This is a genomic window from Delftia sp. NA_296.1 (assembly GCF_052692095.1).
The window spans coordinates 114428-171382 of record NZ_JBQZGF010000010.1; the positions used below are offsets into that span (position 1 = coordinate 114428).

The window sequence follows — 56955 nt, forward strand, 5'->3', positions numbered from 1 at the left end:
GAAGCGGGTGCCGCGCACGCTGGTCGATGCAGCGGGCGTGCGGATCTCGAAGCGGCGCTGTGCGTTGCCGGGTTCGGGCGGCACCGAGGCCTCGACACCGCCCTCGCGCAGATCCAGCACGGACTGCAGGCTGCCGGCACGGCCTTTGCGGCGCATCTGGCGCAGCACCACATCGGACTGCGATTGCACGCGCACCAGGGAGCCATCGGCCAGGCGCACGGCGACGAATGCGTCCGGGGCCAGCTGCAGGCGCTCGCCTTCCTGCAGCGTCTGTCCCTTGCGCAGGGGCTGGCCCGCATCGTCTCCGGCCGTGCCCTGCGTATCGGCCAGGTGGTCCAGCGGGCGCGTGCTGCGCGCATCGCCCTGCACGAATTCCACGGAGGCCACGGCGGCGCGCAGCAGGCGCACGGGGATCTCCAGCACGGAGCCGGGCCGCAGGCGGTAGGGGTTGGCCACGCCGTTGTGCTGCTGCAGGTCGGTCCACTGGCGGGCATCGCCCAGGTAGCGGGCCGCCAACTGCTCCAGCGTGTCGCCGGCGACGACCCGGTGTGCCATCGTGTCGCCGTTGCGGCCCACGGGTTTGATCTGGGCCTGTGCGCCGCCCAGGCCGAGCAGGCCCAGCAGGCCGAGAGCGGCCAGCATGCAGGCCCGCGATACGGGCCTGCCCAGGGCGGCAGGCATGTGTACGGTCATGATGCCTGCTGCAGCGCCTGCAGCGCTGCGTCGGGCACATCGAGGCGATAGCCATAGCCGTACACGGCACTGATGGCGTAGGGCTGTCCGGCGCGCAGGTTCAGCAGGGCGCGCAGGCGCGAGATATGCGTGTCCAGCGAGCGCGACTGCACTTCGGCGTTGTGTCCCCACACGGCTTCGCGCAGGTGCTCGCGCGACAGCAGCCGGCCCTGGTTCTGGAACAGGGTCAGGGCCAGCGTGTACTCGCGGTGCGTCACCTCGATGGGCTGGCCGTGCATTTCCAGGCTGTTGGTGGTGGTGAGGAAGCGGTAGGGTCCGAACTCCAGCACGCTTTGCGTGTTCACCGGATAGGCGCGGCGCAACAGGGCGGCCATGCGCGCGCGCAGCTCGGCATGGCGCACGGGCTTGACCATGAAGTCGTCGGCGCCGCAGGACAGGCCCTCGACGATGTCGGCCTCTTCGCTGCGGTGGGTGATGATGAGGATGGGCAGCTCGCGGCTGACATGGCCACGCGCCCATCGCACCAGGTCCGTTCCTTCCATGTCCGGGAGGTGCCAGTCCACGATCAGCAGGTCGAAGCTCTCGCGGCGAAGCTCCAGTTGCAGGGCCGAGCCCGTCTGGTAGGTGTGGCAGCTGTGGCCCGTCTCCAGCGCGACCTGACGCAGCATCTCCAGTTGCAGCGGATCATCGTCCAGAGCAGCTATACGCATCCAAATGTCCTTTCACGCACGCGCCGCAATCCCGGCGCCGAGCCCACGGGCAGGACTGCCCGCAAATAGGCGGTTTCTAAAGCGAAGCTTACCCTTACTCTGCGGCATCGCGCAGTTGCTGCAGGGCGGCCAGCACCAACTGGGGGTCTGCGGGCTGCAGCCGGGGCTGCAGTGCGGACAGGGCCGCCTCGCCTTCCCTTTGCAGCTGGCCAATGGCCTGGCCGGCTTCCTTGGGGGCGTCGAAGCCCAGGCTTTGCAGCAGCAGCTGGCCGTCGGCGGCGACGAGCTTGAAGTAGAACTTGCCGTCGGCTTCGCGGTATTGCTTGAACTGGGGCAGGGCCTGCCTGGCGGCCTTGGCCTTGGCGGCCACGGGCGCCTGTGCCAGGCTGCGCAGGCCGACGGCCGAGCGCAGTTCGCGGATCAGGGGCAGGGTCTCGCGGCGGGCCTTGGCGGCGCCGGCCTGCAGGATGTCCTCCAGCTCGGCAGGGTGGGCCACCAGGTGCTCGTAGCGCTCGCGCATGGGGGCCAGCTCGCGGTCGATGCGCTCGAACAGCTGCTGCTTGGCGTCGCCCCAGGCAATGCCTTCGGCGTACTGGCGGCGCAGCGCCTCGGTTTCCTCTTCGCTGGCAAAGCCCTGGTAGATCTGGAACAGGGCCGAGCCCTCGACTTCCTTGGGCTCGCCGGGCGTGCGCGAGTCGGTGGTGATGCTGCCGATGAGCTTGCGCAGCTGCTCGCGCGAGGAGAACAGCGGGATGGTGTTGTTGTAGCTCTTGCTCATCTTGCGGCCATCCAGGCCGGGCAGCGTGGCCACGTTCTCCTCGACCTGCGCCTCGGGCAGCGTGAAGAACTCGCCGCCGTAGATGTGGTTGAAGCTGGAGGCCATGTCGCGCGTCATCTCGATGTGCTGGACCTGGTCGCGGCCCACAGGCACCTTGTGCGCATTGAAGGCCAGGATGTCGGCCGCCATGAGCACGGGGTACATGAACAGGCCGGCGGTCACGCCGTCATCGGTCTCGGTGCCGTCCGCGTGGTTCTTGTCCACGGCCGCCTTGTACGCGTGGGCACGGTTGAGCAGGCCCTTGCCGGTCACGCAGGTCAGCAGCCAGCACAGCTCGGGGATCTCGGGAATGTCGGACTGGCGGTAGAAGGTCACATGCTCGGGGTCCAGCCCGGCCGCCAGCCAGCTGGCCGCGATCTCGATGGTGGAGCGCTGCACGCGTGCCGGGTCCTGGCATTTGATCAGGGCGTGGTAGTCGGCCAGGAAGTAGAAGTTCTCGACCTCGCGCGAGCGGCTGGCCGCGATGGCCGGGCGCAGCATGCCGGCATAGTTGCCGAGGTGCGGGGTTCCGCTGGGAGTGATGCCGGTGAGGAAACGGATGGTGCTCATGACGGGAGGCTTCGACAGGCAAGAAAGAAAAACAGGGAGCCGCAGAGACAGCCGGTGGGCCGTTCTGCAGCGCGTTCAGCGCAGCAGCGCGATCAGCGGGGTCAGCGCGAAGTCGATCACGGCGTAGCCCAGGTCCATCAGCGGGCGCAGCCACAGGCTGCCGACCACGCCGGCGATGACCAGGCCCATGACGATGAAAAAGCCCCAGGGCTCGATGCGCGCCACCCACTGCGCCTGACGCCAGGGCAGCAGGCCGACCAGGATGCGGCCACCGTCCAGCGGCGGCAGCGGAAACAGGTTGAAGGCCCACATCACCAGATTGACCAGGATGCCGGCACGGCACATTTCTATGAAGAAGCGCTCGCCCACGCCCGACCCCACCAGAACCACCAGCAGCACGCCCCACAGCAGGGCCTGCACGAAATTGGAGGCCGGGCCTGCCAGGGCCACCCAGATCATGTCGCGCTTGGGGTTGCGCAACTGGTCGAAGCGCACGGGCACGGGCTTGGCGTAGCCGAACAGAAAGGCGCCCGAGGTGGCGAAGTACAGCAGCAGCGGCATCAGGATGGTGCCGATGGGGTCGATGTGCTTGATGGGGTTGAGCGTGATGCGTCCCATCATGGCGGCCATGTTGTCGCCGAAGTGGCGCGCGGCATAGCCATGGGCTGCCTCGTGCACCGTGATCGCGAAGAGCACGGGCAGGGCATAGATGAGTACGGTCTGGATGAGGTTGGAGATGTCCACGGCGGGCATTGTCTCAGACGCTGGCCACCCTTGCCGCTGGCAGCCGCCAGAGCCCGTGCGCTGCGCTCTGGCCGCGTGGATATGGTGGTTTCCCGCAGATTGGCAATGCCCCATTCTGTGTTGCAAAATGAAACACCGATGAGATGGTTCCCTCAACAGGTTTTTCACCAAGGCCCTCGGGCCATATGTACAAGAGGTGGCACGTGGGCGTACTGGGCTTGGGCAGGCTGCCGATAGGCTGGCGGTTGGTGATTGCGTTCGGCGGTATCAATCTGCTGGTCTTCACGATGATGGCGGTCACGGTGTTTTCACTGGGGCAGGCCGAACAGGCGCTGGCGGCCGGGGGGGCGACCACGGTGGCCGAGCAGGCGCTGGTGCACACGCGCTGGTGGGTGCTGGGGCTGGGGGCTGCCGTTTGCGTGCTGGCCCTGGTGGCCTGGTTCAGCCTGCGGCGGGGAATCGTGCAGCCGCTGGGCCAGGCCATCCTGATTGCCGAGACCGTGGCGGCCGGTGATTTGAGCCAGGAGTTCTCGACCGAGCTGCAGGGCGACTTCGGCCGCCTGCTGGGCGCGCTGGGCACCATGGAGGACACGCTGACCGAGCTGGTCGGCCGCATCAAACAGTCCACGGATTCCATCGGCCTGTCGGCCGGCGAGATCGACGCTGGCAACTCCGACCTGTCGCGCCGCACCGAGGCCCAGGTCTCGGCGCTGGCCCAGACGGCCGCCAGCATGGAGCAGCTCACCGCCACCGTGCGCCAGAACGCCGACCGCGCGCATTCGGCCAGCGGCCTGGCCGTCGATGCCTCGTCCACCGCCAAGCGCGGCGGGGCCGTGGTGAGCGAGGTGGTGCAGACCATGGAGGCCATCAGCGGCAGCTCGCGCAAGATCGTGGACATCATCCAGGTCATCGAAGGCATCGCCTTCCAGACCAATATCCTGGCGCTCAACGCGGCCGTGGAGGCGGCGCGTGCGGGCGAGCAGGGCCGGGGCTTTGCCGTCGTGGCCAGCGAGGTGCGCAGCCTGGCCGGGCGCTCGGCCGAGGCCGCCAAGCAGATCAAGGAACTGATCACCACCAGCGTGCGCCAGGTGGAAAGCGGAGCCGGCCTGGTCAACCAGGCAGGCGCCACGATGCAGGAAATCGTGGGCGCCGTGGGCCAGGTATCGGGCCTGCTCGGCGAAATGTCGCAGGCGCTGCGCGAGCAAAGCGAGGGCATCGCCCAGGTCAACGCCGCCGTGGGCCACATGGACAGCGCCACCCAGGAGAACGCAGCCCTGGTACAGCAGGCCTCGCGCGCGGCCTCGGCGTTGAGCGAGCGCGCCCAGGATCTGGAGCAGGCAGTGGGCGCCTTCAAGCTCGATGACGAGCCTGAGTCTGCGGCGGGCGCGGGGTTCTCGGCAGCGCAGGGTAGGCCCGCGCTGGCCCCGTCCGTTGCCGTGGCGCCCGCAGCAAGTTCGCCAAGGTCGCCAAGTTCGCCAAGGCCGCCGCAGCGTGCGCCGACGCCTGCGGCCCGGTCGCTGCAGTCGCTGGAATTGGCGCAGCACTGATCTGCATCTCTCTCGTCAGCGTCCCTTCACAACACAAACGCCGGGCTTGCCCGGCGTTTGTGTTTCATGCGGTGCGGAGCATGGCCCCTGCCCGGGCCATCTTCGTCAGGCCATCTCGAGGCCCAGGGCGTCCAGGCTGCCCCGTCCCTGGCGCACCACGGTCGGCGGATTGCCCAGGGCCATGGGAACCAGGTCGATCACGGTGGTCGGCTCCGAAGGGCAGGCGCCTGCATCGACGATGGCGTCAAGCTCGTGGGGAAAGCGCTCCAGGATGGCGTCCGCGTCGTGCAGGGCCTCGGTCTCGCCCGGCGGGATCAGCGTGGTGGCGATCAGCGGCTCGCCCAGTTGCTCCAGCAGCAGCTGCGTGCCCTTGCGGTCCGGCACGCGCAGGCCGATGGTCTTGCGCGAGGGATGGCTCAGGCGCTTGGGCACTTCCTTGGAGGCTTCCAGGATGAAGGTGTACGGCCCCGGCGTGGCCAGCTTGAGCAGGCGGTACTGGCGGTTGTCCACGCGCGCATAGCTGGACAGCTCCGACAGGTCGCGGCACAGCAGCGTGAGATGGTGCTTGTCGTTGATCTGCCGGATGCGGCGAAGCCGCTCCACCGCAGGGCGGTCGTCCAGATGGCAGACCAGCGCGTAGCTGGAATCCGTGGGAATGGCCAGTATGGCGCCCTGGCGCAGCATGTCGGCGGCCTGCTTGATGAGACGGGGCTGGGGATTGTCGGGGTGGGCTTCGAAGCGTAGGACCATGGTGTGCGTTGTTGGCGGGAGGAGCTCAGGCCAGCTGTATGCGCTCGCTCAGCAGTTCCCATACCGGCGTCAGCTGGCCCGGCAGGTAGGGCAGGTCGCCCAGATCGGTGTGCGATTCCTCGGGGCTGTGGAAGTCGCTGCCGCGCGATGCGGCCAGGCCGAACTCGCGCGCCATGTCGGCATAGATGGTGTATTCGCTGGGCCGGTGGCTGCCGGTGACGACCTCTACGCCCTGGCCGCCATGGGCCTTGAATTCGGAAAACAGCGCGTATTCCTCGTTGGCGGTGAGCGCGTAGCGGGCCGGATGGGCGATCACCGCCACACCGCCGGCCTGCGTGATCCAGCGCACGGCATCGGCCAGGCGAGCCCAGGTGTGGGGCACGTAGCCGGGATGGCCTTCGGTCAGGTAGTGGCGGAACACCTCGCCCGTGTCGCGACAGCGGCCCGATTCCACGAGAAAGCGTGCGAAATGGGTGCGTGAGATCAGGCCGGGATTGCCGGCGAAGCGCAGCGCGCCTTCGTAGCTGCCTTCGATGCCGGCCAGCTCCAGCTGGCGGGCCATCTCGCGGGCGCGTGGGCCGCGCCCGTCGCGCGTGGCGTGCAGCCCTTCGAGCAGGGCGGGGTCGTCCGCGTCAAAGCCCAGTCCCACGATGTGCACGGTGGCACCTGCAAAGCTCACCGAGATCTCGGCGCCCGTCAGGTAGTCCATGCCGCAGGCGCGCGCGGCGGCGGCGGCGCGGTGCTGGCCGCCGACTTCGTCATGGTCGGTCAGCGCCCACAGCTGCACGCCCCGGGAGGCGGCGCGTTCGGCCAGTTGCTCCGGCGTCAGCGTTCCATCCGAGACCACGGAGTGGCTATGCAGATCGGCGTTCAGATAGGACTTGGGCACCGGTCCATTGTAGGTGTCGGTGCTTTTCCGAGCCGGGCAGTGCGGCTGGGGGACTTCCCTGAGTGCGGGTTAACAGGCCTCAATAGTGACGGATGCATGACGATGATCAGCCAGGCGCCGTCAAGGGTGGACAAGAATGGTTTCCGGAGCGATGGGCGGCAGGGGCGCCATGGCCTGGCTCCGGCATTGTTATAAAAAAGATCGGTTTTTCCATGAATCTGAATCAAATCACGGTCGCCCAGAAGCTGTGGGCCCTGGTGCTGGGACTGCTGGTGAGCATGCTGGTGGTCAACGGCGGCATCCTGGTCTATCTGCACGGGGTCAACGAGAAGATCAACACCGATGTGATGACCGCGCAAAGCGGCGCCACGCTGGCGCGCGAGTGGCGGCATCTGACGCAGATGAGCGTGGAGCGCTCCATCGTCGCGGCCATGTCGCCCGACGAGACGCTGGCAGCGCAGCAGCGCGCGTTGATGAGCAAGGGCATAGAGCGCATCAACGTGCTGCAAAAGCAGGTGGGCGACCTGCAGCTGGGCGCGCAGTCCAAGCAGGCGCTGGACGCCGTGGCGGCCGAGCGCCGCGAGACGCTCAAGGCCAACTCGGCGGCCCAGGAGGCGCGCAAGGCCAGCGATTTCGCCACCACGTTCGACATCGTTGAAAAGCAGCTGCGCCCGGCGGCCGAGCGCTACAACAGCGCGCAGGAAGCCTTCGTGCAGCAACTGGAGCGCCAAAGCGAGCTGGGGCGCGAGGAAGGCATGGCCCATCGGCGCCAGGCGTACTGGATCGGTGCGCTGGCCAGTGCGGTCATCGTGGCCCTGGGCCTGTTCATGGGAGTGGCCATCATGCGGTCGATCACGCGGCCGCTGGACCAGGCCGTGGCGCTGGCCGACGGCATTGCCGCAGGCGATCTCACGGGGTCGGTGCAAAGCAACCGGGGCGATGAGCTGGGCCATCTGCTGCAGGCGCTCAACGGCATGGCGCAGCGGCTGCGCGGCGTGGTGGGCGAAGTGCGCTCTGGCGTGGAGTCCGTGTCCACGGCCTCCAACCAGATCGCCAGCGGCAACCAGGACCTGTCCTCGCGCACCGAGCAGACAGCGGCCAACCTGGAGGAGACGGCGGCCAGCATGGAAGAGCTGACGGCCACCGTCACCCAGTCGGCCGATACGGCGCGCCAGGCCAACCAGCTGGCGGCCACGGCCGCGCAGGCGGCCGAGCAGGGCGGTGCCGTGGTGGCCCAGGTGGTTACCAGCATGCAGCAGATCACGGACAGCAGCCGCAAGATCGCCGACATCATCGGCGTGATCGACGGCATTGCCTTCCAGACCAATATCCTGGCGCTGAACGCCGCCGTGGAAGCGGCCCGCGCTGGCGAGCAGGGCCGGGGCTTTGCCGTGGTGGCGGGCGAGGTGCGCTCACTGGCCCAGCGCAGCGCCGAGGCGGCCAAGGAAATCAAGCTGCTGATCACCACCAGCGTGGACAACGTGCAGTCGGGCTCGAAGCAGGTGGAGCAGGCGGGGCGTTCCATGGAGGAAATCGTCTCCAGCGTGCGCCGCGTCAGCGACCTCATCGGCGAGATCACGGCCTCGTCCACCGAGCAGCGCGACGGCATCGGCCAGGTCAACCAGGCCGTGACCCAGCTCGACCAGATGACCCAGCAGAACGCGGCCCTGGTCGAGGAATCCAGCGCGGCTGCGCTGGCCATGCAGGACCAGGCGCGGCGCCTGTCCGAAGTGGTGGCGGTGTTCAAGCTGGGGCAGGAGGGCAGCGCACTGGCGCCGGCCAGGGCACACGTGCCGGCCACCGCAGCGGCACGCCGGCCGGCATCTATCGGTGCAACCGGTGCAACTGCTGCGGTGCGCCCTGCGCCTGCGGCACCCGTCCGTCCAGCGCCTGCCGTGCGCAATGCACCGGCGCCCCAGAAGATCCAGCAGCCCGTGGCGAAGGCCCCCGCCAGGACAGCGGCCAAGGCCGGGGCGGACGACGACTGGGAGACCTTCTGACCGGGAGGAGCGGGGATGCAGGCCGGCGTGCAAGTCAGCGCCGGCCTGCAGGCCTTCGTCAGTTGCGCGGCTTGCCGTAGTCGGGCGAGCGCGGGCCTGGCAGCAGTCCGCGCTGCGCCATGGGCGACAGCAGGCGCTGGTTGGCGATGGAGGCGATCTGCACGCTGCGGTCGTTCATGGTGTCCAGGATCTGGTTGAGCAGTGCCGTCACCAGGATGCCGACCAGTCCGCCGCCTGAACTTTGTCCTTCGGCGCTGGAGGCCGTGGCACTGCCATCCCACAGCTGGGTGCCGGTGCGCAGGTCCACCAGCCTGGCCTCCAGCGTGACCACGGAGGCGCTGCTGATCACCGCATAGCTGGTGCCGTAGTTGCGGATGTTCAGGTACAGGGCCGCATCGGCGCCAAAGATTTCACGGAGCTTGGCCACGGGCAGTTCCTGGGCGTCGTCGGCGCTGACGATGCCGTTCTGGCGGAACATTTCCTCGGTGACCGCCACGGGCAGAACGTAGTAGCCGGCCTCGGCCAGCGGCAGCGTGATCTGGGACAGCACGCCCGCCGGCGCATTCACTTCCGGGGACTGGTTCAGCGCAGGCATGACCAGGATGGAGGCAGGCTTGGATGCCCGCAGCGCCGAATAGTCATAGGGCGCGGTGGTGGCGCACCCGGTCAGCGCCACGGTCATGGCAAGAGCCAGGGTCTTGATGTGATCGGTCAGGCGCATGTCAATTCTTGCGGGCCGTGAAGGTTTGCAGCAGCGTGTCCATGAAGGTGGCGGACTCGGGGAAATGCTGTTTTTCCTCGGCCAATTGCTCCACCGTTTTTTCGTTGTTGCCGGTTCGGGAATAGAGCATGGCCATATGGGCGCGGTAGCCGGGCGGCAGCGCCTTTCCCTCGGCCTGCACCTTCAGGCGGGCTTCTTCCAGCTTGAGCAATTGGTCCTCGGCGCCGGTACTGCCGTCGTCCTTGAGATATTGGTAGACCTGGGGCTGGTAGTCATTCCAGGCATACAGCGGCTGGCGCGGCGCGGCGCAGCCGGCCAAAGTGGCGCAGATGGCCAGCGCGGCCAGTGCCGTTGCCGAATGGACGGGGCGCTTCATTGCGCGGGCTTCCATGCGCCGCTGTCAATGCCGGCCGCCAGCTTGTCCACGGCTTCGCGGATGGCCAGATCCAGTACCTTGCCGTTGAGCGTGGAGTCATAGCCGGCCGTGCTGCCGAATCCCACGATTTCGCGGTTCGACAGGCTGTATTCGCCGGCACCCTGCACCGAATAGACGACTTCGGAGGTCTGCACCCGGACGATGTTCAGGCTGACCTTGGCATAGGCCACCTGCTCCTTGCCACGGCCGAGCACGCCGAAGAACTGGCGGTCCCCGACCACCTTGCGGCCGAACTCGCTCACGTCGCCGGTCACGACATAGGTGGCGCCCTTGATCGCTTGCTCCTGCTTGTTGAAGCCCGCTTCCTGGCGGGTCTCGGACATGTTGTCGCGGTCCAGCACGCTGAATCGGCCGCTTTGCTGCAGGTGGGTTACCAAGATGGTTCTGGCCTGGCCACCGAGGCGATCGACGCCGTCCGAGAAAATGCCGCGCTGAAAGCTGGAGCGGTTGTCGAATTTGCCCACGGAAATGGGGCTGCGCGGGCCTTGATAGGCGATGGATGCAGAAGCGGGCTTGGCTGTTTCAAGCGTGCGCGATTGCTCGGTGGTGGAGCAGCCGGAAAGGCCGGCGGCCAGGGTGATGGCAATGGCCGTGCAAGGCCACAGGCGAGAGGTCATGAGTATTTCCCCGGTTTTCTTGGAATGAATTTGCAATAATTTGTTGCAAAAACCGGGGATATTAACCGAGGGGCGCCGTGAATGGCGCCCCGGGTCTCTAGGACGCGTCCGAATGCACTCCCTCGATCAGGAATTGCACCTTGCGCTCTCCGCGCCATTCATTGATGTCCATGCGAAAGGCAATGCAAGCCGATGGCGGCAGCGGGTCGGTATGGCCGAACCAGATTCCGTCCACGGTTTCGCCCTGATGGCGCAATTGCAGTTTCAGGTGCTTTTCACCGACCAGGCGCTGTGACAGCACTTCCAGCTGCTCGCTGAAGGTGGGCGGGGCAAAGCCCTGGCCCCAGACCGCGAGATTGAGCTGCTCGACCATTTCGGGCTTGCGGAAATCCGGGTCCAGCGGTCCGTCGGTCTCTATGCGGCGCGTCAGCGTGGCTGCGTCCAGCCATTCCTGTGCCACCTGGGCCAGGGCCTTCTCGAACACCGCGAAACCGGCCTCGGCAATGGTGCAGCCGGCCGCCATGGCGTGGCCGCCAAAGCGCAGCAGCAGGCCGGGGTGGCGCTTGGATACGAGGTCCAGCGCGTCGCGCAGGTGAAAGCCGGGAATGGAGCGGCCCGAGCCCTTGAGTTCATGCTCGTGCCCCGGCGCGCCGCTGGCGGCGAAGACGAAGCTGGGCCGGTGCATGCGGTCCTTGATGCGCGAGGCCACGATGCCGACCACGCCCTCGTGGAAGTCGGGGTCGAACACGCTGATGGCGGCCGGCGGCGTCATGCCGTCCTCGCACAGGCCTTCGGCCATGAGCAGGGCCTGCTCGCGCATGCCGCCTTCCAGTTCGCGGCGTTCGCGGTTGATGGCGTCCAGCATCTGCGCCAGGTTGGCGGCGCGGCCCGCATCGTCCGTGGTCAGGCACTCGATGCCGATGGTCATGTCGGACAGCCGGCCTGCGGCATTGATGCGCGGGCCCAGGGCAAAGCCGAAGTCGAACGTGGTGGCCGCAAAGGCCTTGCGGCCAGCGGCTTCGAACAGGGCCAGCAGGCCCGGCTGCATCTGGCCACGGCGGATCTGCTTCAGGCCCAGCGCGACCAGGCGGCGGTTGTTGGCGTCCAGCCGCACCACGTCGGCCACCGTGCCCAGGGCGACCAGGGGCAGCAGGGCCTCCAGCCGGGGCTGGCTGGCCTTGTCGAAGCGGCCGCGCGCGCGCAGCTCGGCGCGCAGGGCCAGCAGCACGTAGAACATCACGCCGACACCGGCCATGGACTTGCTCTCGAAGCTGCAGCCGGGCTGGTTGGGGTTGACGATGGCATCGGCCAGCGGCAGGTGGTTGCCGGGCAGGTGGTGGTCGGTGACGACCACCTGCAGGCCCAGGGCCTTGGCCTCGGCCACGCCTTCGACGCTGGCAATGCCGTTGTCCACGGTGACCATCACCTCGGCGCCGGTTTCCTTGACGCGGCGTGCGATGGGCGGCGTCAGGCCGTAGCCGTCCACCACGCGATCCGGCACCAGGTAGCTGACCTCGGTCGCGCCCAACATGCGCAGGCCGCGCCAGCCCACGGCGCAGGCGGTGGCGCCGTCGCAGTCGTAGTCGGCCACGATGCACAGGCGCAGGCCGCGCTCTATGGCATCGGCCAGCAGCCGCACGGCGGCCTCCATGCCCAGCAGGCCCGAGGGGGCCAGCAGGCGCGCAGGCGTGTCGTCCAGTTCGTCGGCGGAACACACGCCGCGTGCGGCGTAGAGCTGGGCCAGCAGAGGGTGGACGCCGGCCTGGCGCAGTGCCGAGGCCTGCTGCGCAGGGATCTCGCGGGGGATGATTTTCATGGGCAATGTGTCAGAGCATGCGGCCCAGGTCGGGCAGGGCGCGGGGGCCGAAAAGGCCCGTCAGCCTGTCCAGCCAGCGCGGCGGGCGGCTGCTCCATGCGATGGCATGGCGTTCGCCGCACAGCGTCAGCGTGAGCGGGTGGCCTGCGCGCACGCGCTCCAGCAGGCGGGCGATGAGCCCGGCGTCCAGCGCCTTCCACGCCTCGCGCCACGCAGCGGGGTTGCCCTGCAGGGCTGCGGCGTGAAGGTCGTCCAGGCATTGCACGGCGGCCTTGGCGCCGGTGGCCGTGCCGGGCTGCAGGCGCCCGGCGCCGTGGACCCAGAAGGCGTTGATGGGCACCTGTCCGCGGGCGGCGCGGGCGTCGTTGAAGACATGGGTGTAGAGCAGCATCTGCACCTCGCTTTGCAGGCGGTGCAGGGCGCGTGCCTGCTGCGCGTCGGGCAGCCAGGGCCGCACGTCGCGGCCGATGACGCGGTCCATGGAGGCCGTGGCCAGGTCATCGAACAGCGCACCGCGCGCCAGCCAGCGCTGCGGCTGCTGGTACTCCAGCACGATGCCGTCGTCAGCGAACCAGGGCGCCAGCAGGGCCAGCAGCTGGCGGGATTCCTCATCGCTGAGGGGTGTGGTGGCGGGATCGCTCTGGTGCACCTGGTCTGCGCCTATGTGCCAGTGGCAGGGCGTGACATAGGCGCAGGCCTGCGCTGTCTCACCGGCCTGCCAGGCGGCCCAGGCAATCAGGCCCGGCGCATCGGGCAGGCCCAGCGAGCGCGCCAGGGCGCGTTCGTGGGGGGGAGAAAAATCCATCTCCGTGCCGGTCTGTGCGGGCGCGGGCTGCATCAGCGCCAGCAGGGATTGGAGATGGGGCAGCTCCAGTCCGCCCCAGACGGCCGCGACGGCAGCGTCATCCGCTGCATCCGAGGACGGACCGCCGGCATAGGGGATGATCCATTCGGTCGTTTCCTCCAGCGGGGCTTGGGTGGAGGACACCAGGGGCGCGGTCAAAAGCATGGCCGCTATTGTCGGGCATGGGGTGCCGCAGTGCCGGCGCCTTCGTTTTTCCCCTTGGAGCGCGGTTCAGCGCTGGGGCATGTCCCGGGCCGAAGAGACCAGGCTGACCGTGGCGTCCTCGGGGATGGGCGGCATGCCCTGGTTCCAGTCTTCCCAGGCGCTGCGCATGGCGGCCAGACGCTCTGGCGCGCGCGCTGCCTGGTTGGCGCGCTCGCGCTCGTCGGCGGCAAGGTCGAACAGGTAGTCGATGCCGTCCACGCGCAGGTACTTCCAGTCGCCATCGCGCAGGGCACGTTGGCCGCGGTGCTTCATGCGCCAGTGCAGGGTGCGCGGGAATTCGGTATCTTCGGCCCGCAGCACGGGCAGCAGCGAGATGCCGTCCAGCGCATGGCCCTCTGGCGCCTGCACGCCGGCGGCATCCAGCACCGTGGCCGACCAGTCCATGCTCATGCAGTGCTGGGGGCTGCTGCGGCCCGGCGCTATGACGGCTGGCCAGTGCGCGATCCAGGGCACGCGTATGCCGCCCTCGGTCAGGTCCATCTTGCCGCCGACCAGGGGCCAGTTGTCGGAGAAGCGTTCGCCGCCGTTGTCGCTGGTGAAGACGATGAGGGTGTTGTCCAGCTGCCCGTTGGCGCGCAACGCCTCGACGATCCAGCCTATGCCTTCGTCCATGTGGTGGATCATGCGGCGGTACTGGTGGATGTTGCCGCCGTCCAGGTGGGCAATGCCTGCGCCCAGCGCCTCGGCCGTGCTGCGGTCATCGCGCGTTTCCCAGGGCCAGTGTGGCGCCGTGTAGTGCAGGCTCAGGAAGAAGGGCGCATCGCCTTGGGCCATGCGGTGGACGAAGTCCACGCTGCGCTGCGACAGCAGGTCGGTCAGGTAGCCCTCGTCATGGTGCTCCTCCTCGCCCACCCACAGGTCGTGCTGGCCCGAGCTGCTCAGGTGGGTGAAGTAGTCCACGCCGCCCGACATGGGGCCGAAGTATTCCTCGTAGCCCGAGCGCAGCGGGCCGAAGTGCGGCGGGTAGCCCAGGTGCCATTTGCCGATCAGCGCCGTGCGGTAGCCCGCATCCCTGAGCATGGAGGCGACGGTGGGCATGTCCGGCGGCAGGCCCAGCTTCTCGCCCAGCGGCGTGCCGCGTGTCTTGCTGTTGATGGGCTCCTCGGCCGCACCGCGCAGGCGGTACTGGTAGCGCGCCGTGGCCAGGGCAAAGCGCGTGGGAGAGCACACGGGCGAGTTGGCATAGCCCTGGGTGAGCCTGAGGCCGCTGGCGGCCAGGCGGTCGAGCACCGGGGACACCGCTCCGAAGTCGGCCGCGCGGCCGCCGTAGCAGCCGAGGTCGGCATAGCCGAGGTCGTCGGCCACGATGAAAAGGATATTGGGACGGGACATGGAAATGCGCTCTGTGCAGGGTCGTGGGCGGGAAGCGGCGGCGCTCATTCCATCTTCATTCCGGTGGACTGGATCACGGTCCGGTAGCGGTCGGCCAGCGCCTGTATGCGTTCGGCGGCGGCCGGGCCGGTCAGGCCTTCGTAGAACAGGTCGTTGGCGCGCATGCGCTCGCGCAGGGCCGGATCCTTCATGGCCTTTTGCAGCGCGGACTGGATTCTTGCGACCAGGGGCTCGGGCGTGGCGGCAGGCACCCACAGGGCGAACAGCACTTCCTGCTCCAGGTCCTTGTGGCCCAGCTCGCCCACGGTGGGCACGCCGGGCACCAGCGGGTTGCGCTGGCGCGTGGTCACGGCCAGCGGCACGACCTTGCCGGCCGCCACCTGGCCCAGCATGGCCGAGGAGCTGATGATGCCGCCGTCCACCTCGCCCGCCAGCACGGCCGTGCTGGCGGGGGCGTTGCCCTTGTAGGGCACGTGGCTGACCTTGGCGCCCGTGGCATGGGTGAGGATGGCCGAGGCCAGGTGGCCTGGCGTGCCGTAGCCGGCCGAGCCCAGCGTCAGGCCGCTTCTCTTGCCCTGGGCGATGAACTGGTCCAGGGTCCTGAGGCCGGTGCGCGGGTTGACGGCCACCATCATTCCCTGCGAGGCGATCATCATCACGGGGCGCAGGTCCGCGCCCTTGAAGGGCATGCTCTTGTAGATGAAGGGATTGACGGTGAAGGTCGTGTCGATGCCGACCAGCAGCGTATAGCCGTCGCCGGGCGCCTTGGCCGCGTTGTCGGTGCCGATGTTGCCGCCCGCGCCGGGCCGGTTGTCCACGACGAAGGGCTGTTTGAGTTCACGCTGCAGTACCTCGCCCAGGCTGCGCGCCAGGATGTCGGCGGCGCCGGCGGGCGCGAAGGCGACGACGATGCGCACGGGTTTGGCGGGCCAGGCCGCGGCATCGGCGGCCGCATCGGCCCGGGCGCCAGCGCCGGAGCCCAGGCCCAGCAGAAGGGCCAGGCCGGCCCGCAGCAGCGGGCTGCGCAAGGCATGGGTGGCATGGGTGGCTTGGAACAGGGAAAACATGGTGGCGAACTTTCTGCGCTGCGGGGGCGCCGGGCTTTGCGAGAATCCCCAGGCCGGCTCCGGACGGTGGCTCCCGTTGTCTCCTTTCCGGACGGGGCCACTGTAGAAGCCCCCGCAGCAATTGATCTAATCAACTGTTCCCCGTGAATACCCGTCCCGCTCCCACCTCCATCCAGCAGATGCTGCTGTTTCGCATCAACCGCTACTTCGGTGCAGCGGGCGGCGTGGCCATGCGCATGTGCGAGGCGCATTTCGGCATCACGCGCCGCGAGTGGGGCGTGATGGCCACGGTGGCTGCCAACGAGGGCCTGCTGTCGTCGGAGCTGGCCGAACGCGCGCAGCTGGACCGCGCACGCACCTCGCGCGCCCTCAGCGGGCTGGAGGAAAAGGGCTGGGTGCAGCGCAGCCCCATGCCCGGCGACCGCCGCCGCGTGGCCGTGTCGCTGACCACCGAGGGGCGGCGCATGTACGGCCTGATCCTGCCGCGCATGGCCCAGATCCACCTGGACCTGGTGTCCGTGCTCAGCGACGAGGAACTTGAACAATTCGACACCTTGCTGGCCAGGCTGCAGCGCCATGCGCTGACGCTGGAGGCGGAGGGCCGCTACGACGCCCTGCCGCGTGTGGACCGCGGACGGCACCGGCGCTGACACGCCGACGGCAAAGCCTGCCGCCATGCAGGGCCTGTGGGCGATGACACAATGCATGCCCATGCAATTTCCCTACGAACTGGCCGTCGGCTGGCGCTACACCCGGGCGGGGCGTGCCACGCGCCGCAACGGCTTCATCTCGTTCATCTCCGGCGTCTCCATGCTGGGCATCGCCCTCGGTGTGGCGGCGCTGATCATCGTGCTCAGCGTGATGAACGGCTTCCAGAAGGAAGTGCGCGACCGCATGCTCAGCGTGGTCTCGCACATCGAGATCTTCGCGCCCCAGGGCGCGGCGCTGCCCGATCTGGAGCGCACCATGCGCGAGGCGCGCGCCAACCCCGACGTGCTGGGCGCCGCCCCCTTCGTCGCGGCCCAGGCGCTGCTGGCGCGTGGCGAGGACATGAAGGGCACCCTGGTGCGCGGCATCGATCCGGCGCGCGAGGGCGAGGTCACCGATGTGGCCGCCACCAATGCCGAGGTGCTCAAGCGCCTGGTGCCTGGTGAATTCAACGTGGTGCTGGGTGTGGAGCTGGCGCGCTCGCTGGGCGTGCGCCAGGGCGACATGGTCACGCTGATCGCCCCGGGCGGCCAGGTCACGCCGGCCGGCGTGGTGCCGCGCCTCAAGCAGATGCATGTGGTCGGCACCTTCGACTCCGGCCACTACGAATACGACTCGGCCCTGGTGATGATGCATTACGAGGACGCGCAGCGCCTGTTCCGCCTGGAAGGGCCGACTGGCATCCGCCTGAAGCTCAAGGACCTGCACGAGGCGCCGCGCGTGGCCATGGAGCTGGCCCACACCATCACCGACCGCCTGCTGATCCGCGACTGGACCCAGCAGAACCGCACCTGGTTCGCGGCCGTGCAGCTGGAAAAACGCATGATGTTCATCATCCTCACGCTCATCGTCGCCGTGGCCGCGTTCAACCTGGTGTCCACGCTGGTGATGACGGTGACCGACAAGCGCGCCGACATCGCCATCCTGCGCACGCTGGGCGCCTCGCCGTCCAGCATCATGGGCATCTTCATGGTGCAGGGCGCCATGGTGGGCGTCATCGGCACCTTCGCAGGCCTGCTGCTGGGCCTGGGCATCGCCTTCAACATCGATGTCATCGTGCCGGCCATCGAGCGCCTGCTGCACGCCAACTTCCTGCCCAAGGACATCTACCTGATCAGCAAGATGCCCAGCGATCCGCAGTACAGCGACATCATGCCCATCGCCGTGATCTCCCTGGTCCTGGCCTTTGTCGCCACCATCTATCCCAGCTGGCGCGCCAGCCGCGTGAACCCCGCCGAGGCGCTGCGCTATGAATGAAGTGAATGTGATGCCCGGTTTCGAAGTGTCCCAGCAGGGCGCTGTGGTCCTGGATGCGCGCGGCCTGACCAAGCGCTTTGCCGAAGGACGGCTCAACGTGCAGGTGCTGGCAGGTGTCGACCTGCAGGTGCGCGCGGGCGAGACGCTGGCCATTGTCGGCGCCTCGGGTTCGGGCAAGAGCACGCTGCTGCACCTGCTGGGCGGGCTGGACGCTCCCACCAGCGGCAGCGTCACCCTCAAGGGCGAGCCCCTGCATGAACTCAGCGCCCAGAAGCAGGGCGCGCTGCGCAACCGGCACCTGGGCTTCATCTACCAGTTCCACCATCTGCTGCCCGAATTCAGCGCCCAGGACAACGTGGCCATGCCTCTGCGCATACGCCGCGACGACAGGGCCGAGTGCATGGAGCGCGCCGCACGCATGCTGGCGGCCGTGGGCCTGGGCGAACGCATGCTGCACCGTCCGGCCGAACTGTCGGGGGGCGAGCGCCAGCGCGTGGCCATTGCCCGTGCCCTGGTCACCCAGCCGGCCTGCGTGCTGGCCGACGAGCCCACCGGCAACCTGGACCGCAGCACGGCCGACACCGTGTTCCGCCTGATGCTGGAGCTGGCGCGCAGCCATGGCACGGCCTTCGTCATGGTCACCCACGATGAGCAGCTTGCGGCGCGCTGCGACCGCATGGTGCGCCTGGTGCAGGGCCAACTGGCCTGACCGGCAGGCCTGAGTCTGGACTCAGGCCATGCGCAGCAAGGTGCCCGGCAGGCGCTGTGCGCCTGCGGGAAGCACGGCCGCTGCCGGGGCCGACTTGATCTGCGGCGCAGCGGGAACGATGGATGCCGGCAGCGGCTTGCGCTGCACCTGGTCCCTGGATGCATCCGCGACGGCCGCGCTCTGCGCCGTCAGGTCGGCCGTCACCTCGCGCAGGCGTGCCGACTGGGCCATGGACGCCTGCACCACATCGCCCATGATGGCCGTGACCTGGTGCGAGGAGTCCACGATCTCCTGCATGGTGCCGCCGGCCTGGCGCACCTGATTGGCGCCCAGTGCCACCTGCTCCACCGAGGTGTGGATGAGCTGCTTGATTTCCTTGGCGGCGGCGGCGCTGTTCTGTGCCAGTGCCCGTACCTCGCCCGCCACCACGGCAAAGCCCCGGCCCTGCTCGCCTGCGCGGGCCGCCTCCACGGCAGCGTTGAGCGCGAGGATATTGGTCTGGAAGGCGATGCCGTCCATCACGCCGATGATGTCGCTGATCTTGCGCGAGCTGGCGCTGATGGACTCCATGGTGCCCATGACCTCGTGCACCGTGCGTCCGCCCTGCTCGGCCACCAGGCAGGCCTGGCGGGCCAGTTCGTTGGCCTGGCCTGCGTGCTCGGCGCTTTCGCTCAGGCCCTGCATGGCCTCGCCCAGGGTCTGCGCGGCCGTGAAGCGGCGCGTGATATCGCGGGCGTACTTGACCACCTTGAACGGCCGGCCATCGGCGTCGAGGATGGGGTTGTAGCTGGCCTCGATCCAGACCTGGCGGCCGTGCTTGCCGATGCGCAGGTACTGGCCCGCATCGTGCTGGCCGCTGGCCAGCTTGCGCCAGAACTGCGCATATTCTGGGCTGTGGCGTTCATGGGGCTGGACGAACATGCTGTGGTGCCGCCCGACGACCTCGTCCAGCGTGTAGCCCATGGCCTGCAGGAACAGGCGGTTGGCATGCAGGATGTTGCCCTGCAGGTCGAACTCGATGATGGCCTGCACCTTGGAGATGGCGGCCAACTGGCCTTCGGCGTCGGCGTTGCGGCGCTGCTGCTCGGTGATGTCGGTGGCGTACTTCACCACCTTGAAGGGCCTGCCATGGCGATCGAAGATGGGGTTGTAGCTTGCCTGCAGCCAGACATCGCGCCCGTCCTTGGCAATGCGGCGGTAGCGCCCCGCGTCGTGGATGCCGCTGCCCAGGCGCTGCCAGAACGCGGTGTATTCAGGCGACTCGCTCATCTGGTGGTCCACGAACATGCGGTGGTGCTGGCCGATGACCTCGTCCTCCTCATAGCCCATGGTGTCCAGGAAGTTCTGGTTGGCGGCCAGCACATGGCCTTGCAGGTCGAACTCGATCACCGCCTGGGACTTGTGTATGGCGGCCAATTGCCCGTCAAGCTCCGCCTTGCGGCGTGCGCCACCGAGGTTCAGGATTCGACTCCATGCTGAGCGCTTCATGGGAATTCCTCTCTCCAAAGCATGCCGGCCGGTGATGCGGGAGCCCGATGCGGGGTGTAAGTGTTACTTTATGTATTTTTATGGAGGCGCAAGCCATTCGTGTATTGATTTTGTCAAACGGAGCCGACTCGCAATAAGCCAAGGGTTTGCCCTTGCTCCGGGCATCGTCTGCCCCTTGGACGGGCGCCGCCCGGGCCGGTGGCATGATGCGGCCATGCCCGCCTGGATAGACACCCATTGCCACCTTGACGCCCCTGAATTCGATGCCGACCGCGATGCCGTGCGCGCGCAGGCGGCCGAGGCAGGCGTTGCGCATCTGGTGATTCCGGCCGTGGCGCGCGAGCACTGGGACGCGGTGGTGGCGCTGGCGCGGCGCCATGGCGACAGCTATGCGCTGGGCATCCATCCGCTGTACACGCCCAATGCCCGCGAGCAGGATATTGCCGCGTTGCGCGAGACGCTGGCGCGGTTGCGCGGCGATGCGCAACTGGTGGCCGTGGGCGAGATCGGCCTGGACTTCTTCGTGCCCGGGCTGGATGCGGACCGGCAGATCTGGTTCTACGAGCAGCAGATCGCGCTGGCGCGCGAGTTCGACCTGCCCGTCATCCTGCATGTGCGCAAATCCAGCGACCGGCTGCTCAAGACCCTGCGCGCGCGGCCTGTGGCGGGCGGCATTGCCCATGCCTTCAACGGCAGCGTGCAGCAGGCCCAGGCCTTCATCGACCGGGGCTTCAAGCTGGGCTTTGGCGGGGCCGTGACCTATGACCGGGCGCTCAAGCTGCGCGAGCTGGCAGCCGCCCTGCCGCTGGATGCGCTGGTGCTGGAAACCGATGCCCCCGACATTCCGCCGCACTGGCTCTACACCACGGCCGGGCAGCGTGCCCAGGGCCAGGCCCAGGGCCGCAACACGCCGGCCGAGCTGGCACGCATTGCGGACGTGATTGCGCAGTTGCGCGGCATCACGCCCCAGGCCCTGGCCGAGGCCACGGGCCGCAACGCGCGTGCCGCGCTGCGAGGCCTGCCCGCCATGGCCTGAACCAGGCTTGAGCGGAACCTGAACCTGAGCGGTCTTGCCGCCCGCTGCCAGCAGCCCGGCGACCGCTGGGCGACAATGCCGGCCATGTCCTTGACCGTTCCCGACCTGCCGCCCCCCGGGGCCCCGCGCTGGCAGGGCCTGGCGCCGGTGGCCGATGCGCGGACCCGGGCCCTTGTGCTGGGCAGCTTTCCGGGCCTGCGATCGCTGCAATTGCAGCAGTACTATGCCCATCCGCAAAACCAGTTCTGGCCCTTGCTCCAGGCCCTGTGGCCCGGGCATCCGCAGCCCGGCCGCGACGACTATGCGGGCCGCTGCGAATGGCTGCTGGCCCGCGGCCTGGGCCTGTGGGACGTGTATGCCAGCTGCGAGCGCGAAGGCAGCCTGGACAGCGCCATCCGCGCGGCCGAGGTGAATGATTTCGTGGCGCTGCGCACGCATTGCCCCCAACTGGCGCTGGCCCTGCACAACGGTGGCGAGAGCTACAAGCATGCCGGCCGCACGCAGGCCCTGGGCCTGGCCGCCGTGAAGCTGCCATCGACCAGCCCGGCCAACGCGAGCTGGAGTTTCGCGCGCAAGGTACAGGCCTGGCGCGAGGCGCTGGCTGCCCATCAATTGCTCTGATTTTTTTGACTGTTCCCGACGTGATACGCAAGACCCGCGGCGCCGCCAAGGCAGCCTCATCCTCTTCCTCCAGCGCCACCACCGCCGCAGACGCCGAGCTGCCCGAAGTCAGCGTCTCCGACGATGGCGATGTGCGCCACCTGCACCTGGGCACGCCCTGGATCCAGGGCTCCATGCGCATACGCGAGCCGTTCGAGATCGAGCTCGAATACGTGCAGCGCATGATGGGCTGGCTGCTGTTCATGGAGCCCGCCAGCGTGGCCGGCCGCCATGCCATGCAGCTGGGCCTGGGCGCGGCCGCCATCACCAAGTTCTGCCACAAGAAGCTGCGCATGCGCACCACGGCCATCGAGCTGAACCCGCAGGTGCTGGCCGTGTGCCGCAGCTGGTTCAAGCTGCCGCCCGACAGCGACACGCTGCGCGTGGTGCTGGCCGATGCGGCCCAGGAAATCCGCAAGAGCCAGTGGCTGGGCACGGTCGATGCGCTGGCCGTTGATCTCTATGACCACGATGCGGCCGCGCCCGTGCTGGACAGCGCCGAGTTCTATGCCGATTGCCGCAATCTGCTGACCGAGGACGGCATCATGACCGTCAACCTGTTCGGCCGCACCTCCAGCTACGAGCGCAGCCTGGCGCGCATGGCCGAAGCCTTTGGAGAAGAGGCCATGTGGGCCTTCCGCCCCACGCGCGAGGGCAACACCGTGGTGCTGGCCCAGCGCACGCCGCGCGCGCTCGACCCCGCCGCGCTGCAGGCTGCCAGCGCCCAGGTGCAGGCCCGATGGGACCTGCCCACGACGCGCTGGCCCAAGATCTTCGTGCGGCCCTGGTAGAGCGGCGCTGGCCGGGCAGGGCGGCCGGCAGGCTTACCATAGGGCGCAGTTCAGCTTCCGGCCCAACGCCATGTCCGATCCGACCTCCACCACGCAGCCCAAACCCGCCGTTGTTCCAAGCAATCCTTCGGGGCCCCTGGACTGGCGCAGGCTGGTGCAGTGGCTGCTGGCCGATGGCGTGATCACGGCCGAAGAGGCCCAGCGCACCGTGGCGCGCTGCTCGCAGGCCGAGAGCACCCAGCACCCGCTGGTCCGGCTGGCCAACGTGGGCGTGGCCCGCGCCGGCGACGGGCGCGCGCTGGACATTGAGGAGCTGACCCAGTACCTGGCAACCCGCAGCGGCCTCGCCTACCTGCGCATCGACCCGCTGCGCGTGGATGCGGGCCGCGTCGGCGAAATCATGAGCGCCAGCTATGCCGAGCGCCACAAGGTGCTGCCCGTGCAGGTATCGCCGCAGGAAGTGGTGGTGGCCACGGCCGAGCCCTTCATCGACGACTGGGTGGCCGAGGTCGAGCGCCAGGCGCGCCGCAAGGTGCGCCGCGTGCTGGCCAGTCCGCTGGACCTCAAGCGCTACACGGGCGAATTCTTTGCGCTGGCCAAATCGGTGCGCGCAGCCGAGAAGGCGGGCGGCGCAGCCAGCGCGGCCAGCTTCGAGCAGCTGGTGGAGCTGGGCAACAGCAGCAAGCAGCTCGACGCCAACGACCAGGGCGTGGTGCGCGTGGTGGACTGGCTGTGGCAATACGCCTTCGACCAGCGCGCCAGCGACATCCACATGGAGCCCCGGCGCGAGCAGGGCGTGATCCGTTTTCGCATCGACGGCGTGCTCCACCCGGTCTACCAGGTGCCCATGGGCGTGCTCAATGCCATGGTCTCGCGCGTGAAGCTGCTGGGGCGCATGGACGTGGTGGAAAAGCGCCGCCCGCAGGATGGCCGCATCAAGACCCGCAACCCGCGCGGTGACGAGGTGGAAATGCGCCTGTCCACGCTGCCCACCGCCTTTGGCGAGAAGCTGGTGATGCGGATCTTCGATCCCGACAACACGGTCAAGGACCTGGATGCACTGGGCTTCACCAGCCATGACGCCCAGCGCTGGAACGAGCTGGTGCGCCGCCCGCACGGCATCATCCTCGTGACCGGGCCCACGGGCTCGGGCAAGACCACCACGCTGTACTCCACGCTCAAGCGGGTGGCCACGGAGGCGGTCAATGTCAGCACCGTGGAAGACCCGATCGAAATGATCGAGCCCAGCTTCAACCAGACCCAGGTGCAGCCTCAGCTGGACTTCGGCTTCACCGAGGGACTGCGCTCGCTGATGCGCCAGGACCCGGACATCATCATGGTGGGCGAAATCCGCGACCTGGCCACCGCCGAAATGGCCGTGCAGGCCGCGCTGACCGGCCACCTGGTGTTCTCCACGCTGCACACCAACGATGCGCCCAGCGCCGTGAGCCGGCTGATGGAGCTGGGCGTGCCGCCCTACCTGATCAATGCCACGTTGCTCGGTGTGCTGGCCCAGCGCCTGGTGCGCACGCTGTGCCCGCAGTGCAAGCAGCGCGACGAGGAGACCTCGGCCGCCACGCTGGCCGAGGCCGTGCGGCCCTGGAAACTGTCAGGCAGCTACCAGCCCTACAAGCCCGTGGGCTGCGTGGAGTGCCGCATGACGGGCTTTCGCGGGCGCATGGGGCTGTATGAGCTGCTGACCGTGAGCGAGGCGCTCAAGCAGCAGGTCCACACCTCGCCGTCCATGGATGCGCTGCGCCGCCAGGCCGTGCAGGACGGCATGCGCCCGCTGCGCCTGGCAGGTGCCCTGCGCGTGGCCGAAGGCGTGACCACGCTGGACGAGGTCATGGCCAGCACGCCCTTGCTGGGATGACGGGCAGTCGATTGGTGGGTTGGAGCGTGAGTGCCTGCTCTTGCGCAGCCCTTTGACATGGATGGATCGGGTGCCCCCTGCTGGCACCCTTTTTCATTCATGCGGGTAGGACATGAGGGTATGCCCTTTGTAGGTGGAATCCACATCCAGACACAGTTTTTCTGAACGCAAAATCGCCGGGTCGTGATTCCGTAAGGAGACATTCTCGTGAAAATCAAGAGTCAGAAAGACTTTTTTTCGGGCGTGATGTTTTTGGTTATCGGCCTCGCTTTTGCGATCGGCGCTACCAACTACACCGTCGGCACCGGTGCCCGCATGGGCCCGGGCTATTTCCCGCTGATCCTGGGTGTGCTGATGTCCATTCTGGGCACGGCCATCTGCTTCACCGGCCTGACCAAGGGTCCTTCGGGCGGTGACAAGATCGGCAAGTGGGCGTGGAAGCAAGTGTTCTTCGTCCTGGCTGCGAACTTCGCGTTCGGCGTACTGCTGGTCGGCGTTCCCAATCTGGGCATTCCCCAGTTCGGTCTGATCGTCGCCATCTACGCGCTGGTGTTCATCGCCAGCCTGGGCGGTCATAGCTTCAAGTTCAAGGAAGTGGCAATTCTGTCCACCGTCCTTGCTGTGGGCAGCTATGTGGCCTTCGTGTGGGCACTGAATCTTCAGTTCCCCGTCTGGCCCAGCTTCATCACCGGTTAAGCAGGAGCATCGTCCGTGGAACTTTTTCAGAACTTGGCGACCGGCTTCGGCGTCGCCTTCACTTTCCAGAACCTGATCTACTGCTTCGTCGGCTGTCTGCTCGGTACGCTCATCGGCGTGCTTCCAGGCATCGGCCCCGTGGCAACGATCGCCATGCTGCTGCCAGCAACCTACGCCCTGCCTCCGGTGGCGGCGCTGATCATGCTGGCCGGTATCTACTACGGTGCGCAGTACGGTGGCTCGACCACCGCCATTTTGGTGAACCTGCCTGGTGAATCCTCGTCCGTGGTGACCGTGATCGACGGCTACCAGATGGCAAGAAAGGGGCGAGCGGGACCCGCTCTCGCTGCCGCAGGCATAGGCTCGTTCTTCGCAGGTTGCGTGGGCACCGTGATCCTGGCCGCCTTCGCGCCTCCGCTGACGGAAGTCGCCTTCAAGTTCGGCCCTGCCGAGTACTTCTCGCTGATGACCCTGGGCCTGATCGGCGCCGTGGTGCTGGCTTCGGGCTCGCTGCTCAAGGCCATTGCCATGATCGTGCTGGGCCTGCTGCTGGGCATGGTCGGCACCGACGTGAACTCCGGTGTTGCCCGCTACAGCTTCGACATTCCCGAGCTGACCGACGGCATCGACTTCGTCGTGATCGCCATGGGTGTGTTCGGCTACGGCGAAATCATTGCCAACCTGTCCAAGCCTGAAGACGAGCGCGAAGTGTTCGCCGCCAAGGTGACGGGCCTGATGCCCACGAAGGAAGACTTCAAGCACATGATTCCGGCCATGCTGCGCGGCACGGCCCTGGGTTCTGCCCTGGGTATCCTGCCCGGTGGCGGTGCCATGCTGTCGGCCTTTGCTGCCTACACGATCGAGAAGAAGACCAAGCTCAAGCCGGGCGAAGTCCCCTTCGGTCAAGGCAACATCCGCGGCGTGTGCGCTCCCGAGTCGGCCAACAACGCCGGTTCGCAGACCTCCTTCATCCCGCTGCTGACGCTGGGCATTCCGCCCAACGCCGTGATGGCGCTGATGGTGGGCGCAATGACCATCCACAACATCCAGCCGGGCCCGCAGGTGATGACCAGCAACCCCGAGCTGTTCTGGGGCCTGATCGCCTCGATGTGGATCGGCAACCTGATGCTGATCGTGCTGAACCTGCCGCTGATCGGCATCTGGATCAAGCTGCTGACCGTGCCCTACCGCTGGCTGTTCCCGTCCATCGTGCTGTTCTGCGCGATCGGCGTGTACGGTACCAACAACAACACCTGGGACGTGTGGATGGTGGGTATCTTCGGCTTCGTGGGCTATGTGTTCCACAAGCTGGGCACCGAACCGGCTCCCTTGCTGCTGGGCTTCATCCTGGGCCCGATGATGGAAGAGAACCTGCGCCGTGCGCTGCTGCTGTCGCGTGGCGACTGGAGCGTGTTCGTGACCCGTCCGATCTCGGCCGGCCTGCTGCTCGCCGCCGTGGTGCTGCTGGTGGTGGTGCTGATGCCTGCAGTGAAGAACAAGCGCGAAGAAGCATTCGTAGAGGATTGATCGCCTCAGCGTTGCAACCATGTTGCTTGACGGCCCTTCGGGGCCGTTTTTTTTTGGTCAACAAGCGATCCCGGTGGAAAGCTGTTGATCCCGGATGCCTGGGAGCCGACGCGCCCGTGACTGCACAATAGCGCGCAGTCTTTCGAGGTCACGATGTCCCCACTACTGTCATCCCAGCACCCGCAGCGCGTGCTGCTGCACAACGAGATCCACGCCCGCCCGGCCGAGGAGATGCAGGCGCCGCTGGCCATCACCCACGTGGTGATGCTCACCGATGCGGCCCAGCGCGAGGCCAGCCGCGCCCATGTGGCCACCCTGCTGCGCAACCACCATCTGCCGCCGCCCGATGCGGCGACCACCCATGTGCTGATCGACCTGGGCGCCTTTCACCTGCGCTGGGAACTGCACACGGAGTTCGTCTGCTGGACCTTCAGCAAGCCCATGTCGCAGGCCGGCATGGACGATGTGCGCGAGCCCGAAGCCGCCATCGACTACGTGCCGCGCGACTGGCTGGCGGCCTTGCCCGGCCAGTGCCTGAGCGGCCTGCACCTGTGGGCCTTGGGGGAGCAGGCAATCAATGAGCCGCATCTGGTGCGCCACCTGCTGCAGGAAGACACGCTGGTGGGTGCGCGCGTGGCCGGCGATGCGGGCAAGGTCTACACCGACTTCGCCATCCATGCCGATGGCTTCTCGCGCATGTTGCTGCTGGCCGGCGAGTCATTGTCGCCACGCCGCCTGGGGCGGCTGGTGCAGCGGCTGCTGGAAATCGAGACCTACCGCATGGCGGCCCTGCTGGGCCTGCCGGCAGCCCGCCAGGCCGCTGCCGTACTGGCCACGGCCGAGCGCGATCTGGCGGCCCTGGCCCATTCCATCCGGCTTGCCGACCGCGATGCCGAGCCGGCACTGCTGGACCGGCTGACACGCCTGGCCGGGCAGGTGGAGAGCGAATACGCCACCACGCATTCGCGCTTTTCCGCCAGCGCGGCCTATTTCGAACTGGTGGACAAGCGCATTCAGGACATCCAGGAATCGCGCATCGACGGCATACAGACCATCCGCGAGTTCATGGACCGGCGCCTGACGCCGGCGCGCAGCACCTGCGAATGGGCAGCGCGGCGGCAGAACGCGCTGTCCGAGCGCGTCTCGCGCGTCAGCAGCCTGCTGCGCACGCGGGTGGAGATCGAGCAGCAGCAAAGCAGCCAGCAGTTGCTGGGCGCCATGAACCAGCGCCAGGACATGCAGTTGAAGTTGCAGTCCACGGTGGAAGGCCTGTCCGTGGCCGCCATCACCTACTACTTCACGGGCCTGATCAGCTATTTGGCCAAGGGCGCCAAGACGCTGGGCTGGCCCTGGTCGCCGGAGAGCACGGCTGCCGTCGCCATTCCCGTGGTGGCACTGGGCGTATGGTGGTCGCTGCGCAGGCTGCACCACAGATTGTTCCGTGGCCAGCACGGGTCCGGCACGCACTGAAGGGAGCTCCCGCTGCCCCGTCCATGCGCCTGTGTTCCCCTGCACCGGCGTTTTCGCGTTTTCACACGTTTGGCGTGAAAGCATCGAAGCCTCGCGCACAATGTGCGCTGCCGTTCTGCAAGGATCGAGCAAGGCTTTTTTTGTTCAGGAGTGAGACATGGATCTGGGAATCGCGGGCAAGTGGGCCCTGGTATGTGGCGCCAGCAAGGGACTGGGCTTTGGCTGTGCCAAGGCGCTGGCGCAAGAGGGCGTGAACCTGGTGATCAATGCGCGCAATCCCGAGGCCCTGCAGGAGGCTGCGGCCAGCCTCGCCGCCCTGGCGCCGCAGGTGAAGGTGCTGGCCGTGGCGGCCGACATCACCACCGAGGAAGGCCGCGCCGCCGTGCTGTCGGCAGCCGGCGGCCCGGGCGTGGATTTCGACATCGTCGTCACCAATGCCGGCGGCCCGCCGCCCGGTGATTTCCGCGACTGGGACCGCGCGGCCTGGCTCAAGGCCGTGGACGCCAACATGCTCACGCCCATCGAGCTGATCAAGGCCACGGTGGACGGCATGGCGGCGCGCGGATTCGGCCGCATCGTCAACATCACCTCCAGCGCCGTGAAGGCGCCCATCGACATCCTGGGCCTGTCCAATGGCGCGCGCAGCGGCCTCACGGGCTTTGTGGCGGGCCTGGCGCGCAGCGGCATCGCGGCCAAGGGCGTGACCATCAACAACCTGCTGCCTGGCAAGTTCGACACCGATCGCCTGCGCACCACCTTCACGGCCGCCGCCAACAAGAGCGGCAAGAGCCTGGACGATGTGCGCCTGGTGCAGCAATCCCAGGTGCCGGCCCGCCGCTTCGGCACGCCCGATGAATTCGGCGCCATCTGCGCCTTCCTGTGCAGCGCGCACGCAGGCTACATGACGGGTCAGAACATCCTGCCCGACGGCGGCCTGTACGCAGGAACCTTCTGATGCGCCGGTGCACTGCCTCCATGAACGGGTCCAGGGCCGGCAAGGCCCGGGAAATGGTCCCTTGCATGGTTGCGCAGTGCCGAGCGGTCCATGGGCAGGTGCAGCCTTGACAGTCCCGTTCCTGCATCGTGGCCAGCGGCCTTGCCGCAGCCTGCCCATTCCAAACGCCATGCAGGGAGCCCGGAGATGACGGGCCAGCCCCATCAGACGGACTGGGCGGCGGCCGACCCCGTCCGCGCGCCCGGCCCGGCAGCGGCCGCAAGCCCTGCGCGCATGCGCCATACCCTGGCGCTGATGCTGGTGCTGCTGACGGTGGCCCTGGCGGCCGCCATGGTCTGGCTGCTCAGCGGCATGCGGACCACGGCGCAGGAAGAGGCTTCGCTGCGCCTGGTGCGCTTTGTGCTGGGCACCGAGGCGGCCATCAGCCGCAGCCTGGAATCCCTGGATGCCCTGGCGCTGGGCGTGGACGAACTGCTGGGTTCGCGCAACCCCGCATCGGCATCGCAGCCGCAACTGCAGGAAATGCTGCACACCATGGTGCGGCAGAACACGCTGGCGCAGCGCGCCTCGGTGCACGATATCCAGGGCCGGGAACTGGCCGCTTCGGGCGATGGCCCGGTCATCGACCTGCCTGCGCAGGCCTGGGAGCGCCTGGCGGGCCAAAGCCGCTCCGAATTGCTGGCAAGTCCACCCTCCGTCGCGCCGCAGGTGCCGGGTGGCGAGCGCATGCTGTACCTTGTGCGGCCCCTGAGCCGGGCGGAGCAGGGCGGCTATGTGCTGATGCAGGTGCCGGCTGCGGCGCTGGGCGCCGTGCTGGCCCAGGGCGGTGTGCTGGACGGCCTGGAGGTCACGCTGGAGCAGGGCAGCGGCGAGCTGCTGCTGTCCATGCCCCAGTATGGCGATGTCGCCGCTGTGCGGCTGCTGCCGACGACGTCGCAGTTGCCGTCCAGCGGCGTCATGCACATGGCCGCACGCCTGAGCCGCGTGCCCGCCCTGGTGGCTGCGCATCCGCTGCCCAAGGGACATCTGTGGGTCACGGCCAGCTTGCCCATGTCCTCCGTGCTGGCCAGCTGGCGCGTGGCTGCCTGGCTGATGGTGCTGGCCGTGATGATCTTCGGCGTGCTGCTGGCCGTGCTGGGCTGGACCGTGCACCGCTACATGGACCGCCTGCATGCCGCGCGGCGCCAGGCCCAGCGGTCCGAGCAGTGGCTGGACCAGGCGCTGGACAGCATGGTCAGCGGCTTTCTGCTGCTGGATTCGCAGCAGCGCGTGCTGCGCTGGAACCGCTGCTACGAGGAAATGTTCCCCTGGCACGCGGACCAGCTGGAGCCTGGGCGGCGCCTGCAATCGCTGCTCGATTCCTGCCCCAGCGCCGTGGGTCTGGCGGCGGCGCCGGCGCAGGCCAACGAGGCCAAGGACCTGCACCGCCAACTGGTGCTGCGCCCTGGCGTGCCCTTTGAGCAGCAACTGCCCAGCGGCCGCTTTGTCCAGATGACGGCACGGCTGGCCGCCGAGGACGGCGTGGTCATCACCTACAACGATGTCACCGATATCCGGCTGGCCACGGCCGAGATCGAGAGCCTTGCCTTCTACGATCCGCTGACCAGCCTGCCCAATCGCCGCCTGCTGCTGGACCGCCTGGCCCAGGCCACGGTGCTGGCCGCACGCGAAGGCTGGACCGGGGCGCTGCTGTTCCTGGACCTGGACCAGTTCAAGATGCTCAACGACACGCTGGGCCACGAAGTGGGCGACCAGCTGCTGCAGCAGGTGGCGCACCGCCTGCGCAGCGCCGTGCGATCTTCGGACACGGTGGCGCGCCTTGGGGGGGATGAGTTCGTGGTCATGCTCTGCGAGCTGTCGCACGAGCCTGCCGAGGCGGCCACGCTGGCCCAGCGCATTGGCGAGAAGATCCTGGCGCGGCTCAACCAGTCCTATGTGCTGGGCGCCCACCTGCACCGCAGTGCCTGCAGCATTGGCGCCACGCTGTTCGGCCGCCAGCCGCAGTCGGCGGCCGAGCTGCTCAAGCAGGCCGACATCGCCATGTACCAGATCAAGGCGCGCAACGGCAGCGGCCTGTGCTTCTTCGATCCGCAGATGCAGGTGGAAATCCACCAGCGCGTGCGCATGGAAGGCGACCTGCGCCAGGCCCTGGCGCAATCCCAGTTCGAGCTGCACTACCAGCCCCAGTTCACGCTGGCCGGCGAGGTCATAGGCGCCGAAGCCCTGCTGCGCTGGCGCCACCCCGAACGCGGCCTGGTGCCGCCCGGCATGTTCATTGCCGTGGCCGAGGAAAGCGAGATCATCGTGCCGCTGGGCATGTGGGTGATCCGCACGGCCTGCGAGCAACTGGCGATCTGGCAAAAGGATGCGCGGCTGCGCCATCTGCAGGTGGCCGTGAATGTCAGTGCCCGCCAGTTCCGGCACCAGGACTTTGCCTCCCAGGTCATCGAGCAGGTGCGCAATGCCGGCATTGCGCCCCATCTGCTCAAGCTGGAGCTGACCGAGTCGCTGGTGATCGAGAACGTGCAGGAGTCCATCGACAAGATGAAGCAGTTGCGCAGCCATGGCGTGTGCTTTTCCATGGACGACTTCGGCACCGGTCACTCCTCGCTGACCTATCTCACCCAGCTGCCGCTGAACCAGCTCAAGATCGACCAGTCCTTCGTGCGCCACCTGGGCTTGCGCCATACCGATGACGTGATCGTGCAGACCATCATCGGCATGGCGCGCAACCTGAACCTGGATGTGATCGCCGAAGGCGTGGAGACCCTGGAGCAGCGCGCCCTGCTCGCGCATTACGGCTGCGAGTATTTCCAGGGCTATCTGTTCAGCCCGCCCGTGCCCATACGCGCGTTCGAGCAGCTGCTGGCCAAGGTGCCCGTGCGCACCGTGGCGCATGGCCTGCCCAAGGCTATGCCCGGCGCGAAGACACCATGATGCCGCCCACGATGAGCGCGAAGGCCAGCCCGTGGTACAGCTGCGGCGTCTGGCCCAGCAGCGGAATGGACAGCAGGGCGGTGAACAGGGGCATCAGATTGCCGAAGAAGCCCGCCACCGCAGGGCTGCTGCGCTGCACGCCCAGGCCCCAGAAGCGATAGGCCAGGATGGCCGGCCCGACGGCGATGAACAGCAGGGCGCCCAGCAGCGGCCACCCTGCCTGAAGGTGAAACCGTCCCGATGCGGCCTCCAGTCCCGTGAACAGGCCGGACCACATCAGGCCGAAGACCATCTGTGCCAGCAGAAAGCCCGACCAGTCCGCGCGCAGCTGTCCTGACACGCTGGTCCTGGACAGCAGCCACGTATAGAAGGCCCACAGGATCGTGGCCAGCACCATGAACAGGTCGCCCGGCACCAGCTGCAGCTGGCGCAATACTTGTGGATCGCCGCGCGACAGCACCACGGCCACGCCCAGCACCGACAGCGCGGCCCCCAGCAACTGGCGGCGGCTCACGGCAATGCCCCAGCAGATGCGGCCCACGGCCAGCATCCACACCGGCATGCTGGAGCCGACCAGGGTGGCGTTCAGCGGGGTCGATGTTTTCAGTGCCAGGTACAGCAGGGCGTTGTAGCAGCCGATGCCCAGCAATCCCAGCAGCGCGAACTGGCGCCACTGCGGCCAGACGGCGCTGTCCCGGCGCAGCACCCATCCCGCCAGCGGCAGCAGCAGCATGAAGGCAATGGCCCAGCGCAGGAAATTCAGCGCGAAGGGCGAGATCAGGTCATGGACCATGCGGCCCACGATGGCATTGCCGGCCCACAGCAGCGGCGGCAGCGTCAGGATGGCGGCGGTGGAAGGCTTCAGCGGCTGGCTCATCGGGATCATCCGGCTTTCGGGCTCGCCACTATAGGCGTTGCGCGCTCTTTGCGCCGGCCATGCGTTGCCGTCTTCCGCGAGGCGGGCCGAAACATGGCACGATGCCGCTCTTGTCGCTTTTTGCAGGAGTGCTCCCATGGGTATTGCAGTGCAGATCCGCCACAACGGCGGCCCCGAAGTCCTGGAGCTGGTGCAGGTCGCCGTGGGCGAGCCCGGGCCAGGCGAGGTACGCATACGTCACCATGCGGTGGGCCTGAACTTCATTGATGTGTACCAGCGCTCCGGCCTGTACTCGCTGCCCATGCCCCTGAGCCTGGGCATGGAAGGCGCAGGCGTGGTCGAGGCCGTGGGGGCCGGCGTGGAGCACCTGGGCGTGGGCGATCGCGTGGCCTATGCCAGCAATCCTCCGGGCAGCTACAGCGAAGTGCGCGTCATGCCCGCCATGTGCGTGTGCCGCCTGCCCGATGCCATTGCGTTCGAGACGGCCGCCGCCATGATGCTCAAGGGCCTGACCGCGCAGTACCTGCTCAAGAAATGCATTCCGGTCGAGGGCCTGGCACCGGGTGATGCCGTGCTGTTCCATGCGGCGGCCGGTGGCGTGGGCCTGATCGCCTGCCAATGGGCCAGGGCACTGGGCCTGCAGCTCATCGCCACTGCGGGTTCGGACGAGAAGTGCGCGCTGGCCCTGGCCAACGGTGCAGCCCATGCCATCAACTACCGCAGCGAGAACTTCGCCGAGCGCGTGCAGGAGATCACGGGCGGCCAGGGTGTGAAGGTGGTCTACGACAGCGTGGGCAAGGACACATGGGAAGGCTCGCTGGCCTGCCTGCGGCGCTTCGGCCTGTTGGTGAGCTTCGGTAACGCCTCGGGCCCCGTGGCGCCTTTCGCTCCTGCCGTGCTGGCGGCCAAGTCGCTGTATGTGACGCGCCAGACCCTGTTCTCCCACATCACCAGCCGCGAGGCCACCCAGGCGATGGCCGACGATTTGTTCGCCGTGGTGGAAAGCGGTGCCGTGAAGATCCATATCGACCAGCGCTATCCACTGGCCGAGGTGCGCCAGGCCCACCTGGACCTGGAGGCGCGCAAGACCACGGGCTCCACCATCCTGCTGCCATGAGTGTGTCAAAGCACCTTGCCGACCCGGCCGTGCAGGCCTGGCTGTGCCGCCTGCGCGCCGACACGCGCCAGCCCGCGCTGCAGCCGCGCCGGCCGTTGCTGGTGGCGGGGCAGGAGACAGGTTCGCTGGAAGACGGCCTGGCCGCGCTGCTGCCGGACGATGTGATGGAGGCCCACGGCGTGGCACTGCGCCTGCAGGCCGGTCAATGGCATCTGCAAGGCCAGGGCGATGCCACGGTCCTGCTCAATGCCCTGGCCCGGGTGCTGCGTGCCACGGGCCACAGCGGCCCCTGGCGCGATGAGCAACTGGCCGTGTGCAACGTCCAGGGCCAGCGCATTGCCACCGTGGAGCGCGGCGCCGTGCGCCCGCTGGGCATTGCCACCCAGGCCGTGCATCTGGTGGGCGAGACGGCCGATGGCCGCATCTGGGTGCAGCAGCGCGCCGACAACAAGCCCACCAACCCCGGCATGTGGGACACGCTGATGGGCGGCATGGTGGCCGCGTGCGATACCGTGGCCGAGGCCGTGGAGCGTGAAACCTGGGAAGAGGCCGGCCTGCGCGTGGCCCAGCTGCAGGGCCTGCGCCATGGCGGCCATGTGCTGTTCGAGCGCCCCAGTGACGAGGCCGAGGGCCGGGGCTTCATGCGCGAGCGCATCGACTGGTTCAGCGCCACCGTGCCGCCGGCGCTGGAGCCCGGCAACCAGGATGGCGAGGTCCAGGCTTTTGCGCTGATCGAGCGCGACCAGCTTGTCGAATGGCTGCTGCAGGGCCGCTTCACGCCCGAGGCCGCCCAGGTGCTGGCGGCCTGGCTGGGCTGGTGAAACGCTTCAGCGCGCCGTCTTGTTCAGTGCCGATTCCTTGAGCCGGCTGGGCGCCAGGGCGCCGGCCGATTCGAGGATGGGGTAGGCCACCGAGCACAGCAGCGAGTTGATGCGCTTGAGGTCACTGATCAGGTCGATGTGCAGCGAGCTGGTCTCTATGCTGGAGACGGTGTTGTCGGACAGGCGCGCCAGGTGGGTGGCCGAGTAGGCCAGCTCCAGGTCGCGGAAACGCGCCTTTTCCTCCAGCAGCTTCTGCGCCTCGCGCACGTTGCCGTTGAGGAACACGCTCATTGCCAGGCGCAGGTTGTCCAGCAGGTGGTGCAGCAGCTCGCGGATCTCCTGCGTGCCGGCCTCGGAGAACTGACGGCCCTTTTTGATCTTCTTGTCCTCGATGTCCAGCAGCACGCGCTCGATGATGTCGCCGATCTGCTCCATGTTGATGGTGAAGCTGATGATTTCCGTCCAGCGCTGGCCCTCGCGCTCGTCCAGTTCGGCGCGCGAGATCTTGGTCATGTAGTACTTGATGGCCGAGTACAGATCGTCCACCGTGCCTTCAAGCTCGCGCAGTTCCTGGGACAGCTTGAGGTCGTCGGTCTCCAGCACGCGCTGCATGCCGATCAGCATGGACTCGACCATGTCGGCCTGGTGCAGGGCCTCGCGCGCGGCGCAGGAAATGGCCAGCGACGGCGTGCTCAGCGCCGAGGGGTCGAGGTGGCGCGGGCGCAGCAGGCTGGTGGAGCTGGCCTCGGGCTTGGGCAGCAGGGCCGTCACCCAGCGCGCCACGGTCTGCGTCAGGCCGATGAAGCACAGGCTGTTGAAGATGTTGAAGGCCAGGTGGAACAGCACGATGTTCTGGCCCTTGCCGTCGATCATCGGCATCACGTAGGTGGCCCACAGCCCCAGGAAGGGCGCGACGATGGCCACCCCCATGATCTTGAACAGCATGTTGCCGATGGTGACCTGGCGCACTTCGGTGCTGGACTTGGCCGTGGTCAGCACGGCCACCAGGCCGCTGCCGATATTGGCGCCCAGCGTCAGGCCCAGCGCCACTTCCATGGGAATCGCGCCCGAGCTGGCCATGGCCGCGATCAGTAGCACGATGGCCAGGCTGGAATAGGCCATCACGGCCAGCAGCGCACCCAGCAGCAACTCCATGAAGATATCGCTGGTGACCGAGCCCAGCAGGGTGCGCACGGCGGGGGCTTCCAGCAGCGGCTCGGTGGCCTCGACCACCAGGCGCAGGGCCAGCAGCATCACGCCCAGGCCGATCAGCACGCGGCCTATGCGCCCGGCCGTGGTGTCCTGGCGCGTGATGAACAGCACCACGCCCACGAAGATGAACAGCGGCGACAGCCAGGACAGGTCGGTGGAGAACAGCACGGCCATCAGCGCCGTGCCCACGTCGGCGCCGCGCATCACGGCCAGCGCGGCCGGCAGCGAGATCAGGCCCTGGCCCACGAAGGCCGAGGTCATCAGCGAGGTGGCCGTGCTCGACTGCACCAGCGCAGTCACACCCAAGCCCGACAGCGCAGCCGAGAAACGGTTGCTCATGCTGTGGGCGAGCAGGTCGCGCAGGTTGGCGCCGAACACCCGCAGCACGCCGGTGCGGACCATGTGCGTGCCCCAGACCAGCAGGGCGATGGCGGCCAGTAGATTGAGTAAGTGCTTCATGTGCTGTGAGCGGAGAAGCGGACCAATATAACCCCGGTCCCGGCTTGCGCGCAGGAGAGTCGGCCGCATGAGCGCACAGTTTGGTGCGAAATAAAGAAAATTGTAGAAATAAAACGAATCAAAAAGAATTTCGGTTGACCAAAAACGCACTCAGGAAAACCCGAGGAGAAAGCCCGTCGGCACGCAGTTGGCGGCAGCCTCCATGAAAAAGCCCCTCGCAGGAGGGGCTGGGCTGGCTGTCGTGGCGTGCGCCGCGGCGGGGATCAGGTTCTTTTGGCCCGCCGTGCGCGCAGCACCTCGTCCAGGATCAGCAGGCCCGCGCCCACGCTGATGGCGATGTCGGCGGCATTGAAGGCCGGAAAGTGCGAACGGCCCCAGTAGAAGTCCAGGAAGTCCACCACGTAGCCGTGCTGCAGGCGGTCCACCACGTTGCCGATGGCGCCGCCCAGGATGCTGGCCAGCGAGAAGCAAAACAGCTTCTGCCCCGGATGCTTGCGCAACTGCCAGACGATGAGCAGCGTGGCCGCCACGCCGATGCCCACGAACAGCCAGCGCTGCCAGCCGCCCGCTCCGGCCAGGAACGAGAAGGCCGCGCCCGTGTTGTGGGCCCGCACGATGTTGAAGAAGCCCGTGATCGGCGTCCAGTCGCCCAGCTGGTAGGCACCAAGGATCCACTGCTTGGTGAGCTGGTCGATGGCGATGATCGCCAGCGACCAGGCCAGCCAGGGCCAGATGCGGCTGTTGCGGGATTCGGGGACCGCAGCAAAGGTAGGGGTCATGGCAGCGCCTCAGGGGTTGATTACGCCTTGTGGCGCTCTTCGCCAGCACCGTGCAGGTTGCTGTCGCAACGGCCGCACAGGCTGGGGTGCTCGGGGTTGATGCCCACGTCGGCGCGGTAGTGCCAGCAGCGGTCGCATTTTGCGTGGCTGCTGGGTGTGACGGCGGCCTGCAGTGCCTCGCCTGCCAGGGCCTCGGCCGCCGAGGTGATGAAGACGAACTTCAGGTCGTCGCCCAGGCTTTGCAGCAGGGCCAGGTCTTCGGGCTGGGCGGAGACACTGACTTCGGCCTGCAGCGAGGAGCCGACCCGGCCTTCGGTGCGCACGGCCTCGATATCCTTGTTCACCACGTCGCGGATCTCGCGCAGGCGCGCCCACTTGGCCAGCAGGGCCTCGTCACCGGCCGGCAGGTCGGTGTAGGTTTCCAGGAAGATGGACTCGCTGTCGCCGAAGACCTTCCAGGCCTCTTCGGCCGTGAAGGACAGGAAGGGCGCCATCCAGCGCAGCATGGCATGCGTGATCTGGTGCAGGGCGGTCTGGGCGCTGCGGCGGGCCAGGCTCTTGGGCGCGCTGGTGTACAGGCGGTCCTTGAGCACGTCCAGGTAGAAGCCGCCCAGGTCTTCCGAGCAGAACAGCTGCAGCTTGGCCACCACGGGGTGGAATTCATAGACCTTGTAGTGGGCCAGCAGCTCGGCCTGGAACTGGGCCGCGCGGGCCAGGGCCCAGCGGTCGATTTCCAGCAGCTCTTCGGTGGGAACCGAGTCCTGCGCAGCATCGAAGTCGCTGACGTTGGCCAGCAGGAAGCGCAGCGTGTTGCGGATGCGGCGGTAGGCATCCACCACGCGGGCCAGGATCTTGTCGTCGATGCCCAGGTCGCCCGAGTAGTCGGTCGAGGCCACCCACAGGCGGATGATCTCGGCGCCCATCTTGTTGCTCACGTCCTGCGGGGCGACGGTGTTGCCCAGCGACTTGGACATCTTCTTGCCCTGGCCGTCCACGGTGAAGCCGTGCGTCAGCAGGCCGCGGTAGGGCGCGCGACCGAAGATGGCCGAGGCCAGCAGCAGCGACGAATGGAACCAGCCGCGGTGCTGGTCATGGCCTTCCAGGTAGAGGTCGGCCTCGGGGCCCTGGTCGTGGTGCATGTCGGCGTGCGTGCCGCGCATCACGTGCCAGAAGGTGGAGCCCGAGTCGAACCAGACTTCGAGGATGTCGGTGCTCTTGGTGTAGTGCACGGCCTCCTCGGCGCCCAGGATGTCCTCGGCCGTCACGCGGCTCCAGGCCTCGATGCCGCCCTGCTCGACCATGGCGGCCGCCTGGTCGATGATCTCCATGGTGCGCGGGTGCAGCTCGCCGCTGTCCTTGTGCAGGAAGAAGGGCAGGGGCACGCCCCAGCTGCGCTGGCGCGAGATGCACCAGTCGGGGCGGCCGGCGATCATGTCGCGCAGGCGGGTCTTGCCGTTCTCCGGGTAGAACTGGGTGTGCTCGATGGCTTCCAGTGCGATCTGGCGCAGCGTCTGCGCGGGCTTGTCGCCGGGCTTGGTGAACACGCCCTCGCCCTCGTCCATGCGGATGAACCACTGGGCTGCGGCGCGGTAGATCACGGGCGTCTTGTGGCGCCAGCAGTGCGGGTAGCTGTGGGTGATGGTCTTGGTGTCCATCAGGCGGCCGGCCAGCTTGAGCGCGTCGATGATGGCGGGCGTGGCCTTCCAGATGTGCTGGCCGCCGAACAGCGGCAGCTCGGGTGCGTAGACGCCGTTGCCCTGCACGGGGCTCAGGATGTCTTCGCGCGTCATGCCGTTGTTCATGCAGCTGTTGAAGTCGTCCACGCCATAGGCGGGGGCCGAGTGCACGATGCCGGTGCCGTCATCGGCCGTGGCGTAGTCGGCCAGGAACACGGGCGAGACGCGGTCGAAGCCCTTGTCCATATCGGCCAGCGGGTGCTTGAACTGCAGGTGGTCCAGCTTCCTGCCCACGGCGGTGGCGACGACCTGGCCTTCGAGCTTCCAGCGTGCCAGGCATTTCTCGACCAGGGCCGAGGCCACGATCAGCAGGCCGCGCTCGGTGTCCACCAGGCTGTATTCCAGCTCGGGGTTGACGTTGAGCGCCTGGTTGGCGGGGATGGTCCAGGCCGTCGTCGTCCAGATGACGATGAAGGCTGGCTTGGCCAGCGAGGGCAGGCCGAAGGCGGCCGCCAGCCTGTCGGGCTCGGCCGTGGGGAACATCACGTCCAGCGTCTGGCTTTGCTTGTCGGCGTATTCGATCTCGAACTCGGCCAGCGAGGAGCCGCAGTCAAAGCACCAGTACACGGGCTTGAGGCCGCGGTAGACGAAGCCGCGCTCCATGACGCGCTTGAGGGCGCGCAGCTCGGCGGCCTCGTTGGCGTAGTTCATGGTCTTGTAGGGATGGTCCCAGTCGCCGAGCACGCCCAGGCGCTTGAAGTCCACCATCTGCTGGGCGATCTGCTCGGTGGCGAAGGCGCGGCTCTTGGCCTGCATCTCGTCGCGCGGCAGGTTGCGGCCATGCAGCTTTTCGATGGCGTTCTCGATGGGCAGGCCGTGGCAGTCCCAGCCCGGCACGTACAGCGCGTCGAAGCCTTCGAGCTGGCGGCTCTTGACGATCATGTCCTTGAGCGCCTTGTTCACCGCGTGGCCGATGTGGATCTTGCCGTTGGCGTAGGGCGGGCCGTCATGCAGGATGAACTTGGGCGCACCGTGGCGCGCATCGCGCAGCTTCTTGTAGAGCCCCTTGTCCTCCCATTCCTGGACCCAGCCCGGCTCGCGCTTGGGCAGGTCGCCGCGCATGGGGAAGGGCGTGTCGGGCATGTTCAGCGTGGCGCGATAGCCCGCATTGGCGTTGGGGGAGACTTTCGAATCAGACATGGAGAACCTTGAAAGCAGGCCAGAGCCCGGACCGTCTGGTCCAGGCACGGAAAAAGGGGAGGAAAGCCTGGTGCGCACCCGCGCCCGGGCAGGTGACGGAGAGCGTCAAATTCGGTCGCGCGTGGTCTGGCGACGGGTCTCGGTGTAGATGGGCGTGTGGATGGTGGCGAAGAACGCGCGCGCGTCATCGCAGTCCTTGGCGATGCCGGCGGTGAGGGCGTCGAGACTGTCGTACTTCAGCTCGTCGTGCAGTTTGTGCAGAAGTTCCACGCGGATGATTTTACCGTAGGCCTCTTCGCCTCCCGGCGCGCCGGGCCAATCGAGGCAATGCGTCTCCAGCAGGACGCGCCCGCCGTTGACATCCGTCGGGTCCAGGGAAGGGCGCACGCCGAGGTTGGCCACACCGCGCAGCGGTCGTTCATTCAGGCCATGGACCAGCACGGCGAAGATGCCGCTGGCCGCAGGCTTCCAGTGGTTGAAGCGCAGGTTCAGCGTGCGAAAGCCGTCGCCCGCGCCTTGGCGGCTCTCGGCCAGGCTGCGGCCCAGCTTGCGGCCGTGCACCACATGGCCGGAGATGGTGTAGGGATGGCCCAGCAGCCGCGCGGCGTCCTGCATGCGCCCCTCGGCCAGGGCTGCGCGCACATGGGTGCTGGACACGCGCAGACCGTGCACTTCGTAGCTGTTCATGCGGGCCACGTCAAAGCCCTGGCGCTGGCCCGCCGCATCCAGCATGGCGTAGTCGCCCGCACGCTGGGTGCCGAAGCGGAAGTCGTCGCCAACCAGCACGTATTTCGCGCCTAGGCCCGCCACCAGCACTTCGTCGATGAAGGCCTGCGGCGACTGGCTGGCCAGCGTCTGGTTGAAGGGCAGCACCACGGTCTGGTCCACGCCGCAGCGCTCCAGCTCCGACAGCTTGTCGCGCAGCGTGCCTATGCGCGCCGGCGCGATTTCAGGCCGTCCCAGGGTCTGGGCGAAATAGTCGCGCGGGTGGGGCTCGAAGGTCAGTACGCAGGTGGGCACGCCGCGCTGTGCAGCTTCGGCCGACAGCAGGGCCAGCATGGCCTGGTGGCCGCGATGGACACCATCGAAATTGCCGATGGTGACGGCACAGGCCGATTCCCGCCCTGGATGGTTGAAGCCTCGAAAAATCTTCATGGGACGCTTTGTTTTCAATAGCGGCTGGCACGCGCGCAGCCAGCTCAGGCTGTCAATCCGACATGGAAACAGAGTATATTGCCTCGATAAGGCCTGCCTTGCAGGCCCTGTGCACTGGCTGCATTCCCGTTCACTTTGGTGTCAGAGGAGGCGTGTCGTGAAGGTCTTGAAGCTGTCGGCCCAAGGGCTGCCCCAATCCTGGATCACGCTGGAGCAGGCGGCGCTGCATTACGCGGCGGACGATGTGCGCTGGGAGTCCGGCGGAGAGGTCGCCTGTTTCCGCGGTGGTCACAATGCCGTCACGGGCTGCCAGTCGGTCATCCACATCAACAGCATCATCGGCACGCGCGGGGCACCTGCCATCAATCCGCACAGCCTGCAGCCCGGCTTGACCAATGGCAAGCTGTTCGCACGCGACCGCTGCATCTGCGCCTATTGCGGCAGGGTCTTTCATGAAAACGACCTCACGCGCGAGCACATCGTGCCCATCTCTGCAGGGGGAGGCCACCAGTGGATGAACCTGGTGACGGCCTGCCGCTCCTGCAATCACCGCAAGGGTGCCCGCACGCCCGAGCAGGCGCGCATGCCGCTGCTCTACACGCCCTATGTACCCAGCCTCTGGGAAGACTTCATCCTGCGCAACCGGCGGATCCTGGCCGATCAGATGGAGTTTCTGCTGCTGCACGTGCCCCGGAGTTCGCGCTGGGCACGGGACGGCTTCGCCGAGGGCGGTGGTGCGCCCACGCACGAGGTGGCGTGGGCTTGATGGCCCGTCAGGCAGCGGTCTTGGTGGCCGTCACGACAAAGCCCTGAACCGGCTCGCCACCTTCCTGGCGCAGCACCAGTTCTTCCGTTGACACACTGAAACCGGCTTGCTTGCACATCGCTTCGATATGGCTGCGCTTGTGGGCGTAGCGCTGGCTGGGTTGGAGGACCAGATCGGGGCCTTCTTCTGGCGCTGTCTCGCAGGAGAAGATGAACTCGCCACCCGTCTTGAGAATGCGTGCGGCATTGGGGATGACCAGTTGGGGGTCGCCAATGTAGATCAGCACATCGAGCAGGGTCAGTACATCGTATTCATTGGCTGGCGTGTTCTGAAGCGCACCCAGCAGGTCCACATTGTGGAAACGGTCATAGACGCCGTGTTTGGCGGCTTCCTCAATCATCTTGAGCGAGCTGTCCACACCGATCAGATAGCCTTGCATCGGACCCAGGAACAGCCCCAGCAGGCCGGTACCGCAGCCCAGATCCAGCAGGTTGAAGTCCTTCTCCGGGTGGCGAGCAATCAATTGCCCTGCAACGATTTTCGGCAGTTGGTAGTTCAGACCGAGAACCAGGTGCCTGTCAAAGCGCTCGGCCATCTCGTCGAACATGGCTTGGTGCATTCCCACCGGAATATGCTGGGGAGTCTCGGCCCGTGCCAGTGCCGCGTAGTAAGCCAGTGTGGCGTCCTGTGGGAATTTTTCCTCAAGGGTGCGGATATCGTCCAGGGCCGCTGCGGGTTCGCCGCGTGCGATTTGAACCTTGATGCGCCCCATTTTGTAGACAGGCTGTTCCGGGAATTCATCCACCAGGGCGTTCCAAATCTGGAGTGCCTCGGTGTGTTCTCCCAATTCGCCCAGGTCAGCGGCCAGATGCTGCCGCAGCATGGCATCGTTTGGAAAAAGCTCCAGTCCCCGGCGCAGGTGTAGGACAGCCATTTCATGATTTCCGGCACGGTGCGCGATGTCCACGACGCCCGCAAGCACCTGCGGATTGCGGGGCTCGATGCGCGCCACCTTTTCCGCCATTTCAATGGCGAGATCGAACTGATCGCGACGTGCGCGATAAAGGGCCGTTTCCAGGAGGCCCGGGCCCCACATCGGGGCGAGTTCAACGCAGCGATCGAAAGCCTCTTCGGCTTTGGCCGGGTTGCCGGCCTTTTCTGCCATCAGCCCGGCCAGCATGAAGACACGGGCATCGCCTGGCATCTTGCGATGGGCCTTGTTCAGAGTCTGTGCGGCCCTCTGCAGATCGCCGTTGGAGATCTGCTGGCGAGCCATTTCCAGGTGCTTGCGGTTGATGTCGGCGGGGATGGAAGTAGCGCTCATGGACAGGTGTGTGTTTATGGCCAAGGAGAGGCGGGCGTTGATTGCGGCATGTGCCGGCAGGCCACGCCAGTGGCGAACTTTTCATTATCGTGGATTCTTCGCCCGGCCATGTTTCAAGCCGATGCCTGCAAGGTCTTGGCCTGGGGTGCGGGCAAGGGGCGCGGTGGCAGCGTGAGCGTGAAGCGGGTGCCGCCCTGGGCTGATGGCGCTGCCTGTATGTCGCCGCCGTGCAGGCGCGCGATGCGCCGTGCGACCCACAGGCCCAGGCCGAAGCCGCGGGCCTGGTCCGCGCGGTGGCCGCGCTCGAAGCGCTCGAAGATGCGTTGCGCCAGCTCGGGTGCAAGACCCGGGCCCTGGTCGCTGACAGTGAGTTCCAGCCGGCCGTGTTCGTCGGTGCGCGCGCGCACGGCGATTTCTCCGGCCTTGGCGTATTTCACCGCGTTGTCCACGAGGTTGGACAGGGCGATGCGGGTGAGCGTGGAGTCGCACTCCCATGTGGCGGGCGCATTGGCGCTGTCCAGATTCAGGTGGTGGCGGCGTGACCAGTGCACAAGCTGCACGGCATCATCGACCAGCTCCATGACGGGAGCGCGGTGCAATTGCAGCCGGAAGGCGGGAGCATCCAGGCGGTCGCTGATCAGGCAGTTGTCCACCAGGGCCGTCAGGCGCCTGCAGGCGCGGCGGATCTGTGCGGCGCGCTCCAGCTGGGAGTCGATGTCGGGCGAGGGAAAGGACAGCTGCTCGGTAGCCGCGCTGTCCACCACGGCCAGCGGCGTGCGGAATTCATGGTTGACCATGTTGAAGAACTGTCGCTGCTCCAGCCGCAGCGTGCGTTCGCTGTGCAGTGCCGCTTGCAGTGCGTTCTGGGCGCGCAGCAGCTCGGCCGTGCGCAGGCGTACACGCTCTTCCAGCGCATGCTCGGACTTGGCAAGGGACTCGAGCAGCTGTGCCTGGCGTGCCATGGAGTCCCGGAATTTCTGGATCAGACCGGCGCCCACGGCCACGGTGATCACGATGTTGACCAGCAAGGTGTTGAGCTGCCAGAACACGCTGGTTTCTATGGTCGGCAGGCTGGTCAGGCCGACATAGGCCGCTGTCACATACAGGCCCATCAGCCCATACATGGTGCTGGGAACCACCATCAGCACATGGACCAGATTGGCACGCTCGCGCAGCAGATTGCTCCATGCCACCACGGCGAACAGTGCGCTGATGGCCCAGGGCGCGCCAACCCCTATCCAGGCCCAGTCCTGGTAGCGGCCCAGCGGTATGCTGGGCAGGCACAGCAGCGGGATGATTCCCAGGGCAAGCAAGGCCCGGTCCATGCGCCGCCAGCGTGTGTCGCGTGTCAGCAGCTCGCGCATCTGCCAGGCCAGGGCGGCGGGCAGCATCAAGGTACCCAGGCTGACGCACAGATGGCCCCAGTGCGCGAGATGGTCGGGCAGCCAGATCTGCAGGTACCCCCGGTCGCTGGCGCCGTGGATCAGCACGGCGATGGCGGCCACGGCCATGGCGGCCAGATTGCGCAGGCGCAGGGCCAGGGCTGCGCCGATGATCAGCAGGGCCAGCATGAGGTTGATGCCCTGGTGGATGCCCGATGCCCATTCCACGGCCGAGAACTGTGTCATCAGGCCGCTGCTGCGCCAGAGCGTGGCGTCCAGCTGCATGGGGCTGGAGGTCTGCACGCGCAGGATGAAGGGCTGGCCCGAGTACAGCGGAAACACCAGCTGCCGAACGTGCACGCGCGGTTCGTCGGTGGCCGTATCACCGCTGCTGCGCATGCGCCATGCGCCGTCCACGTGCTGGTAGAGCGCAACGCGGTCCAGATAACTGGGCAGGATTTCCAGCCACAGCGGATCGTGCTCGGGGTCTGCCTTGCCGGCGGCGATGTGAGGCGCCTGCACCTTGAGCCAATACACATCGCGCGTATAGCCCTTGTTCAGCGGTGTATCGAGCAGGGTGAAGGCCGTATCTGGCAGGGCTGCCACCTGATCGATGGTGAAGCTGCCCTGAGCATCGACGAGCGCCAGCATGGGCAGGTCCGTGCCCAGCTGCAGGCGTTTTGCCGGCAGGGACTGCCAGGCCGGGCTGAGAATGAAGCAGACCACCAGCACCAGCGAAAACACCAGCCAGCCCGGCAGCGCCAGCCGGTTCAGGATACGCAGCAGGTTCAGGATACGCATGGCGAGGCGGGCTGTGTTGCAGCTGTGGCAAGGCCGCTGTCTTCGGGAATGCTGCTGGGCAGCGTCAGCGTGAAGCAGGTGCCGCCGCCCGCAGCTGGCGTGACCTGCACATCGCCGCCATGCATCTGGGCCACGCGCCGGGCCACCCACAGCCCCAGGCCGAAGCCTCGGGTCTGGTCCGAACGCTCTCCGCGCTCGTGCAGCTCGAAGATGCGCTGCGCCAACTCGGGCGCCAGGCCAGGGCCCTCGTCGCTGACGGTGAGTTCCAGCCTGCCCTGTCCGTCCTGGCGGGCGCATACGGCGATTTCTCCGGCCTGGGCGTATTTCACGGCGTTGTCCACGAGGTTGGACAGGGCGATGCGCACCAGGGTGGGATCGCACTCCCAGGAGGCGGGGACGCCCTCAGTCTCCAGCTTCAGATGGTGGTGGCGCGACCAGTGCACGAGCTGCACGGCATCGTCGATCAGGTCCATCACGGGCACCCGGTCGAGCTGCAGCCGGAACGCAGGCGCGTCCAGTCGGTCGCTGACCAAGCAGTTGTCCACCAGGGCCGTGAGGCGCCTGCAGGCGCGGCGGATCTGGGCTGCGCGTTCCAGCTGGGAATCGATATCGGTGGACGGAAAAGTCAGTTGCTCGGTGGCCGCGCTGTCCACCACGGCCAGCGGCGTGCGGAATTCATGGTTGACCATGTTGAAGAACTGGCGCTGCTCCAGCCGCAGCGTGCGTTCGCCATGCAAGGCGGCCTGCAGCGCGTTTTGCGCATGCAGCAGCTCCGCAGTGCGCGTGCGCACCCGTCCTTCCAGCGCATGTTCCGACCGGGCCAGCGACTCCACCAGCTGCGCCTGCCTGCCCATGGAGTTCTGGAATTTCTCGACCAGGCTGGCGCCCACGGCAATGATGATGAGGATGTACAGCAGCAGCGATTCCAGCTGCCAGTACATGCCTGCCTCGATGTCGGAAGACACCAGTCCCGTATAGGCCGCAGCCACGTGGATGCCCATGACCGTGTGCAGCGTGTAGGGAATCAGCACCAGCAGGTTGACGATGCTGGGGCCCTGGCGGAACAGGTTCTGCCAGGCCACCAGCGCACTCAGCAGACTGGCCATCCAGGGCACGCTGACCCCGAGCCAGGCCCATTGCGTGTAGTGTCCCGTCGGTATGCTGAGTACGGCCAGCAGCGGTGCCACGGTCAGCAGCACCAGCATGCGGTCGATGCGGCGCCAGGCCGTGCCGCGCGTCAAGGTCTCGCGTGCCTGCCAGGCAAAGGCGGCGGGCAACAGGAAGACGCCCACGCTGACCCATAGGTCCGCATGCGGCGCCCAGGGCTCGGGCAGCCACAGCTGGGCATAGCCGCGCACATTGGCGTTGTGGGTCAGCACCACGAAGGCCAGCAAGGTCATGGCCATCAGGCTGCGCATGCGCAGGGCCAGGGCCGCGCCCGCGATCAGCAGGGTCAGCACCAGGTTCACACCCTGGTGCACACCCGATGCCCACTCGACGCTGGACAACCAGGCCATCAGCCCCGTGCTGCGCCAGACCGTGGCGTACAGCTGCATGGCGCTGCTGGTCTCGATGCGCAGCACAAAGGGCTGGTCAGCGCGCAGTGGAAACACCAGCTGGCGCACATGGATGCGCTGAGCCATGGGCACGGTGTCACCGCTTTCCCTCGCCTGCCACAGGCCGTGCGCCTGCTGGTAGAGCGTGACCCTGTCCAGATAGGTGGGCGTGATCTCCAGCCACAGCGCATCGTTGTCGGCCAGCCCGCTTGTGGGCGCAAGCGCAGGCGTGGCAACCCTCACCCAGTAAGCATGGCGGGTATAGCCCTCGTTCAGAGGCGTGCGCCGGGTTTCGAAGGCATCATCGGGCAGGGTCGCGACCTGTTCAATGGTCATGCTGCGGCCCGCATCGGCAAGCACCTGCATGGGCAGGTCCTTGCCAAGACGCAGTCCCCCGTCAGGGGGAGGCATGGTTGCCGGGCTCAGCACGAAAAATGCGAGCAGCCCGAGCGATACCGTGATCCATGCAATAAATGTAAATTTTTGTGTGTTTCTCTGAACTGTGAGCATTCGAGAGTGTTCGTGCATGGCGGCGGACGTTCGCCCCAAAGAAAATCCGCGCACCAATAGGCAAACATCATGCAGCAGACACTAGAGCCATCGATCGAGTTCACCGTCGCCGTCGTAGAGGACGACGAGGATATTCGTATCAATGTGTGTCGATTTTTAACAAAGTCTGGCTTGCATGCCTGGGGCACGGATTCTGCAGAAGACTTCTACATAAAGCTACTGCGCGAGAAGGCAGATCTGGTCGTCGTCGACCTGGGCCTGCCCGGCGAGGACGGCCTGAGCCTGGTCAAGCGCCTGGCCGAGCAGGAGATTCCCGTCGTGGTGCTCACGGCACGCGGCGATCTGGACAGCCGCATCGCCGGTCTCAATGCCGGCGCCCTGCAGTACTTCGTCAAGCCCACCGACATGAACGAACTGGTGGCCGGCATCCGCTCCCAGCTTCGCCGCAACACCGCCCAACCGGCCAGGGCGTCCGCGCCATTCCTGTCCTGGCGCCTTGACCCCCTGTCGGCCTGCATGGTCGCACCCAACCACCAGATCATTGCCCTGACCAGCCGCGAGCTGGAATTGCTCGGCTGCCTGATGGCCACACCCGGAACCATGGTGGCCAAGCAGACCTTGATCGAGACCATGGGCTATGCCGATGTGGATGACGGTTTCCACCGCATCGAATCGCAGCTGACGCGGCTGCGCCGCAAGACCCTGGATATCTCCGGGCTGGCCCTGCCGGTGAGGGCCGTGTTCGGCCGAGGGCTGGTGTTCGTGCCTTAGGCGCCTTTTTTTTTCTCCATTTCAGCTTTTTGAACCGCAGCCGTCCGGGCATGCGGAAGGGATTCGTTCGCCCATTTTTTTGCTGCAGAAGCGCGTGCGAGTGCTTGGGCGGCTTGGTGCTGGCTGCAAGCGCAGGCGGACGGCGTGGGCCGTCGGAGTTTTCAACCGTGATCAAACACACATGAAGAGAGGAATGGTATGGCGAGACAGAGTTTGCATATCCGGCCCGCAGGGCCGCGCATGAAGGCCTGGAGGCAGGCCAGAAGTCTGGTTGCAGCCGGCACCCTGGCAATGGTGGGTGCAGTTGCGCAGGCGGCATTTCTGAATGGGGACTTCGAGGCAGGGGACCTGACTGGCTGGAACCCCCAGGCCTGGACCAACAATGGCACCCAGGCCAATCCGAAGCGCTTGAGCGAGTTGCGCCTGCAGCCACCTGGCACCAAGTCCCACCTGGTCGAAATCGCCAGCGGCTCGGAAAGCGCTGCAGACGAAGTCCTGTTCCGGGGTGATGCTGGCCAGTCCGCCCTCAAACTGACTTTGGCAGGCTCCCACTCTGCCCGCATCAACCTCAAGGCGAACAGCGCCACCCCAGCCAGCAACGTGATACCGCGGTCCAGCAATGTCGCGGGGGGGCTGGCCGGCTGGACCCAGCAGGTCAATACGGCTAGCTCCATCACCCAGGAGGTGACGCTGACTGCAGATGACATCGACCAGGACGGCAAGATCCACATCCGATTTGTCGCGGCGCCAGTGCTCGAGTACGCCAGCAATCACGGAGGCGAGGACCGTCCCTACTTCGCCATTTCGCTGGTCAAGACCTATGACGCCCAGACCTCCACGGATCTGACCGGTTCGCCCCAGGAACTGTTCTTCAAGTACCACTACGGCGGCGAGCCGGGAGCACCCTGGAAGACCTTTACCGACAAGGGCGGTGCCATCCAGAACTACACCGACCCTCAGGCCTACGATGTCGCACCCGGCAATGCCTACCTGCGGGTAGGCGACAAGGTCAGGCTGCAGGCCGTGGCCTCGGCCTGCAGTGCCGGTGGCCACGCAGGCCATCTGTACGTTGACAACTTCGGCACGACCCTGCCCAAGACACTGTGGATCAGCGCGTCCGGGCCTGTCAGCGCGCCCAAGGCGGACGGAACGGAGATCACCTACACCTATACCTATACGAACAACGGCAGCACCCCGGTGAACAACGTGAAGGTCACGCCCGCGATGCCCGTGGGCACGGATGCTGGCATCAGTCCGACCACGTTCGTGTCACTGGCCGGCGATGGCGGCGCTTGCACGGCCCCGGCCGTGGGCAGTTCAGACCCTGCCCAGTGCGACTTTGGGACCCTGGCACCCGGGCAGTCGGGCACGTTCACGATGACCGTGAAGGTTCCTTTGGGCACGCCGTCAGACCAGATCAACAACGGCAACTACACCATCGGAGGCGACCTGACCTCGACCCTGCTCGGTGCCATGGTGCAGACCCAATTGCTGGCTCCCGCGGCGAGCAGCGACATGGTGCCTGATGTCTCCGGACTCCCGCCCACCGCCGTGGTCGGCGTGCCCTACACCGGCAGCTTCTCCTGCAAGAACGATGGTGCAGCCAGCGCAGGCCAGGCCATCTGCGATGCCTCCGGCCTGCCCCCTGGCGTGACGGCAGGCCAATGCACGATAGACGGCGCGGCCTGGATGCAGCCCGGCGTGGTGCCTGCGGGCAAGACGGTGGTCTGCCAGGTCTCTGGTACACCGACGGGTCCAGGCGGCAGCTCGACGGTCACGGTGACCACGGGCGGCGACAACGACCTGACCCCGGGCAACAACACGACCACGTCGAACATCGCGGTCACCACAACGCCGGATATGCAGATCAATCTGAGCGGACTGCCCCCCACCTCGCCGCTGAACATTCCCTATAGCGGCAGCTTCACCTGCAGCAACCAGGGCCTGGCCAACGCCGTGAGCGGCACCTCCTGCGCCGTCACCGGCCTGCCGGCTGGCGTGACGCAAGGCGCATGCTCCATCAGCCCCGGCAATGCCGCGTGGGTGGCGGGCAATGCGGTGCCGGTGGGAGCCACGGTCACCTGCCAGGTGAGCGGTACGCCCACGGCCGCAGGTTCGTCCACGGTCACGGGCACCACGGGCGCAACGGATGATTCGAATGCGGCGAACAACACCGCGACCATGAATGTGTCCACCGTTGCAGTGCCCGACATGGGCGTCGATCTGAGCGGCCTGCCGACCGCGTTCACGGCCGGCACGCCCTACAGCGGCAGTTTTGTCTGCAAGAACCTGGGCTCGGTCGATGCATCGGCAGGCACCTCGTGCGCAGTCACAGGACTGCCCGCCGGTGTGAGCCAGGGAGCGTGCCGCATCAGCCCTGCCAATGCAGCCTGGTCGGCAGGTGATGCCGTACCTGCGGGCGCCAGCGTGACCTGCACGGTCAGCGGAACGCCCAGCTCCGTGGGAGCCGTGACACTGACGGGCAGCACCGGTGCGACCGGAGATGCCAACCCGGCCAACAACACGGCTTCCCGCGCAGTGGCAGGGGCCGTGTCGCCGGCCTCCATTCCCACCCTCTCCGAATGGGGCCTGATCCTGATGTCCGGCCTGATGGGCATCATGGGCTGGGGCATGGTGCGCCGCCGCCGCGCCAACCCGCTGTGACCGACAGTCGGTCGTGACACAGGGCGCCCTTCGGGGCGCCTTTTTTTTCATCTGGGCGCGGCCGCAGCCAATTGACTTGCTCAATGTGTGATCGAATAAGGGTTTATACCTAGCGATATCCCCATGATCGTCCGTGATCGCCCCGCCGGCCTCAGGCTGTTTCTGATTTTGCGGGGCTCGGTGCTCCAGCGTATCCAGGTCACGCTGCTCGTGAACATCGTGTTCGCCGCCATCATCACTCTGGTGCATGGCAACCTGTTCGACGTGAAGATCACGGTGACGCCCATCCCTTTCACGCTGATCGGCCTGCCGCTGGCCATCTTCCTGGGCTTTCGCAACAACACCGCCTATGACCGCTACTGGGAAGGCCGCAAGCTCTGGGGTGAGATGGTGATCTGCGCGCGCACGCTGGCGCGCCAGTGCCAGAGCCTGATCGTCATCGACGGCGATCCGGACCCGGCCCGGCGCAGCAGCGATGTGCGCGTGCGCATGGTGCACCGGGCGATCGCCTTTGCCCATCTGCTGCGGACGCAGTTGCGCGGACTGCACGAGGATGTGGCCGCAGGCCGCTGGCTGGTGGACAAGGAATGGCGCCAGCTCCAGGGCCTGCCGCTGGAGCAGCGCTGCGACGCACTGATGATGTCCATGGGCCGCGATCTGGCGCAGTGCGTGCGCCGTGGCGAGATGTACCCCTGCCTGGCCGCGTCCATGGACAAGACCTTCACGCGCATGACGGCGGCAGCCGCCTCGTGCGAGCGCATTCGCAACACGCCCATGCCGTTCTCCTATGCGCTGCTGCTGCACCGCACGGCCTATATGTACTGCTTTCTGCTGCCATTCGGCCTGGTGGACACGACCGGGTTCATGACACCCTTCGTCGTGGCCATCGTGGCCTACACCTTCTACGGGCTGGACGCGCTGGGAGATGAGCTCGAGGAGCCTTTCGGCCTGGAGAGCAACGACCTGCCGCTGGACACCATCTGCCGCTCCATCGAGATCAGCCTGGGCTGCATGCTGGGCGAGACGGATCTGCCTGCGCCGCTCAGGCCCGAGGGCTACAGGCTGACCTGAGGCGGCGGGCAAGCATGGGCAAAAGCCCATGAAAATCCCATGAAAAAGCCCCGCAGTTTCCTGCGGGGCTTGGTGGTCTGAAGCGGGATCCGAGGCTCAGGCAAACACGCCGGCCGTGTCCTGCATCTTCCCGGACACGATACCCAGGTGGTGCAGCGTGTCCCCGCCCGTCATCTCCATCTGCGTCAGGCGCTTGAAGTAGTGGCTGCCTGCGTACTCGTCGGTCACGCCGATGCCGCCGTGCAGTTGCACCGACTGCTGGCCGACAAAACGCAGCGACTGGCCCAGCTGGACCTTGGCGCGCGCGATGGCCACGTGGCGCTCGGCATCGGCTGCGCTCATCTTGAGGCTGGCGTAATAGCTCATGGAGCGGGCCAGCTCCAGCTGCATCTTCATGTCGGCCACGCGGTGGCGCAGGGCCTGAAAGCTGGCGATCACCGTGTTGAACTGCTTGCGCTGGTTCATGTACTCGGTGGTCAGCTTCAGGGTCTGCTCCATGGCGCCCACGCCTTCGGCGCACAGCGCGGCGTTGGCGGCGTCCTGGCCCAGCGTGAGGGCGGCCAGGCCATCGGCCGTCACCAGCGTGGCGGGGGCCGCCTGGCAGCGTAGTTCGGCCGCGCGGCTGCCGTCCTGGGTGCGGTAGCCCTGGGTGCTGACGCCGCTGGCGCCGCGCTCCACCAGGAAGAGGGCGATCTTGCCGTCCAGCTGGGCCGGCACCAGAAAGGCGTCGGCCGCATCGCCTGCGGGCACCACGCTCTTGGTGGCATCCACCGTGTAGCCGCTGCCGCTTTTGCTGGCCTTGGCGGCACAGACATCGAGGCGGTAGCGGGCCTGGCGCTCCTGGTGTGCCAGCACGACCAGGGCCTCGCCGCTGGCCACGCGCGGCAGCCACTGGCCGGCCACGGAGGCGTCGGCGTGCTTGCCGAGCACGCCGGCGGCCACAAAGGCCTGTGCCAGCGGCTCCATCACCAGGCCGCGGCCCAATTCCTCCATCACCACCATCACGTCGGTGGCGCCCAGGCCCAGGCCGCCGTGCTCCTCGGGCACGGTCAAGGCCGTCAGGCCCAGTTCGGCGAGCTCGCCCCAGACCTCGCGCGAAAAACCGCCCGCCTCGACGATGGAGCGGCGGCGCTCGAAGGTATAGCCCTTGTCCACCCAGCGGCGCACGGCGTCGCGCAGTTGCTGCTGGTCATCCGAAAAATCAAAGTCCATTTTCTGTCTCCCGAAGCTGATCGAAGCGCGTCCGGCGCACTTCCGGGTTCAGCGAAACTCCAGCCAAAATCAGCCCAGCACCGTCTGAGCGACGATGTTTCTTTGCACCTCGTTGGAGCCGCCGTAGATCGTTGTCTTGCGCATGTTGAAGTACGTCGATGCCAGCGGCGCGTTGTCCACCACGCCGCCGGGGAAGTCGCCCTGCCAGCCGGCTTCCATGGCCTCTTCGATGAAGGGCAGGCTGAAGGGACCTGCGGCCTGCATCATCAACTCGGAGTAGCGCTGCTGGATCTCGCTGCCCTTGATCTTGAGCAGGCCGGCGATGTCCAGCGGGTTCTTGCCCGATTTCTCGGCCGACAGCACGCGCAGCACCAGCATTTCCAGCGCCACCACGTCGACTTCGAGCTTGGCGATCTCGTCGCGGAAACGCTGGTCCTCGTAGACGCCTTCGGCCTTGGCGATGCGCTTGAGGCGCTCCAGCTCGCGCTTGGCGCGGTTCACGTCGGCGATGTTGGTGCGCTCGTGGCTCAACAGGTGCTTGGCGTAGGTCCAGCCCTTGTTCTCCTCGCCGATCAGGTTCTCGGCCGGCACTTCCACGTTGTCGAAGAAGACCTCGTTGACCTCGCACTCGCCGTCCAGCAGCTTGATCGGGCGCACGGTCACGCCGGGGCTCTTCATGTCCACCAGCAGGAAGCTGATGCCGGTCTGGGGCTTGCCCTCGTTGCTGGTGCGCACCAGGCAGAAGATCCACTCGCCGTACTGGCCCAGCGTGGTCCAGGTCTTCTGGCCGTTGACGATGTACTTGTCGCCCACGCGCTCGGCACGGGTCTTGAGGCTGGCCAGGTCCGATCCCGAGCCCGGCTCCGAGTAGCCCTGGCTCCACCAGACCTCGCCGCTGGCAATGCCGGGCAGAAAGCGCTGCTGCTGCTCGGGCGAGCCGTAGGCCATGATCACGGGCGCGACCATCACGGGGCCGAAGGGAATGATGCGCGGGGCGCAGGCCAGGGCGCATTCCTCCTCGAACAGATGCTTTTGCACGGCTGTCCAGCCGGGGCCGCCGAACTGCTTGGGCCAGCCGTAACCCAGCCAGCCTTTCTTGCCAAGAATCTTGGCCCAGTTCTGCAGGTCGTCGCGCGTCAGGCGCAGCGAATGGCGCACCTTGTGCGCGATGTCCTGGGGCAGGTTGGCCCGCACCCAGGCGCGGACTTCCTCGCGAAAGGACTGTTCTTCAGGGGTAAATGCCAGGTCCATGGACTGTGTCTCCTTCAATCCCGGCTTTTGTAGCACGCACGTTCTTTTTTGGACTGTCCAGGGCGTGACAACCTATGGCAATCCCTGATGCAACAAGCCCCGGGCGGCGGGGCAGTCCGGGGCTTGCTGCTGGGGCTGCCCGAGCGCAGGCGATCAGCTGGATTGGCCGGGCTCCTCCAGCCCCAGCTGTGCATAGACATGCGCAAGACGTGCCTGCAATTGCTGTACCTGGGCTTCGAGATCGACCACGCGCTGGGCCAGGACATCGCCGCGTGAGCCTGCTGCAGCGGGGGGCTGGGCCATGGCGTTCACGTCCACGGGGCCGCACAGCAGATGGGCCCAGCGCTGCTCGCGTGCGCCAGGCGCGCGTGGCAGCAGCACGACCAGCGGGCCGCCTTTTTCCTCGCTGCGTTCGCGCAGCTCTTCCAGGAAGGCTTCGACCGATGAGATGTCGGCGAAGCGGTGCCAGCGCTCGGAGTTGATGCGCAGCTCGCCCGCCGTCTGCGGGCCGCGCAGCATCAGCAGGGACAGCAGCACGGCACTCTGGTCGGGCACCCCCACGCCGCGCGGGAAGTTGTGCTCCCAGCGCGTGGCGCGCGCGCTGCTGATCTGTACGGACATGGTGCGCAGGCGCAGGCTGTCCAGCGCTTCCTGGGCCTCGCCTTCGCTGACTTCCATCACCGGATCACGGCTGCTCTTCTGGTTGCAGCCCGTGACCAGCGCGTTGAGCGTGAGCGGGTAGCTGTCGGGCACGGTGCGCGCCTTCTCCATCAGGGTGGCCAGCACGCGGGCTTCGACAGCGGTCAGGGGGGTGGAGCGGGGATCGAATGGCATGGGTGTCTGGACGGAAGAGGTGACAAGGCCCGGCAGGGCCATGGGCCTTGCCGGGGCTGGCGCAGGCCGCGCGGCCTGCGGTGCGACAATCGCCGCCCATGAAAAATATCGTGATCCTGATCTCGGGCGGCGGCTCGAACATGGCTGCCATTGTGCGTGCTTCGCAGCAACAGGACTGGGCGCGGCGTTACGGCGCCCGCGTGGCCGCCGTGGTCAGCAACAAGGCCGAGGCTTCGGGCCTTGTTTTCGCGCGCGAGCAAGGCATTGCCACCGAGGTGCTGGACCACCGCCCGTTTCCCAGCCGCGAGGCGTTTGATGCCGAGCTGGCCCAGGTGATTGACCGCCACGCGCCTTCGCTGATCGTGCTGGCCGGCTTCATGCGCATCCTCACGCCGGGCTTCGTGGCGCATTACGAGGGGCGCATGATCAACATCCACCCCTCGCTGTTGCCCGCCTTCACGGGTCTGCACACGCACCAGCGGGCGATCGATGCAGGCTGCCGCTTTGCGGGCTGCACCGTGCACCGCGTTACGGCCGAGCTGGATGTGGGCCCCATCCTGGAGCAGGCCGTGGTGCCCGTGCTGCCCGGCGACACGGCCCAGGCGCTGGCCGCGCGCGTGCTGGTGCAGGAGCACCTCATCTACCCGCGCGCCGTGGCGCAGTTGATGCGGGGCTAGGGTCTGCTCACAGGCCTTCGCTCTGAAAGGCCTGCTGCTCCACTTCGGGGCAGCGTGCAAAGCGGGGCTGCTCCACGCCGTCGATGACCACGGTTTCATTGAACATGGCGGCAGGCCGCACCCACAGGCCGCGCTCGCCGTAGAGCGCGCGATACAGCGTCATGGACTCGCGCGTCTCGCTGTGGCGCACGGTGGCGAGCACTTCGTAGAGGGCGCCCTTGTAGTGGCGGTACAGGCCCGAGGGCGTGGGGATCAGGGGAGGCAGGTCGTCGTCGGTCATGGGGCGCCATGGTAGCTGTGCCAGCCCGGCGTTGCTTCGGGTTCCGACCTGTGGCCCTCTCGGATTTGCAAGGCGGTGGGACAATTGCGCCCATGCATCCCAAACAGCTTCTCGACGCCTGCGCCGAACTGGTCAAGCGCACCCTGACTTTCGAACACCCGGCCGACGCCGTGGTGTCACGCTTTTTCCGTGAAAACCGCAACCTGGGCCCGCGCGAGCGTGCCGCGTTGGCCGAAACCGCCTACACCGTGCTGCGCAAGAAGCTGCTTTTTGAGAGCCTGGCACGTTCTGGCAGCGGCTCGCGCGAGCGCAGGCTGGCCATCCTGGGCTTTGCACATAGCCAGGAAGCCCTGGCCCGCGTGGCCGGCAAGTCCGAGCAGGGCGTCAAGGAGGCGCTCGGCTTTGCGCGCGCGGCGCTGTCCCCCCAGGAACTGCAATGGCTGGACGCCTGCGATGCCGTGCGCCCCGATGAGCTGATGGAGCCGCACCGCCACAACCTGCCCGAGTGGCTGGTCTCGCCGCTCAAGCAGCAGCTGGGCGAAGATTTCTGGGCCTTTGCCCAGAGCATGGAGCAGGCCGCACCGCTGGATCTGCGCGTCAATGCGCTGAACGCCAAGCGTGCCGATGTGCAAAAGGAACTGGCCGATGCCGGCATCGCCGCCGAAGCCACGCCGT

General features: G+C 67.0%; 48 protein-coding genes (2 of these 48 only partly in view). 22 read left to right on the forward strand and 26 right to left on the reverse strand.

Translation table 11 applies throughout. The annotated features are described in order from the left end of the window. The 4 genes from ACUTR7_RS22965 to ACUTR7_RS22980 all read right to left on the reverse strand — a co-directional run. Positions 1-693 carry the 5' portion of a FecR family protein gene (locus ACUTR7_RS22965; protein ID WP_445609896.1) on the reverse strand. The gene continues 1104 nt to the left of window position 1, outside the view, so only the first 693 of its 1797 coding nucleotides appear in the window; it begins with the start codon at positions 691-693; the stop codon falls past the left edge of the window. Continuing rightward, positions 690-1403 (reverse strand): response regulator transcription factor, encoded by a 714-nt coding sequence (locus ACUTR7_RS22970; RefSeq protein ID WP_012207214.1) that lies wholly within the window; start codon positions 1401-1403, stop codon positions 690-692. The genes ACUTR7_RS22965 and ACUTR7_RS22970 overlap by 4 nt, the downstream gene beginning before the upstream one ends. Before the next feature lie 94 nt (positions 1404-1497). Further along, the gene (locus tag ACUTR7_RS22975; RefSeq protein ID WP_071956699.1) at positions 1498-2790 is read right to left on the reverse strand and encodes a tryptophan--tRNA ligase; all 1293 of its coding nucleotides are present in this window, start codon (positions 2788-2790) and stop codon (positions 1498-1500) included. A 75-nt stretch (positions 2791-2865) separates the two neighbouring features. Next, positions 2866-3543, reverse strand: a complete 678-nt coding sequence (locus tag ACUTR7_RS22980; protein WP_445609897.1) for a site-2 protease family protein — start codon at positions 3541-3543, stop codon at positions 2866-2868. A gap of 176 nt (positions 3544-3719) precedes the next feature. Between ACUTR7_RS22980 and ACUTR7_RS22985 the strand changes: the two genes are divergently transcribed. After that, complete coding sequence (locus tag ACUTR7_RS22985; protein ID WP_096913882.1) at positions 3720-5081, forward strand: methyl-accepting chemotaxis protein; 1362 nt, start codon at positions 3720-3722, stop codon at positions 5079-5081. Between the two features lie 105 nt (positions 5082-5186). On the opposite strand, the gene ACUTR7_RS22990 is transcribed toward ACUTR7_RS22985, so the two are convergent. Then, entirely contained in the window at positions 5187-5831 is a 645-nt protein-coding gene (locus ACUTR7_RS22990) for an L-threonylcarbamoyladenylate synthase (RefSeq protein ID WP_012207210.1), read from the reverse strand. Positions 5832-5856: 25 nt separating this feature from the next. Continuing rightward, complete coding sequence (locus ACUTR7_RS22995) at positions 5857-6720, reverse strand: 3',5'-nucleoside bisphosphate phosphatase (protein WP_013800875.1); 864 nt, start codon at positions 6718-6720, stop codon at positions 5857-5859. A 212-nt stretch (positions 6721-6932) separates the two neighbouring features. On the opposite strand from ACUTR7_RS22995, the gene ACUTR7_RS23000 reads away from it, so the two are divergent. Next, positions 6933-8720 (forward strand): methyl-accepting chemotaxis protein, encoded by a 1788-nt coding sequence (locus tag ACUTR7_RS23000; RefSeq protein ID WP_445609898.1) that lies wholly within the window; start codon positions 6933-6935, stop codon positions 8718-8720. Between the two features lie 58 nt (positions 8721-8778). Here the strand turns inward: ACUTR7_RS23000 and ACUTR7_RS23005 are convergent, their stop codons facing one another. The 7 genes from ACUTR7_RS23005 to ACUTR7_RS23035 form a co-directional block, all read right to left on the reverse strand. Beyond that, a complete protein-coding gene (locus ACUTR7_RS23005) occupies positions 8779-9441 on the reverse strand; it encodes a DUF799 domain-containing protein (protein ID WP_013800877.1) in 663 nt (220 codons plus the stop codon). A 1-nt stretch (position 9442) separates the two neighbouring features. Next, positions 9443-9817: a DUF4810 domain-containing protein gene (locus ACUTR7_RS23010; RefSeq protein ID WP_012207206.1), complete on the reverse strand. Its 375-nt coding sequence runs from the start codon at positions 9815-9817 to the stop codon at positions 9443-9445. Beyond that, entirely contained in the window at positions 9814-10494 is a 681-nt protein-coding gene (locus ACUTR7_RS23015; protein WP_445609899.1) for a CsgG/HfaB family protein, read from the reverse strand. The genes ACUTR7_RS23010 and ACUTR7_RS23015 overlap by 4 nt, the downstream gene beginning before the upstream one ends. Positions 10495-10591: 97 nt before the next feature. Continuing rightward, entirely contained in the window at positions 10592-12310 is a 1719-nt protein-coding gene (gene recJ, locus ACUTR7_RS23020; protein ID WP_043825009.1) for a single-stranded-DNA-specific exonuclease RecJ, read from the reverse strand. Between the two features lie 10 nt (positions 12311-12320). Beyond that, positions 12321-13319 (reverse strand): hypothetical protein, encoded by a 999-nt coding sequence (locus tag ACUTR7_RS23025; RefSeq protein WP_063328199.1) that lies wholly within the window; start codon positions 13317-13319, stop codon positions 12321-12323. Between the two features lie 66 nt (positions 13320-13385). Continuing rightward, positions 13386-14711 carry a sulfatase family protein gene (locus ACUTR7_RS23030; protein ID WP_445609900.1) on the reverse strand — a complete coding sequence of 442 codons (1326 nt, stop codon included), beginning with the start codon at positions 14709-14711 and terminating at the stop codon, positions 13386-13388. Between the two features lie 44 nt (positions 14712-14755). Beyond that, entirely contained in the window at positions 14756-15778 is a 1023-nt protein-coding gene (locus ACUTR7_RS23035; RefSeq protein ID WP_445609901.1) for a tripartite tricarboxylate transporter substrate binding protein, read from the reverse strand. A 179-nt stretch (positions 15779-15957) separates the two neighbouring features. On the opposite strand from ACUTR7_RS23035, the gene ACUTR7_RS23040 reads away from it, so the two are divergent. The 3 genes from ACUTR7_RS23040 (at position 15958) to lolD (ending at position 18452) form a co-directional block, all read left to right on the forward strand. After that, positions 15958-16428: a MarR family winged helix-turn-helix transcriptional regulator gene (locus ACUTR7_RS23040; protein WP_445609953.1), complete on the forward strand. Its 471-nt coding sequence runs from the start codon at positions 15958-15960 to the stop codon at positions 16426-16428. Positions 16429-16489: 61 nt separating this feature from the next. Then, positions 16490-17743: a lipoprotein-releasing ABC transporter permease subunit gene (locus ACUTR7_RS23045; protein WP_063328596.1), complete on the forward strand. Its 1254-nt coding sequence runs from the start codon at positions 16490-16492 to the stop codon at positions 17741-17743. After that, on the forward strand, positions 17736-18452 hold the full coding sequence (gene lolD, locus ACUTR7_RS23050; protein WP_013800885.1) for a lipoprotein-releasing ABC transporter ATP-binding protein LolD: 717 nt from the start codon (positions 17736-17738) through the stop codon (positions 18450-18452). The genes ACUTR7_RS23045 and lolD overlap by 8 nt, the downstream gene beginning before the upstream one ends. 21 nt (positions 18453-18473) lie before the next feature. Here lolD and ACUTR7_RS23055 read toward each other — a convergent pair whose 3' ends face one another. Then, a complete protein-coding gene (locus ACUTR7_RS23055) occupies positions 18474-19940 on the reverse strand; it encodes a methyl-accepting chemotaxis protein (RefSeq protein WP_445609902.1) in 1467 nt (488 codons plus the stop codon). A gap of 214 nt (positions 19941-20154) precedes the next feature. On the opposite strand from ACUTR7_RS23055, the gene ACUTR7_RS23060 reads away from it, so the two are divergent. The 9 genes from ACUTR7_RS23060 (at position 20155) to ACUTR7_RS23100 (ending at position 31885) form a co-directional block, all read left to right on the forward strand. Then, positions 20155-20976: a TatD family hydrolase gene (locus ACUTR7_RS23060; protein WP_445609903.1), complete on the forward strand. Its 822-nt coding sequence runs from the start codon at positions 20155-20157 to the stop codon at positions 20974-20976. 75 nt (positions 20977-21051) lie between these two features. Beyond that, positions 21052-21597, forward strand: coding sequence for a DNA-deoxyinosine glycosylase (locus ACUTR7_RS23065; protein ID WP_012207195.1), 546 nt, complete (start codon positions 21052-21054; stop codon positions 21595-21597). Between the two features lie 20 nt (positions 21598-21617). After that, positions 21618-22427 carry a spermidine synthase gene (locus ACUTR7_RS23070; protein ID WP_043825021.1) on the forward strand — a complete coding sequence of 270 codons (810 nt, stop codon included), beginning with the start codon at positions 21618-21620 and terminating at the stop codon, positions 22425-22427. A gap of 70 nt (positions 22428-22497) precedes the next feature. Beyond that, a complete protein-coding gene (locus tag ACUTR7_RS23075; protein WP_097201497.1) occupies positions 22498-24300 on the forward strand; it encodes a GspE/PulE family protein in 1803 nt (600 codons plus the stop codon). Between the two features lie 207 nt (positions 24301-24507). Beyond that, the gene (locus ACUTR7_RS23080) at positions 24508-24996 is read left to right on the forward strand and encodes a tripartite tricarboxylate transporter TctB family protein (RefSeq protein WP_013800891.1); all 489 of its coding nucleotides are present in this window, start codon (positions 24508-24510) and stop codon (positions 24994-24996) included. A gap of 15 nt (positions 24997-25011) precedes the next feature. Further along, positions 25012-26523: a tripartite tricarboxylate transporter permease gene (locus ACUTR7_RS23085; protein WP_012207191.1), complete on the forward strand. Its 1512-nt coding sequence runs from the start codon at positions 25012-25014 to the stop codon at positions 26521-26523. Between the two features lie 153 nt (positions 26524-26676). Beyond that, positions 26677-27993 (forward strand): DUF3422 family protein, encoded by a 1317-nt coding sequence (locus tag ACUTR7_RS23090; RefSeq protein ID WP_315532178.1) that lies wholly within the window; start codon positions 26677-26679, stop codon positions 27991-27993. Positions 27994-28150: 157 nt separating this feature from the next. Beyond that, the gene (locus tag ACUTR7_RS23095) at positions 28151-28948 is read left to right on the forward strand and encodes an SDR family oxidoreductase (RefSeq protein ID WP_013800893.1); all 798 of its coding nucleotides are present in this window, start codon (positions 28151-28153) and stop codon (positions 28946-28948) included. Between the two features lie 186 nt (positions 28949-29134). After that, positions 29135-31885, forward strand: a complete 2751-nt coding sequence (locus ACUTR7_RS23100; RefSeq protein ID WP_445609904.1) for a bifunctional diguanylate cyclase/phosphodiesterase — start codon at positions 29135-29137, stop codon at positions 31883-31885. Here the strand turns inward: ACUTR7_RS23100 and ACUTR7_RS23105 are convergent. Beyond that, positions 31860-32762: a DMT family transporter gene (locus ACUTR7_RS23105; protein WP_012207187.1), complete on the reverse strand. Its 903-nt coding sequence runs from the start codon at positions 32760-32762 to the stop codon at positions 31860-31862. The two genes, ACUTR7_RS23100 and ACUTR7_RS23105, sit on opposite strands and share 26 nt — an antisense overlap. Positions 32763-32898: 136 nt before the next feature. Here ACUTR7_RS23105 and ACUTR7_RS23110 point away from each other — a divergent pair, with 136 nt between their 5' ends. Both ACUTR7_RS23110 and ACUTR7_RS23115 read left to right on the forward strand, forming a co-directional pair. Continuing rightward, entirely contained in the window at positions 32899-33879 is a 981-nt protein-coding gene (locus ACUTR7_RS23110; RefSeq protein ID WP_034396808.1) for a quinone oxidoreductase family protein, read from the forward strand. Continuing rightward, positions 33876-34700 carry an NUDIX hydrolase gene (locus tag ACUTR7_RS23115; RefSeq protein ID WP_445609905.1) on the forward strand — a complete coding sequence of 275 codons (825 nt, stop codon included), beginning with the start codon at positions 33876-33878 and terminating at the stop codon, positions 34698-34700. The genes ACUTR7_RS23110 and ACUTR7_RS23115 overlap by 4 nt, the downstream gene beginning before the upstream one ends. Before the next feature lie 6 nt (positions 34701-34706). On the opposite strand, the gene ACUTR7_RS23120 is transcribed toward ACUTR7_RS23115, so the two are convergent. The 4 genes from ACUTR7_RS23120 to ACUTR7_RS23135 all read right to left on the reverse strand — a co-directional run bounded on the left by ACUTR7_RS23120 (position 34707) and on the right by ACUTR7_RS23135 (position 41181). Beyond that, on the reverse strand, positions 34707-36371 hold the full coding sequence (locus tag ACUTR7_RS23120) for a Na/Pi cotransporter family protein (protein WP_013800898.1): 1665 nt from the start codon (positions 36369-36371) through the stop codon (positions 34707-34709). A gap of 263 nt (positions 36372-36634) precedes the next feature. After that, the gene (gene lspA, locus ACUTR7_RS23125) at positions 36635-37150 is read right to left on the reverse strand and encodes a signal peptidase II (RefSeq protein WP_013800899.1); all 516 of its coding nucleotides are present in this window, start codon (positions 37148-37150) and stop codon (positions 36635-36637) included. A gap of 20 nt (positions 37151-37170) precedes the next feature. Continuing rightward, the gene (gene ileS, locus ACUTR7_RS23130; RefSeq protein WP_063328189.1) at positions 37171-40026 is read right to left on the reverse strand and encodes an isoleucine--tRNA ligase; all 2856 of its coding nucleotides are present in this window, start codon (positions 40024-40026) and stop codon (positions 37171-37173) included. A 105-nt stretch (positions 40027-40131) separates the two neighbouring features. Next, a complete protein-coding gene (locus ACUTR7_RS23135) occupies positions 40132-41181 on the reverse strand; it encodes a bifunctional riboflavin kinase/FAD synthetase (protein ID WP_012207181.1) in 1050 nt (349 codons plus the stop codon). Positions 41182-41338: 157 nt separating this feature from the next. Here ACUTR7_RS23135 and ACUTR7_RS23140 point away from each other — a divergent pair, with 157 nt between their 5' ends. Beyond that, entirely contained in the window at positions 41339-41947 is a 609-nt protein-coding gene (locus ACUTR7_RS23140; protein WP_097201504.1) for an HNH endonuclease, read from the forward strand. A 7-nt stretch (positions 41948-41954) separates the two neighbouring features. Here the strand turns inward: ACUTR7_RS23140 and ACUTR7_RS23145 are convergent, their stop codons facing one another. The 3 genes from ACUTR7_RS23145 to ACUTR7_RS23155 all read right to left on the reverse strand — a co-directional run bounded on the left by ACUTR7_RS23145 (position 41955) and on the right by ACUTR7_RS23155 (position 47421). Then, the gene (locus ACUTR7_RS23145; protein ID WP_445609906.1) at positions 41955-43271 is read right to left on the reverse strand and encodes a tetratricopeptide repeat protein; all 1317 of its coding nucleotides are present in this window, start codon (positions 43269-43271) and stop codon (positions 41955-41957) included. Between the two features lie 113 nt (positions 43272-43384). Then, positions 43385-45454, reverse strand: a complete 2070-nt coding sequence (locus ACUTR7_RS23150; RefSeq protein ID WP_445609907.1) for a sensor histidine kinase — start codon at positions 45452-45454, stop codon at positions 43385-43387. Beyond that, the gene (locus ACUTR7_RS23155) at positions 45442-47421 is read right to left on the reverse strand and encodes an ATP-binding protein (RefSeq protein ID WP_445609908.1); all 1980 of its coding nucleotides are present in this window, start codon (positions 47419-47421) and stop codon (positions 45442-45444) included. The genes ACUTR7_RS23150 and ACUTR7_RS23155 overlap by 13 nt, the downstream gene beginning before the upstream one ends. A 168-nt stretch (positions 47422-47589) precedes the next feature. Here ACUTR7_RS23155 and ACUTR7_RS23160 point away from each other — a divergent pair, with 168 nt between their 5' ends. The 3 genes from ACUTR7_RS23160 to ACUTR7_RS23170 all read left to right on the forward strand — a co-directional run bounded on the left by ACUTR7_RS23160 (position 47590) and on the right by ACUTR7_RS23170 (position 52026). Beyond that, on the forward strand, positions 47590-48291 hold the full coding sequence (locus tag ACUTR7_RS23160) for a response regulator transcription factor (protein ID WP_445609909.1): 702 nt from the start codon (positions 47590-47592) through the stop codon (positions 48289-48291). A gap of 240 nt (positions 48292-48531) precedes the next feature. Beyond that, entirely contained in the window at positions 48532-50955 is a 2424-nt protein-coding gene (locus ACUTR7_RS23165) for an IPTL-CTERM sorting domain-containing protein (protein ID WP_445609910.1), read from the forward strand. Positions 50956-51078: 123 nt separating this feature from the next. Further along, positions 51079-52026, forward strand: a complete 948-nt coding sequence (locus ACUTR7_RS23170; protein ID WP_445609911.1) for a bestrophin family protein — start codon at positions 51079-51081, stop codon at positions 52024-52026. Positions 52027-52122: 96 nt separating this feature from the next. Here ACUTR7_RS23170 and ACUTR7_RS23175 read toward each other — a convergent pair whose 3' ends face one another. The 3 genes from ACUTR7_RS23175 to ACUTR7_RS23185 form a co-directional block, all read right to left on the reverse strand. Next, on the reverse strand, positions 52123-53238 hold the full coding sequence (locus tag ACUTR7_RS23175; protein WP_445609912.1) for an acyl-CoA dehydrogenase family protein: 1116 nt from the start codon (positions 53236-53238) through the stop codon (positions 52123-52125). A gap of 69 nt (positions 53239-53307) precedes the next feature. Beyond that, the gene (locus ACUTR7_RS23180) at positions 53308-54489 is read right to left on the reverse strand and encodes an acyl-CoA dehydrogenase family protein (RefSeq protein WP_012207172.1); all 1182 of its coding nucleotides are present in this window, start codon (positions 54487-54489) and stop codon (positions 53308-53310) included. Between the two features lie 153 nt (positions 54490-54642). Continuing rightward, a complete protein-coding gene (locus ACUTR7_RS23185) occupies positions 54643-55323 on the reverse strand; it encodes a YceH family protein (RefSeq protein ID WP_445609913.1) in 681 nt (226 codons plus the stop codon). A gap of 98 nt (positions 55324-55421) precedes the next feature. Between ACUTR7_RS23185 and purN the strand changes: the two genes are divergently transcribed. Beyond that, positions 55422-56000, forward strand: a complete 579-nt coding sequence (purN, locus tag ACUTR7_RS23190; RefSeq protein WP_012207170.1) for a phosphoribosylglycinamide formyltransferase — start codon at positions 55422-55424, stop codon at positions 55998-56000. 7 nt (positions 56001-56007) lie between these two features. On the opposite strand, the gene ACUTR7_RS23195 is transcribed toward purN, so the two are convergent. Beyond that, complete coding sequence (locus ACUTR7_RS23195; RefSeq protein ID WP_319072653.1) at positions 56008-56280, reverse strand: DUF1653 domain-containing protein; 273 nt, start codon at positions 56278-56280, stop codon at positions 56008-56010. Between the two features lie 92 nt (positions 56281-56372). On the opposite strand from ACUTR7_RS23195, the gene ACUTR7_RS23200 reads away from it, so the two are divergent. Continuing rightward, on the forward strand, positions 56373-56955 hold the start of the coding sequence (locus ACUTR7_RS23200) for an RsmB/NOP family class I SAM-dependent RNA methyltransferase (RefSeq protein WP_313234491.1). Its footprint extends 746 nt past the window's final position; 583 of the gene's 1329 nt are visible here — the first part of the coding sequence; it begins with the start codon at positions 56373-56375; its stop codon lies beyond the right edge, outside the window.

Coding starts and splice junctions, on each gene's coding strand:
- ACUTR7_RS22970 (WP_012207214.1), bottom strand. CDS start 1,403: ATGCGTATAGCTGCTCTGGACGATGATCCGCTGCAACTGGAGATGCTG.
- ACUTR7_RS22975 (WP_071956699.1), bottom strand. CDS start 2,790: ATGAGCACCATCCGTTTCCTCACCGGCATCACTCCCAGCGGAACCCCG.
- ACUTR7_RS22980 (WP_445609897.1), bottom strand. CDS start 3,543: ATGCCCGCCGTGGACATCTCCAACCTCATCCAGACCGTACTCATCTAT.
- ACUTR7_RS22985 (WP_096913882.1), top strand. CDS start 3,720: ATGTACAAGAGGTGGCACGTGGGCGTACTGGGCTTGGGCAGGCTGCCG.
- ACUTR7_RS22990 (WP_012207210.1), bottom strand. CDS start 5,831: ATGGTCCTACGCTTCGAAGCCCACCCCGACAATCCCCAGCCCCGTCTC.
- ACUTR7_RS23000 (WP_445609898.1), top strand. CDS start 6,933: ATGAATCTGAATCAAATCACGGTCGCCCAGAAGCTGTGGGCCCTGGTG.
- ACUTR7_RS23005 (WP_013800877.1), bottom strand. CDS start 9,441: ATGCGCCTGACCGATCACATCAAGACCCTGGCTCTTGCCATGACCGTG.
- ACUTR7_RS23010 (WP_012207206.1), bottom strand. CDS start 9,817: ATGAAGCGCCCCGTCCATTCGGCAACGGCACTGGCCGCGCTGGCCATC.
- ACUTR7_RS23015 (WP_445609899.1), bottom strand. CDS start 10,494: ATGACCTCTCGCCTGTGGCCTTGCACGGCCATTGCCATCACCCTGGCC.
- recJ (WP_043825009.1), bottom strand. CDS start 12,310: ATGAAAATCATCCCCCGCGAGATCCCTGCGCAGCAGGCCTCGGCACTG.
- ACUTR7_RS23025 (WP_063328199.1), bottom strand. CDS start 13,319: ATGCTTTTGACCGCGCCCCTGGTGTCCTCCACCCAAGCCCCGCTGGAG.
- ACUTR7_RS23030 (WP_445609900.1), bottom strand. CDS start 14,711: ATGTCCCGTCCCAATATCCTTTTCATCGTGGCCGACGACCTCGGCTAT.
- ACUTR7_RS23035 (WP_445609901.1), bottom strand. CDS start 15,778: ATGTTTTCCCTGTTCCAAGCCACCCATGCCACCCATGCCTTGCGCAGC.
- ACUTR7_RS23040 (WP_445609953.1), top strand. CDS start 15,958: ATGCTGCTGTTTCGCATCAACCGCTACTTCGGTGCAGCGGGCGGCGTG.
- ACUTR7_RS23045 (WP_063328596.1), top strand. CDS start 16,490: ATGCAATTTCCCTACGAACTGGCCGTCGGCTGGCGCTACACCCGGGCG.
- lolD (WP_013800885.1), top strand. CDS start 17,736: ATGAATGAAGTGAATGTGATGCCCGGTTTCGAAGTGTCCCAGCAGGGC.
- ACUTR7_RS23055 (WP_445609902.1), bottom strand. CDS start 19,940: ATGAAGCGCTCAGCATGGAGTCGAATCCTGAACCTCGGTGGCGCACGC.
- ACUTR7_RS23060 (WP_445609903.1), top strand. CDS start 20,155: ATGCCCGCCTGGATAGACACCCATTGCCACCTTGACGCCCCTGAATTC.
- ACUTR7_RS23065 (WP_012207195.1), top strand. CDS start 21,052: ATGCCGGCCATGTCCTTGACCGTTCCCGACCTGCCGCCCCCCGGGGCC.
- ACUTR7_RS23075 (WP_097201497.1), top strand. CDS start 22,498: ATGTCCGATCCGACCTCCACCACGCAGCCCAAACCCGCCGTTGTTCCA.
- ACUTR7_RS23090 (WP_315532178.1), top strand. CDS start 26,677: ATGTCCCCACTACTGTCATCCCAGCACCCGCAGCGCGTGCTGCTGCAC.
- ACUTR7_RS23095 (WP_013800893.1), top strand. CDS start 28,151: ATGGATCTGGGAATCGCGGGCAAGTGGGCCCTGGTATGTGGCGCCAGC.
- ACUTR7_RS23100 (WP_445609904.1), top strand. CDS start 29,135: ATGACGGGCCAGCCCCATCAGACGGACTGGGCGGCGGCCGACCCCGTC.
- ACUTR7_RS23105 (WP_012207187.1), bottom strand. CDS start 32,762: ATGAGCCAGCCGCTGAAGCCTTCCACCGCCGCCATCCTGACGCTGCCG.
- ACUTR7_RS23110 (WP_034396808.1), top strand. CDS start 32,899: ATGGGTATTGCAGTGCAGATCCGCCACAACGGCGGCCCCGAAGTCCTG.
- ACUTR7_RS23115 (WP_445609905.1), top strand. CDS start 33,876: ATGAGTGTGTCAAAGCACCTTGCCGACCCGGCCGTGCAGGCCTGGCTG.
- ACUTR7_RS23120 (WP_013800898.1), bottom strand. CDS start 36,371: ATGAAGCACTTACTCAATCTACTGGCCGCCATCGCCCTGCTGGTCTGG.
- lspA (WP_013800899.1), bottom strand. CDS start 37,150: ATGACCCCTACCTTTGCTGCGGTCCCCGAATCCCGCAACAGCCGCATC.
- ileS (WP_063328189.1), bottom strand. CDS start 40,026: ATGTCTGATTCGAAAGTCTCCCCCAACGCCAATGCGGGCTATCGCGCC.
- ACUTR7_RS23135 (WP_012207181.1), bottom strand. CDS start 41,181: ATGAAGATTTTTCGAGGCTTCAACCATCCAGGGCGGGAATCGGCCTGT.
- ACUTR7_RS23145 (WP_445609906.1), bottom strand. CDS start 43,271: ATGAGCGCTACTTCCATCCCCGCCGACATCAACCGCAAGCACCTGGAA.
- ACUTR7_RS23150 (WP_445609907.1), bottom strand. CDS start 45,454: ATGCGTATCCTGAACCTGCTGCGTATCCTGAACCGGCTGGCGCTGCCG.
- ACUTR7_RS23155 (WP_445609908.1), bottom strand. CDS start 47,421: ATGCCTCCCCCTGACGGGGGACTGCGTCTTGGCAAGGACCTGCCCATG.
- ACUTR7_RS23160 (WP_445609909.1), top strand. CDS start 47,590: ATGCAGCAGACACTAGAGCCATCGATCGAGTTCACCGTCGCCGTCGTA.
- ACUTR7_RS23165 (WP_445609910.1), top strand. CDS start 48,532: ATGAAGGCCTGGAGGCAGGCCAGAAGTCTGGTTGCAGCCGGCACCCTG.
- ACUTR7_RS23170 (WP_445609911.1), top strand. CDS start 51,079: ATGATCGTCCGTGATCGCCCCGCCGGCCTCAGGCTGTTTCTGATTTTG.
- ACUTR7_RS23175 (WP_445609912.1), bottom strand. CDS start 53,238: ATGGACTTTGATTTTTCGGATGACCAGCAGCAACTGCGCGACGCCGTG.
- ACUTR7_RS23180 (WP_012207172.1), bottom strand. CDS start 54,489: ATGGACCTGGCATTTACCCCTGAAGAACAGTCCTTTCGCGAGGAAGTC.
- ACUTR7_RS23185 (WP_445609913.1), bottom strand. CDS start 55,323: ATGCCATTCGATCCCCGCTCCACCCCCCTGACCGCTGTCGAAGCCCGC.
- purN (WP_012207170.1), top strand. CDS start 55,422: ATGAAAAATATCGTGATCCTGATCTCGGGCGGCGGCTCGAACATGGCT.
- ACUTR7_RS23195 (WP_319072653.1), bottom strand. CDS start 56,280: ATGACCGACGACGACCTGCCTCCCCTGATCCCCACGCCCTCGGGCCTG.